We start from the raw sequence: 57,671 nt of genomic DNA, 5'->3' as shown, positions 1-57,671 counted from the left end.
CCGCAGCGTGGCCAGCTATGACGAAACCGTGGCCAAGTACCGCCAGACCGTGCTGGACGGTTTCCGTGAGGTGGAAAACTACATGGTGCAGCTCAAGGTGCTCGCCGACGAGGCGGTGGTCAGCAATGAAGCGTTGGAAGCCGCGCGTGAATCGTTGCGCTTGACCGAAAACCAGTACAAGGCCGGGTTGATTGCCTACCTGGACGTGGTTACGGTGCAGGCAACGGCCCTGAGTAACGAGCGTACGGTGTTGACCTTGCTGCAATCGCGCCTGGTGGCCAGTGTGCAGTTGATCGCAGCGCTGGGCGGAGGCTGGGACGGCCAGACCTCCCTGGCCGAAAAGCAGTGACCGACTGTAGGAGCGAGCTTGCTCGCGAAAAACGTCAACGATAACGCGTGTTTGCTGAATGAACGCGGCGTCTGTGAATTTTTCGCGAGCAAGCTCGCTCCTACAGACAACCCCGCATTTTGATGTCCGTGGCGTCGTTGAAAACACCCTGATGAAGCCAGCCGATTGACGCCAGAAACGGCGTCATGGCCCACGGATCAATTAATCACCTGCCTCGGATTCATACTCGCTACAATCGCCCGATTTGCCACCCGGCACGGGCTTTTGCGCCGGTCGCCTGCGAGACGTGCCATGCTGATCGGTAGCTATTCAACCTCCCTTGTCGTGATTTCCCTGTGCGTGGCCATCCTGGCGTCCTACACCGCGTTGGACCTGGCCGGGCGTATCGCGACGGCCAAGGGGCGGGCTGTTTACCTGTGGATCACTGGCGGCGCAGTGGCGATGGGTGTCGGCATCTGGTCCATGCACTTTATCGGGATGTTGGCCCTGCGCCTGCCGTTTGCCCTGGGCTTTGACGTAGCCATTACCCTGTTCTCGCTGTTGATCGCCGTGCTATCCAGCGGGTTTGCGTTATGGCTGGTCAGCCAGCCACGCTTACCGGCCTGGCAACTGGCATTGGGCGCGCTGGTGATGGGCGCCGGTATCGCCAGCATGCATTACACCGGCATGGCCGCGATGCGTATGACGCCGGGCATTGATTACGACCCGGCCTTGTTCGGCGCTTCGTTGATGATCGCGGTGGTGGCTTCCGGCGCCGCGCTGTGGATTGCCTTCAACCTGCGGCGCAACACACCTTATGTACGGCTGGCACGGGGTGGCGCCGCCGTGGTGATGGGCGTGGCTATCGTGGGGATGCACTACACCGGGATGGCTGCGGCACGCTTTGCCGATGGCAGCTTCTGCGGCGCCGCATTGACCGGCCTGAGCGGCAAGGGCCTGGATAACCTGGTCTTGGTCACTTCGCTGGCGGTGCTGGTCATTGCGCTGTTGACCTCGGTGCTGGATGCGCGCCTGGAAGCGCGCACCGCCGTGCTCACCGATTCCCTGACCCTGGCCAACCAGGAACTCACCCACCTGGCCCTGCATGACATGCTCACCGGCCTGCCTAACCGCACGTTGCTGGCTGATCGCATTCAACAAGGCATCCAGGCGGTGAACGAGCGGGGCGGTTGCTTTGCCTTGATGTTTATCGACCTGGATGGTTTCAAGCCGGTCAACGATGCCTTTGGTCATCACCTGGGCGACCAGTTGCTGCGCGAGGTCGGCTTGCGCTTGCGCGAGGATTTGCGCAGCCAGGACACCCTGGCCCGCATCGGCGGTGATGAGTTTGTGTTGCTGGTGCAGCTCACCCAGCCCGACGATGCCATGGGCTTGGCCGAGCGCCAGGTGAGCCTGATCAACCGCCCGTTCACGGTGGCCGACCATGAGCTGCAAATCTCGGCCAGCATCGGTATCGCCATGTTCCCGGGCAACGGTAATAACCCCCAGGAACTGCTGATGAACGCCGACGCGGCGATGTATCACGCCAAGGGCATGGGCAAGAACGGCTACAGCTTCTTCGATGTGTCGATGAACACCAACGCGCGCAAACAACTGCAATTGCTGCAAGACCTGCGCAATGCCCTGGAGCAGGGGCAGTTTCGTTTGCACTACCAACCCAAGTTCGACGCCGTCAGCGGTGTTGCCGTAGGGGCCGAGGCGCTGTTGCGCTGGGAGCATCCGCAACAGGGCTTGCTGATGCCCGCTACGTTTATTGCACTGGCGGAGAAAACCGGGCTGATCATTCCCATCGGCGAGTGGGTACTCGATGAAGCCTGCCGCCAGATGCGCGTGTGGTACGCCCAGGGCTATGAGAGCTGGCGCATCGCCGTCAATCTGTCGGCGCTGCAGTTCTGCCATGCCGGGCTGGTCAACAGCGTAGCGGCGGCGCTGGAGCGTCACCACTTGCAGGCCAACAGCCTCACGCTGGAAATCACCGAGACCACCGCCATGAGCGATGCCGATGCGAGCATGACGGTGTTGCAGCAGCTCTCGGACATGGGCGTGGACCTGTCCATCGATGACTTCGGCACCGGTTACTCCAGCCTGATGTACCTCAAGCGCCTGCCGGCCAACGAGTTGAAGATCGACCGCGGTTTTGTGCGTGACCTGGAACACGACAGCGACGACGCGGCCATCGTCTCGGCCATCGTGGCCCTGGGCCAGGCCCTTGGCCTGCGAATTGTCGCTGAAGGCGTGGAGACCGATATGCAGCAGGACTTCCTCACCCGCCTGGGGTGTGACTCCTTGCAAGGTTATTTGTTAGGGCACCCGTTGCCGGCCGACAGCTTCATGGCCAATATCCGGCGCACCGAAGAGCCGGTAGCGCCTGACAAAAGCGTTAAGTGAAAGGTATTCTTGGATCCAACCCTAAACATCCGGTTGAATCAGGAGGCCGCAGCCATGGACAAAGTCGTCATCATCACGGGGGGCAGCCGTGGCATTGGCGCCCAGACAGCATTGCTCGCGGCGCGCCAGGGCTATCGCATCTGCATCAACTACCAGGCGGATGAAGACGCTGCCCACCATGTACTTGATCAGGTCCGCGCATTGGGCGCCCAGGCGATTGCCGTGCGGGCCGATGTCAGCATCGAGGATGAAGTGATCGGCCTGTTCAATCGCGTTGATGCGGAGCTGGGCCGGGTCACCGCGCTGGTCAATAACGCCGGCACCGTGGGGCACAAGTCGCGGGTCGATGAAATGTCCGAGTTTCGTATCCTCAAAATCCTCAAGACCAATGTGTTGGGCCCGATCCTGTGTGCCAAGCACGCGGTGCTGCGCATGTCGCCCCGCCATGGCGGGCAGGGCGGCAGTATCGTCAACGTGTCGTCGGTGGCGGCGCGGCTGGGCTCGCCGGGTGAGTATGTCGACTACGCCGCCTCCAAGGGCGCGCTGGATACCTTCACCATCGGCTTATCGAAAGAGGTCGCAGGTGAGGGTATCCGTGTCAACGCGGTACGCCCTGGCTATATCTTTACCGACTTCCATGCCCTGAGCGGCGACCCGGACCGGGTCAGCAAGCTGGAGTCGGGCATACCCATGGCGCGGGGCGGGCGCCCGGATGAAGTGGCGGAGGCGATTATTTGGTTACTGTCGGACAAGGCGTCGTATTCCACCGGAACATTCATTGACCTGGGCGGTGGCCGTTAAGGCGCTGGCCGATCAGGTCCGCAGCGTGCGCAGCACCTCGTAGCCGTACCAGGAGAACTGCCGGAGCAGGTCGGCTTCGGAGTGCTTCACCACGCCATAGCCGCAGTTGGAAAAACCCTCGATATGGCCATTGCGGCTATCGCTGCCATTGAGGGTTCGATCATCGACGTTATCGAGAAAACGCAGCACTTTATCCAGATCGTAGGCCGCATCAGCTCTGGCCTGCGGGTCTGGATTGGCTTGCGTCCAGTCGCCGACCTGTCGCTTGAGGTCATCGACGACCTGATAGAACTCGCAGCCCTTGAGGAAGTTTTTTGTCACGCTACTGTGCTCGATGATCGCCTCTGCCGAGCGATGATCACCGGCAGGGCGCCCGCTCGGGCCTTTCATCTGGCGCACCTGCTGTTGTTCCGCCCAGTGCATGTAGTGGTGAGGGACGGGAAAAGGCTTCAGGTTGCGGGGTGCACGTGTGGGCAGTGGGCAGTTTTTCCAGGTAATCACGCGGGTCTCTTTATTCGGTCTGTGGAGGCCTCTGAGTCGTTAAGACGCGACGGTAGGTTCCATTTAGAACGAGCGCACAATCCGCCCTAATGTCTCCATGGCCTTCTCCGAGGCTTCGTTCCACGGGCTGCCATAGTTCAAGCGTATGCAGTTTCTGAAGCGCTGGGTCGCGGAAAAGATCGGCCCCGGCGCAATGCTGATGCCCTGGGCCAGGGCCATCTGGAACAATTTCAGCGAGTCGGTCTGCTCTGGCAATTCCAACCACAAAAAATAGCCTCCGGCAGGTTGGCTGACCCGCGTCTGTGCCGGGAAGTAGCGGGCGATGGCCGCCAGCATGGCGCTTTGCTGTTCTTCCAGGGCGTAGCGCAGTTTGCGCAGGTGCCGGTCATAGCCGCCGTGTTGCAGGTAATCGGCAATCGCCGCCTGGGCCGGCATCGATGGGCACAGCGAGGTCATTAGTTTCAGCCGCTCGACCTTCTGTGCAAAGCGCCCGGCGGCGACCCAGCCCACCCGGTAACCGGGCGCCAGGCTCTTGGCAAAGGAGCCGCAGTGCATTACCAACCCTTCGGTATCGAAGGCCTTGGCCGGTTTCGGCGCTTGTTGCCCGTAATACAGCTCGGCGTAGACGTCATCTTCGATCAACGGCACTTGATGGCTGCGCAGCAATTGCACCAGCGCCTGTTTTTTCTCTTCAGGCAGCGTGGCGCCCATGGGGTTCTGGAAGCTGGTCATGGTCCAGCAGGCCTTGATCGGGTAGCGCTCGAGGCTTTGGGCCAGGGCGTTCAGGTCAATACCGTCGCGCGGGTGTACCGGAATCTCCACGGCCTTGAGCTTCAGGCGTTCAAGCACTTGCAAGCAGGCGTAGAACGCCGGCGCTTCGATGGCGACCAGGTCGCCCGGTTCGGTCACGGCCTGCAGGCACAGGTTGAGCGCTTCGAGGGCGCCGTTGGTGATCAGCAGTTCCTCCATCGGCAGCATCAGGCCGCCGACCATATAGCGCAGGGCAATCTGACGGCGCAGTTGCGGGTTGCCTGGCGACATGTCGGTGACCACCAGGCGCGGGTCCATTTCGCGGCTGGCACTGGCCAGGGAGCGAGCCAGGCGCGGCAGCGGGAACAGCATGGGGCTGGGGAAGGCCGAACCGAAGGGCACGGTGTTGGGGTCTTTGATCGAGTCCAGTACCGAGAACACCAGCTCGCTTACGCCCACATCGGTGGACTCATGCACCTGCTCACTCACCACCGGTTCGGAAAACGGGCTGGGCGCATGGGTGTTGACGAAGTAGCCAGAACGCGGGCGGGCGCGAATCAGGCCACGACGCTCCAGCAAATAGTAGGCCTGGAACACGGTGGACGGGCTGACGCCGTAGGCCTGGCTGGCATAGCGCACCGATGGCACGCGCTGGCCGGGGCCGAGGACGCCGGAGCGGATCAGTTCTGCGATGTCGTCGGCGAATTTTTCGTAGCGTTTCATGGCGGCCTAATTAGCTTTTTGAATGTATACGCAGGGCAAAACTGTAGGAGCGAGCTTGCTCGCGAAAAACGTCAACGATAACGCGGGCTTTCCTGAATGAACGCGGCGCCGGTGAGTTTTTCGCGAGCAAGCTCGCTCCTACAGTTGATTAGCGATTCAAGGGGGCAACGAAGCGGCTGTCGGCAGCGGTATAAATCCACGGCTCATCCACATCCGTCACTTTAAAACGGATAGCCTGAGAACTGCTGGCCGGTGTGTCCGCCAGCAACGCCACCGACACCGGTACATCGACAATTTCCCCGGGCGCCAGGCTGATCTGGGTCTTGCCTTGCAACTGGAAGCCCTCGGCGTCCACCAGTTCCAGGCGGTAGTCCTGGCGCTGCTGGGTCTTGTTGATCACCTTGAGGCTGTAGATGTTCTCGATCAAGCCCTGGCTGTTTTCGCGGAACATACCACGGTCCTTGGTGACATCCAGCGACACCATCGGCCGTTCAATCAGGGCCACCACCAACGCCGCAATCATCACCAGCAGCACGGCACTGTAGCCGATCAGGCGTGGCCGCAGCAGGTGAGTCTTGCCCCCCTGCAATTGATGCTCACTGGTGTAACTGACTAAACCACGGGCATAGCCCATTTTGTCCATGATCGAATCACAGGCGTCGATGCAGGCCGCGCAGCCGATGCATTCCATTTGCAGGCCGTCGCGGATGTCGATGCCGGTGGGGCATACCTGCACGCACAGTTGGCAGTCGATGCAATCGCCCAGGCCAACCTCGGCTGGCTGCACGTCACGTTTACGCGGGCCACGCTGCTCGCCACGGGCGGCGTCGTAGGAAATGGTCAGGGTGTCTTTATCAAACATCACACTCTGGAACCGTGCATAGGGGCACATGTGCATACACACCGCTTCGCGTAGCCAGCCGGCATTGATGTAGGTGGCGCCGGTGAAAAACAGTACCCAGAACAGGCTCACACCGCCCATCTGCCACGTCAGCAATTCAGCGGCCAAGGGGCGGATCGGGGTGAAATAGCCTACAAACGTCAGCCCGGTCAACACACTGATACCCAGCCACATCGTGTGTTTGGCCGAGCGCCGTGCCAGCTTGTTCAGGCTCCAGGGCGCGGCCTGCAGTTTGATGCGCTGGTTGCGTTCACCCTCGGTGACCTTTTCACACCACATGAACAGCCAGGTGAACGAGCTTTGCGGGCAGGTGTAGCCGCACCAGACGCGGCCGGCAAACACCGTGATTGCAAAGAGGCCGAAGGCACAGATGATCAACAGCGCCGAGAGCAGGATGAAGTCCTGAGGCCAGAACGTCGCACCAAAGATATGAAATTTGCTCTCGGCCAGGTCCCACAGTACGGCTTGGCGCCCACCCCAGTTCAGCCACACGGTGCCGAAAAAAGCCAGGAACAGCAGGCCGGCACCGGCCACGCGCAAGGTGCGAAACAGGCCGGTAAAACTGCGGGTATGGATCAGGTTGTCGCTGGATTTGGCCTTCACCTTCTTTGGGTGAATGGGCTCAAAGGTTTCCACGGTTGGGATTCGTTCGCTCATGGTCGTTCGCTCATCAGCCTCCATCAGGCCGATGAACTATGGGCGACGGGCTGTTTGCATAACAGACTCAGGTTGAGTGATAAAAAGCGGATCAGATAGGTTTGGCGCGTTCGTGTGCGTCAATGTGCTGCACCCCCAGGGCATAGGGGTGCAGGGATTCATTGGATTCGATGATACAGATCAATCAAATCACCGAACCAGGCTCTTGCGCCTTCACATGGTTACGGCCATCCGTGGCCCCTTCAACCGTCAGCGCGTCGGCTTCGGCTTCAGTGATATAGATCCGCTCGCCCGCCAGGTCCACATAGGACATGGCTTTGTCATTGTCGGTAAGGATCTTCACGCGGGTGGCTGGCAGGCTTTGCTCCTGGCCGTCCACGCCGAGCTTGAAGTAGCACAAATGGTTGTCGATGCGAAGGGTCATGGCGATCTCCTTTCTATGGGCTATATAGCCTTAGGCGGCACCTATGGAGGCAGGTTCCAGGCAACTGACTGGCGGTCTGCGCTGTCCACCCTTTATCTATCCATAATAAAAAGGAGCGCATCCATGGACGCCTGGTGGCATGTGGTATGGCAAACCCTGCAAGCCGAATTCGCCGACATCGGCGATGCCCGGCAACTCACCCAAGTGACCGTGCGCCTGCTGATCGCGGCGATCCTCGGCGGCATCCTGGGGTTTGAACGTGAGCACAAGGGCAAGGCGGCCGGGGTGCGCACCCATATGCTGGTGGCACTGGGCGCCGCGCTGTTTGTGCTGGTGCCGCAGATGTCCGGCAACCAGGCAGATGCCATGAGCCGTGTGGTTCAGGGGGTGATTGCGGGCATTGGCTTCCTCGGTGCCGGCACCATCCTCAAGGGCAAGGAAGACGAGGAGGGCCAGCATGTGAAGGGCCTGACCACGGCGGCCGGGTTGTGGATGACCGCCGCCATTGGCGTGGCGGCGGGCATGGGCCGTGAATCGACCGCGGTACTCAGTACCCTGCTGGCCCTGGCGGTGTTCAGCATCATGCCCAGAATCGTCAAAATGTTGGATAAATGATGCCGCATTATGGATCACTGGATGCTTGGCGAATGCCAGGCTTGGATCCCTATTACTGGCGGCATAGTCGTCGGCGGCTCCTCCACGGGCGGTGGGTCGTTTTCCGGCGGTTCTTTCTCCGGAACGGGCGCCGGTTCGCCGGGCGGCAGCGGCGGGTTGTCGATATTCGGATCTTCAGGTTCAGGGGGGATCGGGATATTCATCGGTGTGGCCTCCTTTGTGCTTTGCTCTAGCGGTGGACCGCGGCCTGGGGCAATTGATTCCCTGCCCAGTGGCGGCATATCCACCTGAACTTTTGCTGCGCGCCCAGGCTCGGACCTTAAACGGCCACGCTCGGGGAGAGCGCCGCCGCCTTTGAATTCGGATCAAGCCAAGAGCGTCCACAGGGCGTAAGGGGAAGATGCTCGATGACTGCTGAAACACTGGTTCCAGAAGACTCCGTGCTGCCGCTGTCCCAGGCGCTGCTGTTACCCAGGATCGCGATCGAAAGCACCATGCCGGTCATCGACAACGGTGAGTTTGCCGTCAAGGCAGTGGTGGGCCAGCGGGTCCATGTGACCAGCAAAGTGTTTGCAGATGGCCACGATAAACTGGCGGTGTTGATCCGCTGGCGCGCGCTGGGAGATGAAAGCTGGCACAGCGTGGTCATGCTGGATATCGGCAACAATGGTTGGGAGGGCGCGTTTACCGTCGCCCGCCAAGGCCGCCATGAGTACTGCATCGAAGCCTGGATCGACACCTTTGCCAGCTTCTGTTACGAACTGCGCAAGAAGCATGAAGCTGGCGTGCCAGTCAGCCTGGAGTTGCAGGAGGGCCGCAGCCTGGTGTTGCAGGCCGCCGAGCGCAGTGACAATGAACTGCGTGACCGCTTGATGTTGTTGCACCATGAGCTCTCCGGCCTGCTGGAAACCGAGCAGGTGGCGTTGTTCCTGCACGAAGACAGTGCACACCTGATGACCCAGGCCGACCATCGGGCCTATTTGAGCGTGAGCCCCGCGTACCCGATTGACGTGGAGCGTGAGGCCGCACAATTTGCCAGCTGGTACGAGCTGTTTCCGCGCTCGATCACCGACGATCCGGCGCGGCACGGCACGTTTAACGACGTGCATGCGCGTTTGCCGATGATCCATGACATGGGCTTCGACGTGCTGTACTTCCCGCCGATTCACCCCATCGGCCGTAGCCATCGCAAGGGTAAGAACAACTCACTCACCGCTGGCCCCGATGATCCTGGCAGCCCCTATGCCATTGGCAGTGAGGAGGGCGGTCACGAGGCGATCCACCCGCAGTTGGGCACGCGCGATGATTTTCGTCGGTTGGTCCAGGCCGCTGCCGACCACGGCCTGGAAATCGCCCTGGACTTCGCGATCCAGTGCTCCCAGGACCACCCTTGGCTCAAGCAGCATCCGGGCTGGTTCAATTGGCGCCCGGACGGCACGATCAAGTACGCAGAAAACCCGCCGAAAAAGTATCAGGACATCGTCAACGTCGATTTCTACGCGGCCGATGCCATCCCGAGCCTGTGGACCGAACTGCGCGATATCGTGGTGGGCTGGGTGGAAGAGGGCGTGAAGACCTTTCGCGTCGACAACCCGCACACCAAGCCGCTGCCGTTCTGGCAATGGCTGATCAGCGATGTGCGTGCCAAGTACCCGCAGGTGATCTTCCTCGCCGAAGCCTTCACCACCCCGGCGATGATGGCGCGCCTGGGCAAGGTCGGCTATTCCCAGAGCTACACCTACTTCACCTGGCGCAACACCAAGGCTGAGCTGAGCGAGTACCTCACCCAACTGAACCAGTCGCCCTGGCGTGAGTGCTACCGCCCGAACTTCTTCGTCAATACGCCGGACATCAACCCCGGTTTCCTGCATGAATCCGGCCGAGCAGGCTTCCTGATCCGCGCCGCGCTGGCCACCATGGGCTCGGGCTTGTGGGGGATGTATTCGGGCTTTGAGTTGTGCGAAGCCGCGCCGGTGCCGGGCAAAGAGGAATACCTGGACTCGGAGAAGTACGAGATACGCCCCCGCGACTTCACTGCGCCCGGCAACATCATCGCCGAGATCGCCCAGCTCAACCGCATCCGCCGCCAGAACCCGGCGTTGCACACGCACCTGGGGCTCAAGCTCTACAACGCTTGGAACGACAACATCCTGTATTTCGGCAAGCGCAGCGAAGACGGCAGCAATTTCATTTTGGTCGCCGTCAACCTCGACCCCCACAACGCCCAGGAAGCTCACTTCGAATTGCCACTGTGGGAGATGGGCTTGCCCGACGATGCCCAGACCCAGGGCGAAGACTTGATGAACGGCCACCGCTGGACCTGGTACGGCAAGACCCAATGGACCCGGCTGGAGCCGCAGATGCCGTTCGGCATCTGGCGCATCAGCACATCCTGAGTGCTCGTTCCCACGCTCTGCGTGGGAACGCCTCACTTGACGCTCTGCGTGGGAATGCCTCGCTTGACGCTCTGCGTCGCGCTTGGGACGCGGAGCGTCCGGGGCTGCGTTCCTACGCGGAGCGTGGGAACGATCCTCGAGAACTTTGTATTTTCAGGAGTTTGCAATGGCCAAGAAACCCAAGGCAGCCACCTTTATCAAAGACCCGCTCTGGTACAAAGACGCGGTGATCTACCAGGTTCACGTCAAATCCTACTTCGACTCCAACAACGACGGCATTGGTGACTTTGCCGGGCTGATCGCCAAACTCGACTACATCGCCGACCTGGGCGTGAACACCATCTGGCTGCTGCCGTTCTACCCCTCGCCGCGTCGTGATGACGGCTACGACATTGCCGAATACCGCGGCGTGCACAGCGACTACGGGACGATGGCCGACGCCAAGCGCTTTATTGCCCAAGCCCACCAACGCGGGCTGCGCGTGATCACTGAACTGGTGATCAACCACACCTCCGACCAGCACCCCTGGTTCCAGCGTGCGCGCAAGGCCAAGCCAGGCTCGGCCGCCCGGGACTTCTACGTGTGGTCGGACGATGACCAGAAGTACGACGGCACGCGCATTATTTTCCTCGACACCGAAAAGTCCAACTGGACCTGGGACCCGGTGGCCGGCCAGTACTTCTGGCACCGCTTTTACTCGCACCAACCCGACCTCAACTTCGATAACCCGCAGGTCATGAAAGCGGTGCTGTCGGTAATGCGCTATTGGCTCGACCTGGGCATCGACGGCCTGCGCCTGGACGCCATTCCCTACCTGATCGAACGGGATGGCACCAACAACGAAAACCTCGCGGAAACCCACGACGTCCTCAAGCAGATCCGCGCCGAGATCGACGCCCATTACCCCGACCGCATGCTGCTGGCCGAAGCCAACCAATGGCCGGAAGACACGCAGCTGTACTTCGGTGACAGAAAAGGTGACGACGGCGATGAATGCCATATGGCATTCCACTTCCCGCTGATGCCGCGCATGTACATGGCACTGGCCCAGGAAGATCGCTTTCCCATTACCGATATTCTGCGCCAGACCCCGGAGATTCCCGCCAATTGCCAGTGGGCGATTTTCCTGCGCAACCATGATGAACTGACCCTGGAAATGGTCACCGACAAAGAGCGCGACTACCTGTGGAACTACTACGCTGCAGACCGCCGCGCCCGCATCAACCTGGGCATACGGCGACGCCTGGCGCCGCTGGTGGAGCGCGATCGTCGGCGTGTGGAATTGCTTAACAGCCTGTTGCTGTCGATGCCGGGCACGCCGACCTTGTACTACGGCGATGAAATCGGCATGGGCGACAACATCTACCTGGGCGACCGTGACGGCGTGCGCACGCCCATGCAATGGTCCATCGACCGCAATGGCGGCTTTTCCCGTGCCGACCCGGCCAGCCTGGTGCTGCCGCCGATCATGGACCCGCAATATGGCTACCAGTCGGTCAACGTCGAGACCCAGGCCCAGGATCCGCACTCATTGCTCAACTGGACCCGGCGCATGCTCGCAGTGCGCAAACAGTCCAAGGCGTTTGGCCGTGGCAGCCTGAAAATGCTCTCACCGACCAACCGCCGCATCCTGGCCTATACCCGTGAATACACCGGTGAAGACGGCCACACCGAGATCATCCTGTGCGTGGCCAACGTGTCGCGCAGCGCCCAGGCGGCGGAGCTGGACCTGTCGGCCTTTGCCGGCATGGTGCCGGTGGAGATGCTCGGCGGTAATGCCTTCCCGCCGATCGGCCAGCTGAATTTCCTGCTGACCCTGGCGCCCTATGGTTTCTATTGGTTCGTGCTGGCCGCGGAAAACCAGATGCCCAGCTGGCATGTGGAACCGGCGCAAAGCATGCCTGACTTCACCACTTTGGTACTGAAAAAACGCATGGAAGAGTTACTGGAAGAACCTTGCCGCACCAGCCTGGAGCACACTTCACTGCCGGCCTGGCTGCCCAAGCGTCGCTGGTTTGCCGGCAAAGACACGGCAATCGACACGGTGCGCATCGCCTACGGCGTGCGTTTTGGCGACCCGCAGCATCCGGTGTTGCTCAGTGAGATCGAAGTGACCAGTGCTGGCCAGGTCAACCGTTACCAACTGCCCTTGGGCTTCCTTGGCGAAGACCAGTTCACCAGCGCCTTGCCCCAGCAATTGGCGTTGGCCCGAGTGCGACGTACCCGGCAGGTAGGGTTAGTAACCGATGCCTTCAGCCTTGAGCATTTTATCCTTGAGGTGATCCAGGCCATGCAGGCCGGTACCGTGCTGAGTACCCCTGACGGCGATCTGCGGTTTGAGGCGACTGAACACTTGGCCGCGCTGCAACTGACCCGTGAATCGCCGGTGCGTTATCTGTCTGCCGAGCAGTCCAACAGCTCGGTGGTGGTCGGTGACAGCCTGGTGCTCAAGCTGATTCGTAAAGTCAGCGCCGGTGTGCACCCGGAGCTGGAAATGAGCGCCTACCTGACCGCCGCCGGCTACCCGAACATTTCGCCGCTGCTGGGCTTCATGAGCCGGCGCGACGGGCAGGGACAGGACAACCTGCTGATGATTGCCCAGGGTTACTTGAGCAACCAGGGCGATGCCTGGAGCTGGACCCAGAACAACCTGGAGCGGGCGATCCGTGACGAGTTGGCCGATGCGATCTCTGAGCAGGAACAGCACTACAACGCCCTCGGTGAGCTGGCGGATTTTGCCGGTTTGCTCGGTCAGCGCCTGGGTGAAATGCACGTGGTGTTGGGCGCGCCAACGAGCGATAAAGCCTTCAAGCCCGAAGTCACCACGGCCAAGGACACCCAGGCCTGGGCCAAGGATGTGGGCGCTCAGATCGACCGTGCCCTGCAGTTGCTCAAGCTTCATCAAAGCCAGTTGAACCCCGCCGACCAGGCGTTGGTCAGTGAATTACTGGCGCAGAAAAAAGCCATCGCGGCGCATGTTCAGGCGTTGGCCAAAGCCACGGCGGGCGGGTTGCGCATTCGCGTCCACGGTGACTTGCACCTGGGCCAGGTATTGGTGGTCAAGGGCGATGCCTACTTGATCGACTTCGAAGGCGAGCCGGCGCGGCCGCTGCATGAGCGGCGCGGCAAGCACAGCCCTTATAAGGATGTGAGCGGTGTGCTGCGTTCCTTCGATTATGCGGCGGCCATGGCGCTGAATGTGCAAGGGGTGGATCACACGCCAGAAGCGAACGCGGCGCGCAAGCGGGTGACCGACCGCTACCTGAATGAAGCCCGCGTGGCATTTACCCAGGCTTATCAGGCCGCTGCGTCTACACTGGCGCATGACTGGCAGGATGCCAACGGCCACGACGCAGCGCTGACCTTGTTCAGCCTGGAAAAGGCCGCGTACGAAGTGGCCTACGAAGCAGAAAACCGCCCGACCTGGCTGCCGGTGCCCCTGCAAGGGCTGCACGGCTTGCTGAGCGGGCTGACACCTATATCGAAACCTGTACGCGGTGGGGAGACGTCATGAGTTTTACACAGAGAGAACCGCTGCAGCCCAAGCTGACTGCATTGCCGGCGTCCAAGGACGTCGATGCGCTGGTGCGCGCCGAGCACCCCGATCCTTTTTCGATCCTGGGGCCCCATGATGACGAGCAGGGCGGCCAGTTTATCCGTGCGTTCCTGCCGGAGGCCCTGAGTGTTCAGGTGCTGGCGCGTGACACGGGCGAGCCGTTTGGCAGCCTCGACGCCACCCAGGTGCCGGGCCTGTTTGTCGGGCACTTCAACACTCGCCAGCCCTACCTGCTGAAAATCCAGTGGGCCGGCGGCGAACAGATCACCGAAGACCCTTACAGCTTCAGCCAATTGCTGTTGGGGGAAATGGACCTGTACCTGTTTGCCGAAGGCAATCACCGTGACCTGGGCAACTGCCTGGGGGCGCAGGTGGTCAGCGTCGATGGCGTGCAAGGCGTGCGCTTTGCCGTCTGGGCGCCGAACGCACGGCGGGTTTCGGTGGTGGGCGACTTCAATATCTGGGACGGGCGCCGTCATCCGATGCGCCTGCGCCATCCATCGGGCGTGTGGGAAATCTTCATTCCGCGCCTGCAGCCGGGCGCAGCTTATAAGTACGAAATTCTCGGCGCCCACGGCATTTTGCCGCTCAAGGCCGACCCCGTGGCGCTGGCCACCCAACTGCCGCCGGACACCGCTTCCAAAGTCGCCGCACCTTTGCAAGTGGATTGGCAGGACCATGAGTGGATGCAATCGCGGGGCGACAAGCAGAAATCCACCGCGCCGTTGTCGATCTACGAGCTGCATGTGGGGTCCTGGCAGTGCGAGTTGGACGAGGCCGGTGAAGTGGCCCGGCAATATGGTTGGCGCGAACTGGCCGAGCGGCTGATTCCTTACGTTCAACAATTGGGCTTCACCCATATCGAACTGATGCCGATCATGGAGCACCCCTTTGGTGGCTCCTGGGGCTATCAGGCATTATCCCAGTTTGCCCCCAGCGCACGCTTTGGCTCGCCGGAAGACTTTGCCTGGTTCGTCAATGCCTGCCATCAGGCCGATATCGGTGTGATTCTCGACTGGGTGCCAGCGCATTTCCCCACCGATACCCACGGCCTGGCGCAATTTGACGGTACCGCGCTGTACGAATACGCCAACCCCCTGGAAGGTTTTCACCAGGACTGGGACACGCTGATCTACAACCTGGGCCGCACCGAGGTCCACGGTTTCATGCTCGCGTCGGCTTTGCATTGGCTCAAGCATTTCCATGTGGACGGCCTGCGCGTGGACGCCGTGGCCTCCATGCTGTATCGCGATTATTCGCGCAAGGCCGGTGAATGGGTGCCCAACCGCCACGGTGGGCGCGAGAACCTGGAAGCCATCGACTTCTTGCGGCACCTCAACGACGTGGTCGCCCTTGAAGCGCCGGGCGCCTTGGTGATTGCCGAGGAGTCCACGGCCTGGCCGGGCGTCAGCCAGCCGACCCAACAGGGTGGCCTGGGCTTCAACTACAAATGGAACATGGGCTGGATGCACGACTCCTTGCATTACATCCAGCAAGACCCGGTGTACCGCGCCCATCATCACAACGAGCTGAGTTTCGGGTTGGTGTATGCCTGGTCCGAGCGCTTTATCCTGCCGATTTCCCATGATGAGGTGGTACACGGCAAGCACTCGCTGATCGACAAGATGCCCGGCGACCGCTGGCAGAAATTTGCCAACCTGCGCGCCTACCTCAGTTTTATGTGGATGCATCCGGGCAAGAAGCTGCTGTTCATGGGCTGCGAATTTGGCCAATGGCGCGAGTGGAACCACGACCAGCAACTGGATTGGTATTTGCTGCAATACCCCGAGCACCGTGGCGTGCAGAAGCTGGTGGGCGACCTGAACCGTCTGTACCGCGAAGAACCTGCGTTGCACGAACAGGACGATGCGCCCCAGGGCTTCCAATGGCTGATCGGTGACGACGCGATCAACAGCGTCTACGCCTGGCTGCGCTGGAGCAAAGATGGCAAGCCGGTGTTGGTGGTGGCCAACTTCACCCCGGTGCCCCGCGAAGGCTACGCAGTCGGTGTGCCGTTTGGCGGGCGCTGGAGTGAGGTGATCAACAGTGATGCCGACACCTACGCCGGCTCCAATTACGGTAACGGTGGCGCAGTGTTTACCCAGGATGAGCCGCGCCATGGGCAACCGGTGTCGCTGTCGCTGAACTTGCCGCCCTTGGGTGTGCTGATTTTGCGGCCCGAGGAGCCTGAAACGCTCTAGCTCGGCGGATGCTGCTGTTCGGCTTGCTGGCAAGGTGCCACAATGGCGCTTTGTCGTCGCCGTTCACACAGGCCAATCCCATGAATAGCCTCGGGCAAGATCAGGGTCAGCAAATCGAAGAGCAGGTGCGAACCGACCGTTTGCACCAGCTGTTTCGTCAATCATTCTCCGCTATCTTCGGCAGCTACCTGGGCGCCGTCATGCTCTGCTGGCTGTGCTGGGACCGGTTCGATCATCAGGTCATCCTGGTGTGGCTCGTACTGCTGGCGGGCTCGTCATTGGTGCGCCTGCATTTGTTCGTGCAATGGTTTCGCTGCCCTGACGCGGGGCGCACACCCGCCCGTTGGGAACGCCGCTACTGGATCACCCTGATGCTGTCGGCGGGTATCTGGGGCGGCGGGGCGCTGGCGGTGATGCCGGTCGATGACCGTTTATCCCAGGTGTTGGTGATGCTGTTTACCGTGGGCATGTCGGTCAGCGCGGTGTCCTGTTATTCGGCTTATCGTTACATGACGCTGGGTTCCATGGCGCTGGTGTTGCTTCCCTGTACGGTATGGATGCTGCTCCAGCCCTCACCGATGCAAGTCGGCGTGGCGCTGGCGGTGCTGGTGTTTGCCTCGTTTGTGGTCGGGGCGACGCACAAACTCTCCGATGCTCTGGAGAAAGCCTTTCGCCTGACGCGGCAGATGGAGCGCGCTCATCATATTTCCACCCGTGCCGCCCAGACCGATGAGCTGACCGGGCTGATGAATCGTCGGGCGTTTTACGAGCAGGCCCAGTTGCTGTACGCGCAGTGCCTGCGCGAGCAGCAGCCGTTGTGTGCGTTGATGATGGACATGGACCACTTCAAAGCCATCAATGACACCTATGGCCACCAAGTCGGTGACCAGGTGTTGCGCCAGATTGGTGCAGTGATCAGCGCATCCTTTCGCCAGACCGATATCTACGGTCGCCTGGGAGGCGAGGAGTTTGCGGTGTTGCTGCCCAATACCTCATTGGAGACCGCGCGCGGCATTGCCGAGCAGTTGATCCAGAAAATTGGTGACTTGCCCGCCGACCCGGTCCAGGGGGTGAGCGCCAGCCTGGGCGTGGCGTCCACCCACGCTCAGCATCTGGATTTGAACGGCTTGATGAACAGCGCCGACAAGGCCCTGTACCAGGCCAAGGCATCGGGCCGCAATCAGGTGGCGGTCGTCGACTGATCCTTGCACATCGCCTTTGCCAGCACCCGCGCAACCTGGTCGGCGGAGTAGGGCTTGGCGAGGAATTCAAAGCCTTCATAGCCGCTGTCCGCCAGTTCCTCACTGTAGCCGGAGACGAGTACCACGGGCAGGTCCGGGCGGCGCTGGCGCAGCAGCTTGGCCATGGCCACGCCGGTCATGCCGGGCATCACCACGTCGGAGAAAATCGCATCGAACCCCTGGACGTCTGTGCCGGCGAGGTTCAGTGCCTGTTCGGCATTGGTCGCCCAGGTGGTCTGGTAACCCAGGTCCTTGAGGATCTGGCTGGCGAAGCGCCCCACCTCAAGGTTGTCCTCGACGATCAGCACATGCTGATGAGCCGCCTCTTGCGGCGCAGGCAGATCTGCAAGCGGGTCTTGATCCGGCGCCGCTTCGCCTTCGACTTGCGGCAGGTACAAGGTAAACACCGTGCCGTGGCCCAGGGTGCTGGCCACATCGATATTGCCGCCTGACTGCTTGGCAAAGCCGAATACCTGCGACAGGCCAAGGCCCGTGCCTTTACCCACGGCCTTGGTGGTGAAGAACGGCTCGAAAATGCGCTCGAAAGTATCGCTGGGAATCCCGGTGCCGGTGTCGGCCAGGGAGATGGCGATGTAGGGCATGCACGACTCGGCATCCCCGCGGATACGTGGCAGCGTTTGCTGCCCGGCGACCTTCAGAGTCAGGGTGCCCTGGCCGTCCATCGCATCGCGGGCGTTGAGGGCGATGTTGATCAGCGCGGTTTCGAACTGGCTGGGGTCGATGCGCGCATAGCAGGGCTGATCGGGCAATTGCACCTGCACATGAATGCGCGCGCCGGTGACGCTTTCGAGCATCTCGCCGATGTTCTGCACGCGCTGGCCGACATCGAAGACCTGCGGGTTCAACGGCTGGCGACGGGCAAAGGCGAGCAGTTGGCTGGTGAGCTTGCTGGCCCGCTCCACGGTGTCGGACACCGCGCACATATAGCGTTGCCGACGCTCCTCGGACAGGCCGGGCTGGCGCAGGAAATCTACGGATGAGCGGATAATGGTCAGCAGGTTGTTGAAGTCATGGGCGACGCCACCGGTCAGTTGGCCGATGGCCTCAAGTTTTTGTGACTGGCGCAGTGCAGCTTCGGCTTCGGCCAGCGCACGGGTACGCTCATTCACGCGCTGCTCCAGGCTGGCATTGAGTTCCGTATAGGCAGCCAGGCCCTTACGCACGGCGGCGTCGGCACGCACGCGCTTGATATGTGCCCAGGAACGTTCGGTGACTTCACCCAACAGCGCGATGTCGTAGGACGACCAAAAGCGCGGCACTTTGTCGTGTACGGCCATCAGCGCGGTGAGCCGCCCGTCTTTGATCAATGGCATGCAAATGGTGGCTGTCACACCGAGCGCCTGGAAGCTTGCGGCATCATGGGGCGGCAACTCGATCAGATTATTGCGTATCACCAGTGGCTCGCCGGCACGCAGGCAGTTGACCGCGCATTCGCCAAACGCCGCCAGGCTGTAATGGCCGATGATGCTCGGCGAGCCTTGCGCCGACCAGTCGCCGCGAATGGTGAAGCCGTCTTGATCTTCGTCCATGTCGGCGTAGGCGCAGATGGACACCTGCAGATGCTGGGCCAACAAGCGGGTGGTCGAGGTCATGATGGTTTCGGCGTCGGTGGCGTTGGTCACGCAGTTGCTAATGGCGTCCAGCACTTCAAGACGACGGGCCAGGAACACCGTGGCAGTGGTTTCGGTCACCGTGTCGAGCAGACCGACCACCACGCCTTGGGCATTGCGAATCGGGCTGTAGCAGAAGGTGAAATAGGCTTGTTCCGGCGCTTCGTTGCGTTGGATCAGCAGCGGGAAGTTTTCGATATAGGTGGCGTGCCCGTCGAACGCGGCGTCGGCGATAGGGCTGATATCGTCCCACACCTCGTGCCAGATCTCGTTGAACGGGCGACCCAACGCATCGGGTTTGCTACCCAGGATCGGCGTGAACGCGTCGTTATAGAGGGTAATCAACTGAGGCCCCCAGACGATGGCCTGGGGGAAACTCGATGCGAAGGACAGCGCAACGGTTGTCTTCAACACGTCGGGCCAGTGTTCAAGTGGCCCCAAGGGCGTATTGGCCCAATCATGCTGACGAACCCGCTCTGCCATTTCGCTGCTGCCTTGCAGCCAATTCATCATTGGGTTCACACCTTGCTTGCCACGCATTGTTTAGCTTTGAAGAGTCACACCGACTAGCTACAGACCGGAATGACCGCATTCAGTTCAGCGCGATTATCTCCCTGATAGCACTTTGATTTCATTGTCTATTTGCACGCCGTCATTGTTGGCCGGGTTGGGCCGGCGCCCAACCTTCATTGCGTGCCGAATAAACCCGTCCAATAGATGCCCGCGTCACTCTTGGGGTCCATCGCGTAGGCGGCGCCCAAATCGCGAAACTGCGGGTTCATCAGGGTGGCGCAGTGGCCGGGGCTGGCGAGCCAACCGTCGACGACCTTGCGCGGCGTGTCGAGGCCGGCGGCGATGGTTTCGCCGATGTTCTTCGCGATATACCCGGCCAGTTCGGCGCGGTCCCCGGGCGTACGACCGTCGTGGTCCAGGTGGTCGAAGAAGTTGCCGTTGGCCATGTTGCGCGTGTGGCTGTTGGCCGCGCTGGCCAGCGTGTCGTTCCACGACAGCGGTGTGGTCGCGGTGAACGCCTGGCTGCCGCACTGGCGCGGCTCGGCACGCGCGGTGTTGATCAGGTCGAGCAGTTTTCTCCCTTCGGTTTGCCAGTCGCCCAGGCCGCTGGTCAGCAGCGGGCGAGCCAGCACGATGCGCCAGTCCTGGCCGCTGTTGCTGACGCCGATGTCGACAAATTGCGGATCGAGCACGACGCGGCAGAAGCTTTCGCGTACCGCTTTCATCGCAGCCTCGGCGTCCTTGGGACCGGACAGGCTGATGGCCTGCACGTTCACCATCGGGTACGCAGCCCGCGCCAGCGACTGCTGCAAATCGCCGACATTGGAGGCCGGCAATACCAGCCGTGTGTCGCTGGCCAGCGGTGGCAGCTCCTGGGAACCCTGGTCACCGCAGCGTTGTACCTGGCTGCGGTATTGGTTGATCTGTTGGACTAACTGACTTTCTTCATTCGCCATCGCGCTGGCGCAGAACACCGTAGTGGCGGCCAGCGTCGTAAGACCCATCATCAATGACAGAACGCGCATGGACGTTACCCTTGAGCTTGAAAGTGCCCATGATGCGCGATCCAGGTGCATCCATGCACCCGTTGGTCCGAACTTTTTTGCTCAGTTCTTGAATGCCGAGTGTTTCGCGCCCTGATCGCAGAGGGCAAACACCACCACCAACAAGGCAGAAATCGCCAGGATCACCACCACACCATCGGTGGAGTGGGTGGCCGAGGCCGCTACCATCGACAGTGCGCCCAGCGGTGCCAGGCCACCAGCAATGGCGGTGCCGATTTCGCGCCCGGTGCCAAAGCCCGAAGACCGCGTTTGCGTCGGGAACTGCCGGCTCAGGAACGAGCCCTGGGGCGCAAACATCATCGGCGCGAGGATACCGGTGCCCACACCGATGGCGAGGTAGATCATCAGGCTTTCACCACTATTGAGCAGGGCCAGGAACGGGTAGGCGAACAACAGCGAGCACAGCCCGCCGAGCATCAGTACGGTCTTGCTGCTCCACTTGTCACACAGCCAGCCAAAGCAGGGCACGGCGACGATGGCCACTAGGCTGGCGATGGTCACCGACAGCGAGGTGACATGCACATCCACGCCTTTGAACTGTGTCAGGTACGCCAGGGAGAAGGTCTTGAAGATGTAGCTCAGGGCGTTGTAGCCAATCGCGACAAAAAACACCACGGCGAGGCCCTTGAGGTCGTTCTTGAACAAGGCTTTGAGGGGTGATGGCTTGGCCTTGGCTTTTTCCGTGCTCAGCGCTTCGAACTGCGGAGTTTCGGGAATGCTGTTGCGCACCCACAGGCCGACGCCCACCAGCACGATGCTGCAGATAAACGGAATGCGCCAGCCGCCGGCCAGCAGGAACTCGTTGCCGTTGATGGTCAGCAGGTAAATGGTCAGCGAGGACAGCAACAGGCCCAGGTTCAGGCCCAATGCCGGCCAGGCGCCCTGGCTGCCACGCTTGCCCTGGGAGGCGTGTTCGTAGGAGGTGACCGCCGCGCCCGACAGCTCGGCTCCTGCGCCCAGGCCCTGGATGATGCGGATAAACACCAGCAGGATCGGCGCCCATATGCCGATGGAGGCGTAGCTGGGGATCAAGCCGATTAAGGTGGTGCACACGCCCATCAGGCAGAAGGTCAGCACCAGCACTTGCTTGCGCCCGAACTTGTCGCCCAGGTAACCAAACAGGATGCCGCCGAAAGGGCGGGCGATAAAGCCGATGGCAAAGGTCGAAAAGGCCATCAGCGTGGCAGTCTTCGGGTCGCTGTTATCGAAGAAGATCTTCGAAAACACAATCGCCGCCATGGTGGCGTACAGGTAAAAGTCGTACCACTCCAGCATCGAGCCGAAGATGGTGGCGGCGGCGACTTTGCGCAGGCGCTTGCGGGTTTGTTCGGGCGTTTCGGTACCGGGGATGGAGGCGGATGCCGACATGCTGGACTTCCTTCTGGGTCTTTGTAGTTATTGTTGGGTGAACGGGCGGTGCGGTCTTACTGGGGGTGGAACAGGCGGTCGGCGATCATCGCGCCGATGGGCATGGCTGAGGTGGCGGCCGGCGAGGGCGCATTGCACACATGCAGCATTCGTGAGGTTTGGGCGAACAGAAAGTCGTGCACCAAGCTGCCGTCGCGCATCACTGCCTGGGCACGGATACCGGCCTCGTAGGGCAGCAGGTCATCGAGGGTCAGGGACGGGCAGTACTTGCGGCACTGCTCCAGGTAGCCGGACTTGAATAAGGAGTTCTTCATCTCGGTGGTGCCCGAACCGAGGTTTTGCCAGAGGGTTTTCCAGAAACCCGGGAAGCTGGCGTACTGCGCCACGTCGCGCCAGTTCACCGAGAACTTGCGGTAGTTCTCGCGGCCAAGGCCCAGCACGGCATTCGGGCCGACGGTGACGCTGCCGTCGATCATGCGGGTCAGGTGTACGCCGAGGAAGGGCAGCTCCGGGTCGGGGATCGGGTAGATCAGATGGTTGACGATGTTGTTCTTGGCGGCGGGCAGGCGGAAGTATTCGCCACGAAACGGGATGATCTGATGCTCGATGCGGATACCGGCCAGGCGCGCCAGGCGGTCTGACTGCAGGCCGGCGCACACCACCAAATGGCGGGCCTGCCAGGTCTCGCCCTCGGTGTTGACGGTGACCGTATCGGTGTTTTCGTGGATGGCAGTGACGGTGCGTTCCAGGCAGATCTGCCCACCGTTGCGACGAATCACCTGGGCCATGGTCTCGCACACCTGGCGGTAATCCACAATCCCGGTGGCATCGAGAAACAAGCCGCCGAGGCCGACGATGTTCGGTTCACGCTGGCACAGTTGTTCGGCATTCAAGCGCTCGACCTGCATGCCATTGAGCTGGGCACGGGCGTACAGCGCTTCCATGCGTTGCATTTCCAGCGGGCTTGAGGCCACCAGCAGCTTGCCGCACACCTCGAATTTGATCCCGTGTTCGCGGCAGAACTGCTTGGTGGCTTCGGCGCCGCGCTTGCACAAATCGGCCTTGAGGCTGCCGGGCGCGTAGTAGATGCCGGCATGGATCACGCCGCTGTTGTGGCCGGTCTGGTGCTTGGCCAGCACCGGCTCTTTTTCCAGGATCACCAGCGACGCGCCAGGTTGGCGCTTGAGCAGCTCCATGGCGGTGGCCAGGCCGACGATGCCGCCGCCGATAATGCAAAAGTCATGAATCATTGCAGGGTTACCTAAGGCTGAACATTTCAGTCTGCTTATCAGGTTGTCAGACTAATGTTTTTGTTAAAAAAATGGCGTGTCCGGGGACACGCTGCAAACAGTACGGATCAATTCGTGGTCGGTAATTCCAGTTGCAGGCGCCGCGCCGCGGCACGCAGGTGCGCCTCGGCACAGGCAGCAGCACATCGGGCGTCGCCATCGGCAATGGCCTGGTAGAGCTGTTGGTGTTCCTGGGTCGCGTCGGCCGAACCGGTGGCAAAGCGCGAGGCCGAGTTTTCCCACGCGGTTTTACGCGCACTGGCCAACTGGCTCCTGAGGAAGTCATGGAAGGCCACGAAGTAGTCATTCTTGCTGGCGTCGGCAATGGCGCGGTGGAATTCCACATCGGCCAGGGCTGCGGCTTCAAAGTTGTCGCGGTTGTCCTGCATGGCCTGCAACGCGCTTTTCATGCGTTGCAGGTCGGCGCTGTCGCGGCGCTGGGCGGCAATCGAAGCGGCCTGGGTTTCGATCCACAGGCGCACTTCGAACATCTGCGCCAGGTCAGGTCGTCGACCGTTGGGCTGCGGAAACCGAAACACCGTGCCCGCAGGGGTCTGCGAAATAAACGAGCCCAGGCCACGGCGGGCGGTGAGCACACCGTCGGCCTTGAGCTGGGCAATGGCTTCACGCACCACGGAACGGCTGACGTTGAGTTGTTCGGCCAGTTGCTGTTCGGTCGGCAGGCGCGACTCCGGGGCCAGTTGGCCGGATTCGATTTCTGCGCGAATGGCGCTGACAACCCGTACGACGAGCGAATCGGGGCGCTGGAGTTCAAGCATGGGAAAACCTTGGTGATCAGGTTGTCAGACAATAGTCGTTACGATTTTGGCTTGTCAATATTTGTCTGCTTCGCGCTGCTCGGCCTTTGCGCACGTTTCCAGGCGATCAGTGCGGCCACCAGCAGCAAACCCGTTGCCATGGCGAAGGTCGCGTGCAAGCCGGCAGCCACCGCCTGTGGCGCGGCGTGACTGACATCCGGAGTGACGCGCGCGAACACCGCGCCGAGGGCCGATGCGCCGAAAATCAGACCCAGGTTGCGCGACAGATTCAGCAGGCCGGACACCGTGCCTCGGCGGGTCGCCTGTATGTCGCTCATCACTGCCGTGTTGTTGGCCGCCTGGAACAGGCTGTAGCCGGCCGTCAACACGATCAGGGCCGCGAGATAAACGCCAAGCCCGGACACCTGCGACAGCAATAAGGCCCCGCAGAGCATCACGCTCAGCCCCATGAGGGTCAGGCGTTGGCTGCCGAGGCGATCGGTCAGGTAACCCGCCGGTACACCGGTAACCGCTGCGACCGCTGGCCCCACGGCCATGGCCAAGCCCATCCAGGCGGGATCGAGGCCCAGGCCACGGGACAGGTAGAACGGGCCCACCACAAACGTGGCCATGATCACCGCCGACACCAGAGCACTCATGACCAAGCCGGCGCGCAACGGCGCATCGCGCAGGGGCGCCCAGAATGTATCGCCTGGTGAAGTTTCGCGGCGGTCAGCATCCACCGGCAAATAACGGTAGGCGAGGGCGGCAGCCACGCCCGCCAAGGGCAGGCCGATCAGAAACAGCGCGCGCCAGCCCCACAGGCTGAGCATTACCCCGCCGACACTCGGTCCCATGGCCGTGCCGAGTGCCGACAGGGTGCCGAGCAGGCCCATGACTCGGCCGGTATTTTCTTTAGTGACGGTGTCACCCACCATGCCCAGGGTCATCGCCATCATGATCGCCGCGCCCAGGCCCTGGAATGCCCGTGCGCCGATCAGCCAGGGCAGGGTCGGCGCGATGCCACACCCGGCGCAGGCCAGGGCAAACACCAGCAAGCCGGCCAGCAGCAAGCGCCGACGCCCCAGACGGTCGCCCAGGCGCCCGGCGCTGACAATCACGGCGGTGATAGCCAGCAGGTAGGCCAGCACCACCCACTGCACGGCATGAAACGATGCCCCGAAGGCGTGCGCCAGGCTGGGCAGGCCAACATTCGCGATGCTGGTGCCCAGGGCGGCCAGCAACATGGACAACGACAAAGCGACCAGGCCGCCGCGTGTGGAGGTTTGCATGCGCGTTTCCTTGAATGAATGCACCTGTCACAAATCTACGGCGTCGCCTAATATGGCGGAAGACGCATGGGTTGCAGGTTATAGCTGCACCGAACGCCTGATTAAGGAGCGCGCATGCCCGACCTCAATTTACTCATCACCCTGGACGTGCTGCTTGCCGAAGGCAGCGTCGCTCGCGCTGCCCAGCGCTTGCGCCTGAGCCCTTCGGCCATGAGCCGGGCCCTGGCGCGTTTGCGCGCGGCCACTGGCGACCCGTTGCTGGTGCGCGCCGGTCGCGGCCTGGTGCCGACGCCCCGGGCGTTGCAGCTGCGCGAGCAAGTCAGCCAACTGGTGCAGGACGCCCACGCCGTATTGCGCCCGGCGCACTCCTTGGACTTGGGGGCGGTGGTGCGCACCTTCACCCTGCGCACCAGTGAGGAGTTCGTCGAGCGCTTCGGCCCCGCATTGCTGGCGCGTATCGCCCAGGAGGCACCCGGCGTGCGCTTGCGTTTCGTGCACAAGAGCGACAAGCACAGTGCGTTGCTGCGCGACGGTGGTGTCGACCTGGAAACCGGTGTGGTCGATGTCGGCGCCAGCCCCGAAGTGCTGACCCAGGCGCTGTTTCGTGACCGGCTGGTGGGTGTGGTGCGCGAGGGCCATCCGCTGAGTCGCGGCCCTTTGAGCGCAGCGCGTTTCGCCCAGGGACAACACGTCTATGTGTCGCGGCGCGGGCAGGACCGTGGCCAGATCGACGATGCTTTGGAGGCGCAAGGTCTGGTTCGGCAGGTCAGCATCGTGGTCGCCGGTTTCAACACGGCCATCGCCCTGGCGCGTGATACTGACCTGATCGCCAGTGTGCCTGAGCGCTATATCAGCGTGCCGCCTCGAGGCTTGCACTGCTTTGAGCTGCCGGTGACGTTGCCGCCGTTTACCGTGGCGATGCTGTGGCACCCGCGACAGGACGCCGACCTGGCCCATCGCTGGCTGCGCACCTGTTTGCGCGAGGTGTGCGGGCCATGAGCGGCCCGCAACAGGTACAATCGCCGCTGCCTTGACGCGAAACCCCAGGAATTTGCATGTTCAGCCTTACCCGCTACACCACACCGTGCCCCGAACCGATCAACAGCCAGATCCTGCAGATGGTGGTAGACAACCTCACCGATATCAGCAGCGTGGCGCTGGCACCGAGCAACCTGCTGTACAACATCTACCAGTACGCCATCGGGTTTGAGGTGCACCTGTACCTTGAGGCGCTGAATGGCGAAAAGGGCGTTGCGGTGGAGTTGGTCGTGGCGATGGAAGACGAAGCGGTGGTGGGCTTTTGCCTGTACCTGCCGGTGAAGGATGATCCGCACGCCTGTGGCATCGCGTTTATGGCGGTGCAGGCCGGCTTTCGTCGCCAGGGTGTGGCACGCAGCATGCTGGACGAGGTGTTGGCGCGTTATCCCCACGCCGAACTGGCCTGTGCGGTAGAGAAGGTTGCGGCGTTCGAAGCCATGGGCTTCCAGGTGCGCGGTGCGCGTGGCACCCAGGTCGTGATGAACACTCGCAACTACGCCACCGAAGGGCTGATGGGCGTGTTGGATGTGGCTTCGATCTACAGCTCGCTGGAAGTGCGGCAGATCCACACCTACCTGCTGCAAAAACACGGCAAGCGCGCCATGGTCGATGCAGAGAAACAGCGTGATCGGCACCTGGACCAGTTGGCGCGCAAGGCGCAACTGTTCGTCCAGAGCCGTCTGCCTACGGCCTGACGCGCCTGACCATCCCGAGGATAGTCTCCAGCAGCTCCTGCTGAGCTTCCTCGCGGCTGATTTCACCATTGGCCGCCGCGTGGGACAGCGCTTGCGCCGCGCCGAGCATGGCGCGCAGGCCGGCCTGGGAAATGCTGCCGCCAGCGGTGAAGGGCGACAGCGCGTCCCGGCATTGACGTGCAGGCTGAGCAGGCCCGTATTGACTCACCTCCGCGTTGTTGCTGGACTCGGAAAGTGGCACGGCCCAGGCGCACTTGCACAAGGCCCGGGCGGTGGGGCAGGAGTTGTTTGAGCGAGAAGCAGTGGCGGGATAATTCAGACGTCGCGAAACAGGTCGTGGGCGTCCAGCAAGCGGTAGGCAATCTCTGGTTTTTTCTCCAGGCCTCGGCGAATGGACGCGGGGATGGACTGGCGGGTCTTGCGACACATGCCCGGCAGTTCGTCGATGACGATCTGGATCCCGCGCATGCTCTTGACCTCGGTATGCCCTGGCGCGATGTGTACGCGGATGCCCAGTTGGTCGTACATCCGCTGTTGCAGGTGTTCGAGGTCTTGCAGGCTCTTGAGGTTTTCCAGGCGCTCCAGCAGGATTTTTTCCTGCTGGCGCGTCAGTTGCAGAATGCGCAGGTCAGCGCCGGGCGCTTGCAGGAGTTGTTCACGGTTGCAGACACAGGCGCCGGGTGGGCAGGGTTGGCGAAGGGTCATTGACGCTCCCGGCAGGGTTGTAGGAGCGAGCTTGCTCGCGAAAAACTCACAGGCGCCGCATTCATTCAGCAAACGCGCGTTTTCGTTAACGTTTTTCGCGAGCAAGCTCGCTCCTACAGGTTTGTGTGTCAGTCGTTTAGGTGGACGCCCAGGCTAGCCAGGGCTTTCCAGTAGTCAGGGTAGGTCTTGGCCACGCAGTCCGGGTCTTGAATGCGAATGCCCGAGACTTTCAGCCCCGCCAGGGCAAAGCACATGGCGATGCGATGGTCGGCATGGGTGTCGATCAGTGCGGTGCAAGCGGTGCCAGCCAGGGCCGGGTCGCTGGCGACCAGCAGGTCATCGCCCTCGATGGTCGCCAGGCCCGGGCGAATTTCGTTGAGGCCATCGTGCAGCGCCTGCACGCGGTCACATTCCTTGACGCGCAGGTTCGCCAGTTCAGTGAAACGCACCGGCGTGCTGTTGAACGCGGCGAGCACCGCCAGGGTCGGGATCGCATCCTGCATTTGCGAGCCTACCACCGTGGCCTGCATGTTCGGGAACTGCGCGATCACGGCCTGGGCCTTGGCGTCGGGCTGGGTGAAGTCCTGCGCGGCTACACCAATGTCGATACGCCCACCGGTCAGCACTTCTGCGGCCCACAAATACGTGGCGGCGGACGCATCGGGTTCGATCAGGTAATCATGGGCGGTGTAGCCGGTGGGGGTCACGCGCCAGGTGGTGTCGTCCACGGCGTCCACCTGGGCCCCGAACGCACGCATGCAATCGAGGGTCAGGTCCACGTAGCCACGGGCGCCGATGTCCTTGCCGGTCAGCGCCACTTCAATCGGCGCTTCGCCGCACGCCGCGAGCATCAGCAGGGCCGATACGTACTGGCTGGACAAGCCACCATCAATCTCAAAACGCTTGGCCTGGACCTTGCCCACGCCGTGCACGGTCACTGGCGGGCAACCGGTGGGGCTGTCGACCTGAATGCCGTTCTGGCCCAGGGTAGCCAGCAGCGGGCCGATCGGGCGTTTTTGCATGTATTCGTCACCGTCCAGCACCACGGTGCCTTGCACGGTGGCCACGGCAGCCGTGAGAAAGCGCATGGCGGTGCCGGCGTTGCCGAGGAACAACGGTTGTGCCGGCAATTGCAGCGAGCCTTGGCTGGTGACCACAAAGGTGGTGTCGTCCGGCTCGTCGATGGTGACGCCCATCTGCCGCAGGGCGACCGACATGTGGCGCGTGTCATCGCTTTTGAGCGCACCGCTCAAACGGCTGGTGCCCTTGGCCAATGCCGCCAGCAACAGCGCACGGTTGGTAATGGATTTGGAGCCGGGGGGCGCGACCTTGCCAGTGAGGGGGAAGTTGGGCGGTGTAACGGTCACGGTTTTCTGCGAACTCAAGGTACAAGGCTCCTGGTCAAGGCGAGGTGGCGTGGAGTGGCCGACATGCGGACCCGAATCATCAGGCAAACACGCCATGCTTGTCGAGTGAGCGGGTGATCTGCGTGATGTATTGGAGTGCGCTCCGGCCTAAATGTGGGGGGGCCTAACTGTAGGAGCGAGCTTGCTCGCGAAAAACGCCAACGATAAAGCGGGCTTCCTGAATGAACGCGGCGCCTGGAAGTTTTTCGCGAGCAAGCTCGCTCCTACAAAAAAGGTTTGCCTGCCTTAACGCTGGCTCAGCCAGTAGTCATGCAGCGCCCGCGCAGCCGGTTCGATCTCGCTGACCCGCTGTTGATGGGCGTTTACATCCAGGTCTGCCGGCAGTTCGAAGTTGTCCTGCTCGGCGCACCAGGAAATCCGCTCCAGTTGCCCGGCTTGTGCAGCGGGCAATGGCGGCCAGTTGGCGATCGCCACGCCGCGCACATAGCCAAAGCACCATTCCTCGGCAAGGGTCACCACCTGGTCTTGATGTTCTGTTTCATCGAAACGGGCTTTGAATGCCTGGGCATCAATGGCCAATTGTGCGGCCAGGGTATTCATATGGCGTACACACAGCTCGAGAAAAGCCTGGGCCTCGTCCATGTTGTCCCATTCAGGGTTTTGCCCACCCCAGATCGCCGGGAACCACTCGGCCACATCCACCTTGGCCGGGCTGGAAACCAGGGCGGTGAAATAACCGTCGAGTTCGGCCATGTTCAGCACCGAGTGGTCTTCGCCATATTTGAGCAAGGTGGCATCAATGAATTCGAAATCGGTGGGAGCGAGGGGGTGGGCGTGCATGGCATATCCTTAAAACGTCGAGCGCCGCTGACAGCGCGGCTTAAAGCGCAAAGGATGGCGTGTGCGCGGGGTTTTATCCAGCGGCTTTTCCTGCGCCGGTGCCAGTCCCGCTTTTGGCCGATGCGCCGTGGCGCACCCTTGATATAGTCTGGGCTTTCTCAATCGCCAGTCAGGGACCACTGCCATGTCCGAATACCAAGCCTTCGTTGTCGAACTCAGCGGCAACGTTGCCCATGTGCAGATCAATCGCCCGGAAAAGATCAACGCCATGAACGCGGCGTTCTGGACCGAAATCATCGACATCTTCCAATGGGTCGACGAGACCGACGCCGTGCGTGCCGTGGTACTCAGCGGGGCCGGCAAGCACTTTTCCTCAGGCATCGACCTGATGATGCTGGCCTCGATCGCCAATGATTTTGGCAAGGACGTGGGGCGCAATGCGCGCCTGCTGCGCCGCAAGATCCTCGAGCTGCAAGCCTCGTTCAACGCCGTGGACACTTGCCGCAAGCCCGTGCTGGCGGCGATCCAGGGCTACTGCATCGGCGGCGCCATCGACCTGATCAGTGCCTGTGACATGCGCTATGCAGCTGAAGACGCGCAATTCTCGATCAAGGAAATCGACATCGGCATGGCCGCCGACGTCGGCACCTTGCAACGCCTGCCGCGCATTATCGGCGACGGCATGCTGCGTGAACTGGCCTACACCGGCCGTCAGTTCGGCGCCGAAGAAGCGCGCAGCATCGGCCTGGTCAACCGCGTGTTTGCCGATCATGAAAGCCTGCTGGCGGGCGTCATGGACCTGGCCCAGCAAATCGCCGCCAAGTCGCCGATTGCCGTGACTGGCACCAAGGCCATGATCAGCTACATGCGTGACCACACAGTCAATGACGGCCTGGAATACGTTGCCACCTGGAACTCGGCTATGTTGCAATCCAACGACCTGCGCGTGGCCATCGCGGCCCACATGAGTAAGCAGAAACCCGAATTCGTGGATTGACCGACATGACCCCAGGCTGGATTACGACAACGCTGCTGGACAACGACGCCCCTGGCGGCTGGGCCGTCGCCCGCAGCCGCGAAGGCTTTTTACACGACACCAACGGCCCGCTGTTCCCGCGCGAATGGCTCAAGCGCCAGGACCTGTCGGTGTTTGCCGAACACGGCATCGGCCACCTTGACGGCGAGCCGGTGTACCTGCTGGAACTCAACGCGCCGGCAGAAGTGCCAGGGTGCAGTTGGCAGGGCTTGCGCGGTTTTATGCTGCAAGGCGATCACACCCTGTACAAGGTGCTGGGCTACGCCGCGCAGATCGGTACCTGGGCGCGGGAACATCGTTTTTGTGGCAGTTGTGCCCAGGCGATGGTGCAGGTGCCGAGGGAGCGGGCGATGTATTGCCAGGCCTGCGACCTGCGCAGCTACCCGCGTATCTCGCCAAGCATGATCGTGCTGGTGACCCGTGGCGATGAGATCCTGCTGGCGCGTTCGCCGCGTTTTGTCACGGGGGTCTATAGCACCCTGGCCGGTTTTGCCGAGCCGGGTGAGTCTGCTGAAGACTGCCTGATCCGTGAAGTGCGCGAAGAGGTGCAGGTGGAGGTCAAGAACATCCAGTACATGGGCAGCCAATGCTGGCCGTTCCCTCACTCGATGATGCTGGGCTTTCATGCCGAATACGCCGGGGGCGATATCGTGCCCCAGGCCGACGAGATCGAGGATGCGCAGTGGTTCAATATCCACGAGCTGCCGCCGTTGCCAGCGTCACGCTCGATTGCGCGTTACCTCATCGACCTCTACGTGGCCCGCCGCTTAGGCCACGCTGAACCAGTGCTGCCAGGCTAGGCGCACGGTCAGGCCCAGCACCACGGTGATAAACACCGGGCGAATGAATTTGGCGCCGCCGCTGATCGCGCTGCGTGCGCCAAAGAACGCGCCACACATCACCGACACCCCCATCGCCAGGCCGACAATCCAGTCCACCGAACCATTGATGATGAACACCGTCAGCGCCGCCGCGTTGCTGACGAAGTTCATGCTGCGCGCCACACCGCTGGCCTTCACCAGGTCGATGGGGTGCAGCAGCATCGTGCTGACCGTCCAGAACGCCCCCGTGCCGGGCCCGGCCACGCCGTCGTAGAAGCCCAGGCCAAAGCCCTGGGTGGCTTGCCATTTCTTCTTGATCGGTGCCTCGGCATCCAGTGGCGCCTTGGGCGTGCCCCCGAACAGCAGGTACACACCGCAGGCGAAGACGATCACCGGGAGCATCTTGTTCAGGGTTTCGGCGGGCAAGTAATGGGCGACGACCGCGCCGGTCAGCGCACCGATCAAGGTACCGACGATGGCGTGCACCCATTGGCGTGGGTGAAACAGCTTGCGGCGATAGAAGGTAAAACTGGCGGTGGCCGAACCGAAGGTGGAGCTGAGTTTGTTGGTACCCAGTACCAGATGCGGCGGCATGCCGGCGGTGAGCAGGGCAGGCGTGGTCAACAAACCGCCACCGCCAGCGATGGCATCGATAAAACCGGCGATAAAAGCGACAACGGCCAGGATGGCCAGGGTGGTGAGGTCAACGCTGAGTTCGAAAGGCATGGGCAGGGCTTATTGTTGGAGGGCCGCAGAAGGCCAGCATCTTACTGCGATGTGACTCAAATGTGGGAGGGGGCAGGCCTCTCCCACATTTTTTACCGGGCTCGCCTGGTTATTTGTGCGCGCCCAGCCATTCCACGGCCGTGCGCCAGATGCAGATACCCAGGAAGTAGGCCGACATCAGCGACCACAGGCCAAATGTCCAAGGGTTGGTGTTGGGGTAGTCCACCACCATCAGGAAGCTGCACAACAGCCAGATGGTGGTCACCGCGATGTTGATCGGCATGAAGCGCTTGACCCGGAACGGGTGCAAAAACTTCATCGGCGTCACGGTCAACAGCGCCAGGCCAATCACGGTCAGCAAGGTGACCCAGGCATCCGGCTGGATGATATAGACGCACAGGGCAACGACGTTCCAGGCGGCAGGGAAGCCGACGAAGTAGTTGTCCTTGCTCTTCATGTTCACGTTACAAAAGCAGAACAGCGACGACACCAGGATCACCGACACCGCAAACAGGTGGGTGAAATCGGGCAGGTCGATGTAGCGGTAGATAAACAGTGCCGGAATGAACACGTAGGTGAGGTAATCGATCACCAGGTCCAGCACCGAGCCGTCAAAGCTGGGCAGTACCGTGCTGACATTCACCCGTCGCGCCAGCGAGCCGTCGACGCCATCCACCACCAGCGCCAGGCCCAGCCACAGCAGGCACGCCTTGGGGGAGTTTTCCAGCAGCGCCAGGGTGGCCAAAAAGGCCAGTACCACACCGGTGGCGGTAAAGCCGTGGGCGCCCCAGGCTTTAAGTCTGGCTACATGCAGGGTCGATATCACGGGCGGTTCTCCAAAAGGTCAAACGGGGCAGCCGACGACGTAGCGCCGTCGAGTCTGGCCAGGGAATGCAGGTATCGACCGGGAAGGGGAGGATAAGGTTCACCGCCCGGCGTATCCGTTAGCGTAGCAAGCGTAGGCCATTTGGGCATCAGCCCTGACGGAACACCAGTGCCTTTAACCCGCTCTGGGGGTCAATGTCAGGAAATTCCGGTGGGTTTTCCAGCCGCTGCACAAAGCGCAGGCCCGGTGCTTCGCGGGTCACGCCGTCGATCAGGAAATCTTCGCCGAAGGCCGGATCGTTCATGCATGCCAGCACGGTGCCTTGGGCACTGAGCAAGTCCGGCAGGCGGCGCAGCACGCGCTGGTAATCCTTGGTCAGTAGGAAACTGCCTTTCTGGAAGGAGGGCGGGTCGATGATCACCAGATCGTAAGGGCCGTTGTTCGTCACCTTGGCCCAGGACTTGAACAGGTCGTGGCCCAGGAAGCTCACCCGGCCCAGGTCATGCCCATTCAGGCGATGGTTGTCGCGGCCACGGCTGAGGGCACCACGGGCCATGTCCAGGTTCACCACATGGTCGGCGCCGCCTTCGATGGCGGCCACGGAAAAACCGCAGGTATAGGCGAACAGGTTGAGCACACGCTGTCCTTTGGCCTGTTCGCGCACCCAGTTGCGCCCGTAACGCATGTCGAGGAACAGCCCACTGTTCTGTTTTTTGCCCAGGTCGATCAGGTAGCGCAGGCCGTCCTCGGTGATGGTCAGCTCGTCGATGGCGTCGCCCACCAGCCATTCGGTGGTGCTTTGCGGCAGGTAGCGGTGTTGCAGGGCCACGGTGTGTACGCCGAAGCGGCTCCACTCGATCTGCAACAGGGTGTGCTTGAGGGCTTGCAGGTGCTCGGTTTCTTTGAACAGGGCGACCAGCACCACCCCTTGCAGCCAGTCCACGGTGAGTTGTTCCAGGCCTGGCCAGCAGCGGCCACGGCCATGGAACAGGCGCCGGGTTTCCGCAGGCGCGTCAGCCAGGGCAGTGAGCAGGTGGGCGTGCAGGGTAGCGAGGGCGTCTGGGGTCATCGTTAAGCATCGGTCATCGGGCGGGCGGCATTTTAAACACAATTGGGTGGGAGGGGGCTGGTCTGTGAAGGGGGATGATGCCCTGCGATCCAACTGTGGGAGCTGGCTTGCCTGCGATGGCGGCCTGATTGCCGACGCCTATTTACCTGGCACCCCGCGATCCAAATGTGGGAGCTGGCTTGCCTGCGATAGCGGCCTGACAGCCAACACAGGTGGACAGTGTGCATATCCGTTCCTGCGGTAACGGCCACCTAGGGTTCCGCTCTGACAGCCATCCCTTTCAAGGTCTTCGGTAAAATCCCCTGAAATTTCATTCAGGGATCCCAAACGATGTGGGCCGATGTTCTAGCGCGTTTCGAGAAAAAAGCACCTGCCAGCGTCATGGCCAAATTGGCGCTGGAACAAGCTATTGCCCCTGAGTGGGTCGATCAGGTCTTCGAAGAACATCGGCAACGGCAGTATTCTCGTGAACTACTGTTCTCGACCATAATCAAGCTGATGTCCCTTGTTTCATTGGGCTTGAAGCCATCCCTGCACGCCGCCGCGCGGCAACTGGAAGATCTCCCTGTCAGCTTGGCGGCGCTTTACGACAAGATCAGTCGTACTGAACCCGCGCTATTGCGCGCTCTGGTCACCGGTAGTGCGCAACGACTGACTCCAACCATCAAAGAACTGGGTTGCACGACGATGCTGCCGGACTGGCAGGTTCGCGTGGTAGATGGCAATCACCTGGCATCCACTGAGAAGCGTCTGGGGGCTTTACGCCAGGAGCGAGGTGCGGCTCGTCCCGGTTTTTCGGTAGTGGTCTACGATCCTGATCTCGATCAGGTCATCGACCTTCAGGCATGTGAGGATGCCTACGCCAGCGAGCGCGTTTGCGTGTTGCCTCTGTTGGCTAATGCTGAACCGGGCCAGGTGTGGCTGGCTGACCGACTCTACTGCACGCTTCCGGTAATGGAAGCTTGTGAGCAGGTCCAGACGTCCTTTGTCATTCGCCAGCAAGCCAAACATCCACGCCTGATTCAAGAGGGTGAGTGGCAAGAACCCGTGCCTGTGGAAACAGGCTCTGTGCGTGAGCAGATCATCCAGGTCAGAGGCGGTTACCAATGTCGGCGCGTCGAACTGACGCTTCATTCGCCAACAGACTCGGGTGACAGCAGCTTGATGTTCTGGAGCAACTTGCCTGAAAGCGTCAGCGCTGAGCAGATCGCGCAACTCTATCGCCGCCGCTGGAGCATTGAAGGTATGTTCCAGCGACTGGAAGCGATCCTGGAAAGTGAAATCGAAACTCTCGGCAGCCCAAAGGCCGCCTTGCTCGGGTTCACTACGGCAGTGTTGGCCTACAACGTCCTGGCCGTACTCAAGCGAAGCGTGGAGCAAGCCCATCGGGAGACCCAGCCTGATGGCTGGGAAGCCTCGATCTATCACTTGGCGGTCCAGGTCAGGAGTGGTTATGAGGGAATGCAGATTGCACTGCCCTCGGAATATCTTCCCGCCATCCCTGTGGAAAAGTTGGCCCAGCGTTTGTTGGAGCTGGCCAGAAACATCCAACCCAAACAAGTTGCGAAAAGCCCCCGCGGCCCCAAGGTGCCTAAACCCAAGACATGGGTGCAAGGCACGGCGGTGAATGCGCATGTTTCAACGGACAGGGTAATCAAGGCTGCCAAAACGAAAAGACCTTGAAAGGGCTGGCTCTGACAGCGGGTCACTTTTGGAAGGACCCAAAAGTAACCAAAAGGTCCTCGCCCCACCACTCGGCACCTCGCTTAGGCTCGGTGTGCCCGTAATCCGCCAGTGATTTGGGAGGCCGCCGCCACGCGCCATCCATGGCGCGGGGCGGCTAAACCGGCATCCTTGCCGGTTTACCCCCCAAATCCCTGTCGAATTCCGGCCAGCGTGGTTTGACGGGGCGCCTGAGATCAAGATCAAAAGCAGATCAAGATCAAGAGCGGCTCGCTTCGCATCGTGGTTACCGTCGCAGGCAAGCCAGTTCCTACAGTGTTTGCGGCGCTGGTCAGCGCGTGGCAATCAGCGCCGGTCCGAATGACTCTTTCAGGAAAACCGGGGCGATATAGCGTTCGTAATGCGCCTCGGACAGCAGAAAGAACTCTCGGTCTATCGCATCGCGCAGGTCCGCCAGGTGGCGCTCGCGAAACTCGGGCAGCAACGCCAAGCCATACGCATCCAGCTTGGAGATCACCCGTGCACCCCGGGCAATCAGTTGGTATGCCCAGCAATACGGCGACTGGTGCGGCACAAAGCGAATCTTGCGCGCCTCTAACTGATCACGCAGGCGCTGCGGATCGAAGACTTCCAGCTTGCTGGCCATCACCTGTACCAGCAACTGCTCCAGGCGCAGCCACACCGCTTGTTTTTCCTCGGCGCTATAGCCATTCCACTGGATCACTTCATGGTGATAACGCTTGCAGCCCCGGCAGACCAGGTCACCGTAGACGGTGGAGCACAGGCCGACGCAAGGGGTCTTGATGGTTTGGTTGGGCATAAAGGCAATTTGCAAAAGTTTGAAGAACACCGCGGCCCCCATGTAGGAGCGAGCTTGCTCGCGAAGACCCCAAGGGCACCGCGTTCATTCAGGATGCGCGCGTTATCGTTGACGTTCTTCGCGAGCAAGCTCGCTCCTACAGAGGTTATGTCAGTCCCAGCTCAGCGCGCCGCCGGTCTGGTACTCGATCACACGGGTCTCGAAGAAATTCTTCTCTTTCTTCAAGTCCATGATCTCGCTCATCCACGGGAACGGGTTGGTGGTGCCTGGGTACTCTTCCTTCAAGCCGATCTGCGACAGGCGACGGTTAGCGATGAACTTGAGGTAATCCTCCATCATCGCCGCATTCATGCCGAGAACACCGCGCGGCATGGTATCCCGCGCATATTCAATCTCCAACTGCGTACCCTGCAGGATCATCTGGGTCGCTTCTTCCTTCATCTCGGCATCCCACAGGTGTGGGTTTTCGATTTTGATCTGGTTGATCACGTCGATACCGAAGTTCAGGTGCATCGACTCATCGCGCAGGATGTACTGGAACTGCTCGGCCACGCCGGTCATTTTGTTGCGGCGGCCCATGGACAGGATCTGGGTGAAGCCGCAGTAGAAGAAGATGCCTTCCAGTACACAGTAGTAAGCGACCAGGTTGCGCAGCAGCTCTTTGTCGGTGTCGACGGTGCCGGTTTCGAACTTCGGATCGGAGATCGAGCGGGTGTACTTCAGGCCCCAGGCGGCTTTTTTAGCGACCGATGGAATCTCGTGGTACATGTTGAAGATCTCGCCTTCATCCATGGCCAGCGATTCGATGCAGTACTGGTAGGCGTGGGTGTGGATCGCTTCTTCAAAGGCCTGGCGCAGGATGTACTGGCGGCACTCCGGGTTGGTGATCAGGCGGTACACGGCCAGTACCAGGTTGTTGGCCACCAGGGAGTCGGCGGTGGAGAAGAAGCCCAGGTTGCGCATGACGATGCGGCGTTCGTCGTCGGTCAGGCCTTCGGGGTTTTTCCACAGGGCGATGTCGGCGGTCATGTTGACCTCTTGCGGCATCCAGTGGTTGGCGCAGCCGTCGAGGTACTTCTGCCAGGCCCAGTCGTACTTGAAGGGCACGAGTTGGTTGAGGTCGGCGCGGCAGTTGATCATGCGTTTTTCGTCAACGGCGACGCGGGCAGAGGCGCCTTCCAGCTCGGCGAGGCCTTCGGCGACGTCGAGTTTGTCCAGGGCAGCCTTGGCGCGCACGATGGCGGCGGAGTCGTTGGCGGTGACGGCGCGGGCTTCCACGGCGGCAGCGGCGCCGGCACCGTCGAGGCGGTCCATGTTGGCTTCGGTGGCGTGGCCGGCGTTGGCGCCTTTGATCACCGCTGCACCGGTGTCTTCGTTGTCGACTTCATCCCAACTCAGCATGGAAATACTCCTTCCTGGTACTCGAAAAATAAATGTTTTTGCAGGCTACAAGGCATTGAAATACTGCGCGTAGTGTGGTCGGTAAATACCGATGCTGCACACTATGTAGTGGTCTGATCTGTTTGTGGGCACACTATATGGGGTGTAACAAAGTTGGTCAACGCACAAGATGTGCGGTCATAGGTCGCTGCCACACACAAATTCAGCCGTGGGCGGGTCATGAAACATCACCCCGCATATGCCTATATCGAATAAATAAATAGACATTTATTCCTTTTAATATTCTATCCGGCAGCGCATTTTGAGGGCCTGCGCATTCGTGCGGATTGACCCAACAGCCAAAAGGAAAGCCGACATGACCATCAAAGCGATCAACGTGCGCAACCAGTTCAAAGGCGTGATCAAGGAGATTCTGCTGGGGGAAGTGGTGTCGGAAATCGACGTGCAGACCGCCTCGGGCATTGTGACGTCGGTGATCACCACACGCTCGGTGCGTGACCTGGAATTGAAAGTGGGCAGTGAGGTGATTGCCTTTGTGAAGTCCACAGAAGTGTCCATTGCCAAGTTGTGAACGCCCAACAGGGTCAGGGAAAGGCGTGGGGCAGCGCCCTCAGTCAACTCGATTGAAAATTTCCCTGACCTGATCCTCGGGCATGACACCTTTGCCCGCTCCCTCGATCAGCTCGAACGTGCCATCAGCATTCACCGTGATGCCCAGGGAGCTGGCCAGCGTGACGCTGACGCCGGGCCGTGCTTGAAGCAGTGTCCTGAGCGGTTGTTCGCCCTGCAACGATTGCCCGATGGTGGTGGCCATGCCTTGCAGCGAATCTGAATTGACCCCGCCTACCAGGATGACCCGCCCACCTTTGTTCAGTGATGCGTTCAATCGATCCAGCAGCGCTTGGGTATTTCCGCCCCGCAGGCCCAGTTCCAGGTTGCTGCCGGTCAGGTGCATCAGCGTGCGGGTCTGGTAACGCGCACCGTCCCAGTCGGTGAGCACCGCAATGGCCGAGCAGTCGGTCAGGCTGCGGGTGGAGAGCGCGTCGTTGCCGCTCGTGAGTGTCGTGGCTTCACCCATGGCCACCTGCACGGTATTGGCGGCTTTCAGCGTGGCGGTGCGCCGCAACCAGCCCAGGGTAAGCCTGGCTGCGTCGGCCCTGGCCAGGTCTGCGGCCGGATGCACCTGGTTGCCAGGCAACGGTGAAACACGATGGGGGCGCAAGGCTACATCCGGTTTCACGATGGCATTGGCCTGTTGCAGCCGGTACACCACTTCGCGCTGCTGCTCAGGATTCATCCCCTTGCAGTGGCGCTTCAATTCGTCGATGTCGGCTTTGCTAAAACCTGAGCGCTGCAGTTGCTTGAAGGCTTTTTTGAGCGGAGCCAGCGCGACGAAGTCGGCCTTAAGGGCCTGTACAGCATGGTGGGTACTCAGAAACTGGCGATACCCTTGCGCAAGGCTCAGCTCTAGAGGCCCGCATTTCTTGAACCTGATATCCCGCGTTTGCGTTTTATCCAATGGTGCGTAATAGAACTCAGCAGTGTCAGCCTCTACCACCAGGTAGCGCTGGCTGGCGCTGGTGACGACCACGCCTCTGAGCTGGCGCTGATCATTGCTGGCGTTGCTGATGCTGCCGAGTTTGACCACCCGAGTATCGTTAGCAAGCGTGCCGGCGCTATCGCCCGTGTAAAAGCCGAAATCGGGGTCGTCAATAAGCTGGCCGTGCACGTGCGCCTTGTAAGTGATGCGTTCGCCGTTGGCGACGGGCACCAATTGGGGCCCGGTGTCGCCTTTGACTATTGTGTGCAGGCGTTTTTCATAGACCACCGTGCGCTCGCGCGTGAACAGCCCGGCCTTGGACGGGAACAACCGCACGTGCTCCAGGGCCTGCAGGCGTTCTTGGGGTTTGGGCAGGTCGGCGATAAGTTTAACGAAACACTCGTCCTGGATGCCGCGTCGCACCCGCCCACCCGCAGCGGGCGCAGGGCAAAGCGCCTCAAAGTCCTCCAAGGGCTTGGCGTGTTCTACTGCTTGCAGGTCGGTCAGCTCGCCAGGTCTTGTATTGAGGTAGCGATACACCCGACCACGGTCCACCAGGTCATAGCCATTGGCGCGTGGCAGGGTATAGGCACTGGGGCTCAACGGGTGTTCGATGACCATTGCCTGCCGGCCGTCGCTGAAAAGCTGCCGGGTCAGGGGGATCGTGGCCGGTTGCTCAAAAGCAGGCTCCTTCACGGTACCGCCCACGATGGCAAACAGCTCATTGAGCGCGCCATCCAGTGCGGCAGTGCTGCCGTGTTTGCGCTCGGCCTGCGTGTCACCCGTGATCGATTGCTCGACACCCACTTCGGCTTCTACAAGGCCGGCGGCGGCCGCGACACCGACCACGACCGGCTCGCCAATCACTGCGAACTTGGCCGCCAGGCCTGCGGCTACGGTCAAATCGTTAAGCCAGGTATCGCGGGTGACCTCGCTGTTGGACTTGATCATGACGTCTGCATCGCGGGACATGCGTTCGCGGGTGGCGTCTTTGATCACGCTGAACACGTCGCCGTGAATGCGCACATTGGCGCTGTCGATAACGGTCCCTTCCAGGGTGTCCCAGTAGCCGCTGGCCAAGTAGCGAATGGCGCTGTCCGCGCCTTTGTTCGAGCGCGAATCGCCGGTGATAAAGGATTTGAAATCGCTCCAGAACCCCAAGTCGCTGTCTTGTCGGTCCCTGAGGGCGAAGTGCGATTGCAGCGCCTTGCGCGTCTCGGCATGCCGGCCTTGCTCGGCCACCCATTGGTCCATCGCGTCCAGGGAATCAAAGCGCAGGAAAGCGGGCTTGTGCCCCGGCATATACAGGACCTGCACGCCGTCTCGACGATCACGTAATTGCCCGTGGCTGCCGTAGTCAGTGGCGGTGAAACGCAGGATGTCGTGAGCGGGGCGCCCGTTGATGTCAAACACGTGAACCCGTGTGCGGCCTTCTACCGGCGCTGTCGCTCGTAGTTGTTCGACGCTCAGGGCTTGGTTTTCATCCAGGGGCAGGTTGGCGGCGGCGCCCATCACCAGGCGGTAATCATCGCGGGTAAAGCGCTGCTCGGCCGGCATGTTCAGGCGTTCGGCGGGTGAGGCGCGCTCGTAGGCCTTGAGCTGTTTACGGGCCTGATAAATGAACTCACCTTTCAAGGCGGTGCGGTAGTCATCGCCATGGTCGCGCCAGAAGCGTTCGAGCTTTTGAGTCATGTGTGCCTGAAAGTCGGTTTTCCAGCTTTCATGCATCAGCTGGGAAGGCGCCAACGCAAACTGGTTATGGGCGCCATAGCCGCCTTGGGTACTTTGCCCGCGGCCGACCGTGTACAGGCCGGCCTGTTGGTCAAGCACGCCGGGCAGTGCGTCGTGTTCGCTGAAGTTGCTCAACAACGCGTCCGGCAGCGCCTGGGAAACCGTGGGTTCTTCCCCCAGATGTTCCCAGTCGGTGACGGTATTGGCACTTTGTGCTTGCTGGAAGCGATTGAGGAAGATGGCGTCGGCATCGACCTTGCGACCGGTCAACTTGAACACCAGCGCCTCGGCCCAGTGCTTGGCTTCGTCGCGCACCCTGGGCAGCGCAGTGTGCGTGGCCTGCAACAGCTGGCGGTAGAGGGCTTTCTGGTGGTCTACCGATGTACTGCGGTTTTGCCTCAACGCCGGTTTGCGTGGCGGTTGCAGAGGCTCCACCGAGTAGGCCGGCAAGACCTGCGGGGTATCGCCGGCGATGGGTTTGAAATCCCAGGCAATGAGGGGGAGTGGGCGTGGCGGCAGAATCATCGACGGGCGGCTCCGGGAGAATTTCAATGGCACAGCGGGCAGCTAAGCCCGGTATGTGCGGAAAATCTCCCGTGCGGTTCCGACCGACGTCAGCGGTTTTGTAAGCTGATCTGCATGCGCTGCACGCCTTCCTCCAGCATCGCCCGTGGGCAACCGAAGTTCAGGCGCACGAATTGCTGGCTGTCATCGCCAAATTCGATCCCAGCGCTCAGGCCCACCTTGGCCTGCTCCAGAAAGAACTGCTGCGGGTCATCAAGACCCAGGGCGCTGCAATCGAGCCACGCCAGGAAGGTACCCTGTGGCGCATGCATCACCACGCCGGGCAGGCGGGTTTCTACCGCGTCGAGCAGGTAGTCGCGGTTGGCTTGCAGGTACTGCACCAGCGCGCTGAGCCACTCGGTGCATTCGCTGTAGGCGGCGCGGGTAGCTTCCAGGCCCAGGGGGCTGACGCTGTCGACCATGCCGCAGCGCGCCTGATTGAAACGCTCGCGCACCTCGGCGTTCTGGACCACGGCGAAGCAGGTCTTCAAGCCGGCCACGTTATACGCCTTGCTCGCTGACATCAGCGTGATGGTGCGCTGGGCGATCTCGGGGCTGAGGCTGGCGGTGGGGATGTGACGACGGCCGTCGAAGCACAGCTCGGCGTGGATTTCGTCGCTGATGATCAATGCGCCGGTGTCCAGGCAGGCATTGGCCACCGCCAGCAGCTCTTCACGGGCAAACACCTTGCCGATGGGGTTGTGCGGGTTGCTCAGCAACAGCGCCCCGGCCCCGCTCAAGGCTTGGCGCATGGCCGGCAGCGGTGTGCGGTACTCGCCATCGATCAAGTGGAACGGCACTTCGATGCGTGGCAGGTTCCAGTTGCCGGGCGCCAGGCGAATCGGCCGATAGTTGGGGGTTTGCAGTACCACCGCCTGGCCGGGCTGGACGAAGGCGTGCAGGGCCATATTGAAGCCAGGCTCGACGCCGGGCAGAAACAGCAGTTCTTCAGGCTGCACGCGCCAGGCGTACTTGGCCCACAAGTCGGCAACGATAGCGTCGCGCACGTCCGGGCCGGCCACGCTGTAGCCGAGAATCTGCTGGTCGAGGCGCGCGTGCAGGGCTTGCAAGATGGCGGGCGGCGCGGCGATGTCCATGTCGGCGATCCACATCGGCAGGACGTCTTGCGGGTAACGGCTCCACTTGGTACTGCCGGTATCGAAGCGTGGGTGGATCGTGTCGAAATCAAAGCTCATGGACAGGCTCGTATCAGGGCGGCGGTAAAAGAATGGCGCCGATTTTAGCGCCATTAATTTTATAGGCCAGAGCTGATTGCCGCCTTGCGCAGCGGTGTGCGTTCCATGACCGACAAGTTCTGTAATAAAAACGCCATTGCGCTGGGGATTGAATCGGCTAGGAGCTATTTTGGTGCATCTCAATAATCAGAGTAGCCATGGATGAAATACCAACCCTTCAGTCACACTTTGATTGCGACCGCGCTGGTCTTGACGGTCAACGGTGTGCACGCAGCTTCCCAAGCCCCGGTTGCGGGTGAAAATGGCATGGTGGTCACGGCCCAGCACCTGGCAACCCACGTGGGTGTCGATGTGCTCAAGGCCGGCGGCAACGCGGTCGATGCGGCGGTGGCGGTAGGTTACGCACTGGCGGTGGTGTATCCGGCGGCGGGCAACCTGGGCGGCGGTGGTTTCATGACCGTGCAACTGGCGGACGGGCGCAAGACCTTCCTCGACTTCCGCGAAAAAGCCCCGCTGGCGGCGACGGCCGACATGTACCTCGACAAGGCCGGCAATGTGGTCGAAGGCCTCAGCGCCAAAGGCCATTTGGCGGTCGGCGTACCGGGCACGGTGTCTGGCATGGAGCTGGCCCTGAGCAAGTACGGCACCCTCAAGCGCGCGCAAGTGATTGCCCCGGCGATCACGCTGGCGGAAAACGGCTTTGCGCTGGAGCAGGGCGATATCGACCTGTTGCACACCGCCACCGGTGAGTTCGAAAAAGACCAGGACATGCGCGGGATCTTCCTGCATAACGGCAAACCGATGCAGGTGGGCCAGAAGCTGGTGCAGAAGGACCTGGCCAAGACCCTTAAGGAAATCTCGGCCAAGGGCACCGACGGCTTCTATAAAGGCTGGGTCGCCAAGGCGGTGGTCGATTCCAGCCAGGCCGGCAAAGGCATCATCACCCAGGCCGACCTCGACGCCTACAAAACCCGCGAACTGGCCCCCATCGAGTGCGACTACCGTGGCTACCATGTGGTCTCGGCGCCGCCACCCAGCTCGGGCGGTGTGGTGATCTGCCAGATCATGAACATCCTCGAAGGCTACCCGATGGCCGATCTGGGCTATCACTCGGCCCAGGGCCTGCACTACCAGATCGAAGCGATGCGCCATGCCTACGTGGACCGCAACAGCTACCTGGGCGATCCGGACTTCGTAAAGAACCCCATCGAGCATCTGCTGGACAAGAACTACGCGGCCAAGCTACGCGCTGCCATCGAGCCGCAGAAGGCCGGTGACTCCCAGGCGATCAAGCCAGGTGTGTCGCCCCACGAAGGCAATAACACCACCCACTATTCCATCGTCGACAAGTGGGGCAACGCGGTCTCGGTGACCTATACCCTCAACGACTGGTTTGGCGCCGGGGTGATGGCCAGCAAGACCGGGGTGATTCTCAACGATGAAATGGATGACTTCACCGTCAAGGTCGGCGTACCGAATATGTACGGGCTGGTGCAGGGCGAAGCCAACGCCATCGCACCGGGCAAGGCGCCGTTGTCATCGATGAGCCCGACCATCGTCACCAAGGACGGCAAGGCAGTAATGGTCGTTGGCACACCGGGGGGCAGCCGTATTATCACCGCGACCTTGCTGACCATCCTGAATGTCATCGACTACAAAATGAACATCCAGGAAGCCGTGGACGCACCGCGCTTCCACCAGCAATGGATGCCGGAAACCACCAACCTTGAGACCTTTGCGGTCAGCCCGGACACCCAGAAGATCCTTGAAAGCTGGGGCCACAAGTTTGCCGGCCCGCAAGATGCCAACCACTTGGCCGCCATCCTGGTAGGCGCGCCTTCCCTGGAGGGCAAGCCGGTGGGTAACAACCGTTTCTATGGGGCCAATGACCCTCGGCGCAACACAGGCTTGTCGTTGGGCTACTAAAAGGAGCTGGCATTGTCTCTGTAGGAGCGAGCTTGCTCGCGAAAAACTCACAGGCGCAGCGTTTACCCAGAAAACACGCGTTATCGTTGAGGTTTTTCGCGAGCAAGCTCGCTCCTACAGAGGGCAGGGTAGATCAGAAGGTGTACTGCAGCTCCCCCGACATCGACGCCTGGAGCCGCCGCTCCACAATCGGGCTTTTGCCCGCTTTATCCGCCAGGTATTGCACATCCAGCAAGGTCGAGAACTGCGTGTGTTCGTTGATCGGCACGCTCCATGAAAGGTTTATGCCATTGCTGATATTGCCGGCACTTGCCTTGTATTCCTTGAAGCGGCTGCGGGTGGCCTGGTCGGTAGTCACGCCGTACCAGGTTTGCAGGTAGTTGCGGTCACCGAAGTGGCTGTTGATGGCGGCATCGATGGAGCCGTAGCGGCTTTCATACAGATGGGTACCCAGGCTCAACTCCAGATGGGTAAAAGCCTTGCCGGTTTCCTTGTGTTTATCTTCTTCAAGCGCATGTTCCAGGGTGGCGCCGATGATCACACTGTCGAGGTTGTAGGCGGCACTCACTCCCAATTGCGGACGCGACTTGATCTGGCCCATACCTTTGAGGCGTTTGGAGCCGGCCTGCATGCTTTCATTTTTATCCTTGCGCGAACCGCTTGCGCCAACGTATGCGCTGAAGCTCAGGGCATTACCTTCGTAACCCCAGCCCAGGCCCGTATCAGTATCGAGGAAGACGCCCCAGGGGCTGATGATTTTGCCGCCGAGTACAGGTGCCGTCATACGTTCGTCGCTGCCACTGTAGCGGGGTGCGTTGGCCATGCCGGCCTTGAGGCTGTATTGCCAGTCTTCGGCAAGCGCCGTATCGGCGGCGGCGAGCAGGCACAGTGAGGTCAATGACAGGCACAGGTTTTTTGAGTGCATCAGGGTGTTTTCCTGGTTAGAGGTTCAAGGGTGTGTGGGGGGAATGGGTGCGTTTGAACGAGTAGCCCGAAGCGCTCAGGCCGTTGACCTGGCGGCTGACGGTATCGCCCAGGCCGTAGCCGTTGCCGGCCAGCACCGCATGGGCGTTGTCGATGGGCAGCAGGATGTAGTCGGTCAGCGGCTCGCCGTGCAATTGGCCGCGAATCACCAGGAAGCCGTCCTCCTGACGCACGCTGATGCCACTCAATGGCGCGTCGGGTTCATGGCTGCTGAGCACCTGATAGGTGCCGACCGTGTTGGCCCAGGCGGCGGGCAAGGGTGGTGGCTCGATGCGTTCACCGATGGCAATGCGTTGGCCGTGGCTGCGCGCGGTGAGCATTTGGCGGCCTTGTACCTGGATCACATCCAACTGCACGCGGCCCAACTCGCCCAGGTCCTTGCGCCAGAAGCCGAGGATCTTTTTCTGCGCGCGCAGCCAGCCTTGCTCATCACGTAACAGCTCGAAATCGTAGCCGGCCAGTTCGCCGGTCAAGCGCGCATGCTCATCCCTGATGCGGAACACGCCCCAGGCGGTCGCATAGAAACCAGCCAGGCGCTTGCGATCCACCGCCGCCGGCACATGGCGCAGCTTGAGGCCGTGGCTCGGGGCCTGGCAGTCATCGGCGCACACGGGCTGGCCGGTCTGTGCCTGGAGCATCAGGCGCAGGCTGTCGGTGGTCAGTGACACCACCATGTCTTCGGCGTTGCTGTCGTTGGCCATGATGATCACCGCCAGCTGCTGATCCGGTAGCAGGGTCAATTGGGCGACGAAGTCATCGCCGCCACCGCTGTGCTGGTAGGTACGCACGCCGGGGCCGATGGGCTCGTCACCGCAGGGCGCCAGAAACCAGCCCAGGCCGATCTGGCAGTCGAAATCCAGGGCGTTGCCGGTGTTTTGCTGGGTAAACATGGCGTCGATAGAAGCGCTGCCGAGGACCTGGCTGCCCTTGTAGGTGCCGTTGGCAAACAGCATGCGCACGTAGCGGCTGAGGTCTTTGGGGCTGGTCCACAGGCCACCGGCGGCGAGGTCACGCACTTGGGCGTCGGTGCTGGCCTTGCCGTCTTCGTAACCATGGGCGCGAAAGCCCATTTGCGCACCGGTGCCCACGAAGCTGGACTGGTTCATTCGCAGGGGCGTGAGCAGGCTGCTTTGCAACTGGGCTTCAAAGCTTTTACCGCTGCTGCGCTCGATGGCCGCGCCCACCAGTGAATAACCAAGGTTGGAGTACGCCACCTGGGACCCCGGCAGACTGCTCAGCCACACACCCGACACACGCATCGGCATTTGCCCCATGGCGTAAGTGCTGCGCAGGTCGCGCAGGTGCTCGCTGGGCAAGCCGGATTGATGGCTGAGCAAGCGCCGCAAAGTGATCGCTCGATCCGCCTCGGCCTGGTCGCTGTGAAAGCGTGAACGTACGTAGAACTCACGCAGGGTCTGCTGGATCGGTGCATCCAGCGCCAGGTGGTGCTGCTCCACCAGCTGCAGCGCCGCCGTGGCGCTCAGCAGTTTGGAAATGCCACCGGCGCGAAACGCGGTATTGGGCGTGACCGGCACCCCCTGGTCTTTGTCAGCCAGGCCAAAGCCACGGGCCCAGATCAGCTCCTGGCCATTGACCAGCGCAATCGACAAACCTGCCACATTGTCCCGCGCCATCTCCCGGGGAATGCGGGTTTGCAGGTAGCGGATGATTGCGCCGTAATCGCCTTTTTGAATCGGCGGCGGGACAGGCGGTTGCGAGTGGCAACCGATACTGCCCATCAGGCAACCCAATAGCGGAATACCGCGCAACCTGCGAAACATCAAGAGCACCCGAATGATGATTTGGATGCTGGAATGCTAGGGCGGCGGGGGCTTGGAATCTTTGAGTGCTTTGTCGGGAAACTGTCAAAGACTGTTAACGGCCCACTGTAGGAGCGAGCTCGCTCGCGAAAAACGCACAGGCGCCGCGTTTATCCAGAAAGCACGCGTTATCGTTGACGTTTTTCGCGAGCAAGCTCGCTCCTACAGAATCAGGGCATCAACGTGGCGATCAGCGCGCGAATGGTTCCTGGCAGCGCTTCCAGCTCACGTACCAGAATGCTGCGCTCGCGAATCGCCCAGGGTTCGTCGAGCTTTACGGTCACCAACTGCATGGTGCGGCTGTGGCGCAGGGCGGCGGACTCGGGAATGATGCCGATGCCCACGCCTGCCTCGACCATCCGGCAGATCGCTTCGAAGCTCGAGACCTGGATACGCAGCGACAATTGCTTGCCCAGGCGCTCGACGTGTTCGCGCAGGAAACTCAACAGCGTGCTGCCTTCATGCAGGCCGATATGCTGATACGCCAGGGTCTGCTCAAGGGTCACCGAAGGCAAGTCGGCCAGTGGATGCCCGACCGGCACCATCAGCACCAGTTCATCGGTGCTGAAATGCAGCACCTGCAGGCCGGAGGCTTCCACGGGGCCGGCGATGATACCCATGTCACTGGTGCCATCTAGCACACCGCGCACAATGTCCCGGGAGAGGCGTTCCTGCAGGTCGACGGTGACGCCTGGGCGCTGCGACAGAAAGCCAGCCAGAACCTCCGGTAAAAACTCGGTGACCGCCGTGGTGTTGGCGAAGATACGGATATGCCCGGCCGAATCCGCGCCGTATTGGGTGAACTCGCTTTTCAGGTAATCCACCTGGCGCATGATCAACCGCGCATGGTGCAACAGCCGCTCGCCTGCCGGGGTGATCTCCACGCCCCGGCTGTCGCGGTACAACAGGCGCGTGTCGAGCTGGCCTTCCAGGGCCTTGATCCGCGCACTGGCGGCAGCCGGCGACAGGAAGGCGCGCTTGGCGCCCTGGGTAAGGCTGGGGGATTCGGCGATATGGATAAACAGGCGCAGGTCGGCGAGATCGAAGTGCATGCAAGGCTCCCGAGGAACAGGTTTCCTGTGGGAGCTGGCTTGCCTGCGATAGCGGTGTGTCAGTGAGCATCTTCGTCACTGACACACCGCTATCGCAGGCAAGCCAGCTCCCACATTGGTTCACGGTGTGGCTGTAAGCGTTCAGCATAACCGAACGCTGGTTTATTGAAATGCAAATTCTCAGAACGGGCAGGCCCTTGCATGATCCACGGCAGTCACCCACTGCCTGAGGACCTGCACCCGATGAGCGCTACTGATTGGATCGGCCGAAGTGAGACCGCCCACGACCACCTGAGCCATAACCTGCTCAAGCGTATCGCCGCCACGTTCGGTGAGGCGGTGCCCGCCGATGGCGACGCGGTGCCTGCGTTGTGGCAATGGTGCTTTTTCCAGGACCCGTTGCCCGAATCGGCCCTGGGCAGCGACGGTCACCCGGCACGCGGCGGGTTCCTGCCACCAGCCGATAACCGCAATCGCATGTGGGCCGGTGGGCGCCTAGAGTTTTTGCACCCGCTGCGGGCTGGCGAGGCGGCCACGCGCGTATCCACCATCACCCAGGTCGAAGAAAAAACGGGGCGCACCGGTTCACTGTTATTCGTCACCGTGCGCCATGATTACTCCCAGGACGGGCGCCTGGCCATCCGCGAGGAGCAGGACATCGTCTACCGCGAACCCACGCCACCCAAGGTGGGCAGCGGCGACGCGCTGGCCCAAGGCGAATGGACAGAGGCCGTCGAGCCGACGCCAACCCTGTTGTTCCGCTACAGCGCCGTCACGTTCAACGGCCACCGCATCCATTACGACTACCCCTATGTCACCGGCACCGAAGGCTATGCCGGCCTGGTGGTGCATGGCCCGCTGATCGCCACCTTGAGCCTGCGTGCGTTCTGCCGGGCGCACCCCGAAGCGACCCTGCGCCGCTTTGCCTATCGCGGTGTGCGCCCACTGATTGCGCCACAGCCTTTTGAGGTGGGCGGGCGCATCACCGCAACCGGCGTCGCAGACCTCTGGGCCGGCAACACTGAAGGCCTGGCGCAGACCGCTCAGGTGCATTTCGAATAACCCCATAACAACAGGCGGAGAGCCGTTAATGAATGCCCATGACACTGAAGAACTCAACGCCATCCGCGACGGCGTGCGTGCCTTGTGCGCCGAATTCGATGCCGCTTACTGGCGCAAGATCGATGAAGAAAAGGGCTTCCCCGAAGCCTTCGTCAAGGCGCTGACCGACGCTGGTTGGCTGTCGGCGATGATCCCCGAGGAATACGGCGGTTCCGGCCTGGGCCTGGCCGAAGCCTCGGTGATCCTTGAGGAAGTCAACCGCCGCGGCGGCAACTCGGGCACCGTACACGGCCAGATGTACAACATGTTCACCCTGCTGCGTCACGGCAGCGAGGCGCAAAAACGCTTCTACCTGCCCAAGCTAGCCAGTGGTGAATTGCGCCTGCAGTCGATGGCCGTCACCGAACCCACTACCGGCACCGACACCACCAAGATCAAGACCACGGCGATCAAGCGCGGCGACAAGTACGTGATCAACGGCCAGAAAGTCTGGATCTCGCGGGTGCAGCATTCCGACCTGATGATCCTGCTGGCACGCACCACGCCCTTGGCCCAAGTGCAGAAAAAATCCGAAGGCATGTCGATCTTCCTGGTGGACCTGCGCCAGGCCATCGGCAACGGCCTGACCGTGCAGCCCATTGCCAATATGGTCAACCACGAGACCAACGAGCTGTTCTTCGACAACCTGGAGCTGCCCCTGGACAGCCTGATTGGCGAGGAGGGCAAGGGCTTCAAATACATCCTCGATGGCCTGAATGCCGAGCGCACCCTGATTGCCGCCGAGTGCATCGGTGACGGCCGCTGGTTTATTGAAAAGGCCAGCGCCTATGCCCGCGACCGCGTGGTGTTTGGCCGGCCCATCGGGCAGAACCAGGGCGTGCAGTTCCCGATTGCCGAGGCGCATATCGAGATTGAAGCGGCGGACCTGATGCGCTGGCGCGCCTGTGAGGAATACGACAGCGGCAAGAACGCCGGGGCCAGTGCCAACATGGCCAAGTACCTGGCGGCGAAGGCGTCCTGGGAAGCGGCCAACGCCTGCCTGCAAACCCACGGCGGCTTCGGCTTTGCCTGCGAGTACGACGTGGAGCGTAAATTCCGCGAGACCCGCCTGTACCAGGTGGCACCGATCTCCACCAACCTGATCCTGTCCTACGTGGCCGAGCATTTGCTCGAACTGCCGCGCAGCTTCTGAGGGCCTTGAGCATGCATCATACCCAAGCCCTGTGCCGATTCCTGGCTGAGCTGACTTACGCGCAGTTGCCCGAACACGTACTGGCGCGCACCGAAGAGCTGTACCTGGATTGGCTCGCGTCCGCCTTGGCCAGCCAGGGCGCGCATCCGATTCCCCTGTTTGAACGCTACGCACAGAAGATGGGCCCGAGCAGCGGCCCGGCCCAGGTGATCGTCAACGGCGCCGGCACCAGCGCGTATTTTGCCGCCCTGGTCAACGCCGCCTCCTCACATCTGGTGGAGCAGGATGACCTGCACAACAGCTCCGTGCTGCACCCGGCCACCGTGGTGTTTCCCGCCGCGTTGGCCGCTGCCCAGGACCTCGGCAAGTCTGGCCGTGAACTGTTGCTGGCCTCGGTGGCCGGCTATGAGGCGGGGATTCGCATCGGTGAGTTCATGGGCCGTTCCCACTACCGCATCTTCCACACCACGGCCACGGTCGGCACCCTGGCGGCGGCGGTCGCGGTGGGCAAGTTGCTCGACTTCAACGAAGAGCAATTCATCAACCTGCTCGGCAGCGCCGGCACCCAGGCCGCCGGGCTGTGGGAGTTTCTGCGCGATGCCGCCGATTCCAAGCAACTGCACACGGCCAAGGCGGCGGCGGACGGCTTGCTGGCGGCTTACCTGACGGCCGATGGGCTGACCGGCGCGCGCAATATCCTTGAAGGCGACCAGGGTTTGGCGGCGGGCATGTCCAGTGATGCGCAGCCGGGCAAATTGTCTGCCGACCTGGGCAGCCGCTGGGCACTGGTAGAGACCTCGTTCAAGTTCCACGCCTCCTGCCGCCACACCCATCCCGCTGCCGATGCGCTATTGGACGTGATGCAGCGTGAAGGCTTGAGCGCTGCACAGATTTCCCAGGTGCAAACCCAGGTGCACCAAGGCGCCATCGACGTACTCGGCCGCGTGACGGTGCCAGCCACGGTGCACCAAGCCAAATTCTCCATGGGCACCGTGCTCGGCCTGATCGCCGTGCATGGCAAAGCCGGGTTGCCTGAATTCCATGAGCTGGCGTTGAGCGATCCTGCGGTCGCGGCGTTTCGCGACAAGGTCAGCATGAGCCTGGACCCCGAAGTCGACAGCGCCTACCCACAACGCTGGCTGGGCCGCGTCACCGTCACCACCACCGATGGCCGCACGCTGCACGGTGCCATTGATGAACCCAAGGGCGACCCGGGCAACACCCTGAGCCGTGCCGAGCTGGCGGATAAGTTCCAGCGTCTGGCCCACTTCAGCGGCGCCCGCACCCCGGCCCAGGCCAACCGCCTGATCGAGCAGGTGTGGAACCTGCGCACTACCGCGTCCATGGCCCATTGGCTTGGAGGAATTTGTGATGACTGAACAACGACCGCTGGACGGCATCACCGTCGTTAGCCTGGAGCACGCGATTGCGGCGCCATTTTGCACACGCCAACTGGCTGACCTGGGTGCCCGGGTCATCAAGGTGGAGCGCCCCGGCACCGGCGACTTTGCCCGTGGCTATGATGAACGGGTGCGCGGCCTGGCGTCGCATTTCGTCTGGACCAACCGCTCCAAGGAAAGCCTGACCCTGGACCTCAAGCAGGACGAGGCGGGCGCCATTCTGGATGCGCTGCTGGCCGACGCCGATGTGCTGGTGCAGAACCTTGCCCCCGGCGCGGCGGCGCGCATGGGCTTATCGTTCGAGGCGCTGCACGCGCGCTTTCCACGGTTGATCGTCTGCGATATTTCCGGCTACGGCGAAGGCGGGCCCTACGAGAAAAAGAAAGCCTACGACCTGTTGATCCAGAGCGAGGGCGGCTTTCTCTCGGTGACCGGTGGCCCAGGTGAAGAACAGATCGCCAAGGCCGGTTGCTCCATCGCGGACATCTCCGCCGGCATGTACGCCTACAGCGGCATTCTGTCGGCGCTGCTGCTGCGCGGCAAAACCGGCCAGGGCAGCCGCATCGATGTGAGCATGCTCGAAAGCCTGGTGGAGTGGATGGGTTACCCGATGTACTACGCCTTTGACGGCGCGCCGCCGCCACCGCGTGCGGGTGCCGCGCATTCGACGATTTACCCTTACGGGCCGTTTCCCACTGGTGGCGGCGGCACGGTGATGCTCGGCTTGCAGAACGAGCGCGAATGGGCGGCGTTCTGCGACAAAGTGCTGCTCAGCCCATCGCTGGCCACGGACGAGCGCTTCAGCGCCAACTTCAAGCGCTCGGCCAACCGCGAGGTGCTGCGCCAGATCATCGTGGAGCGCTTTGCCCCACTGGACGTCGAGGCGGTGATCCAGCGCCTGGAAGACGCGCAGATTGCCAGTGCGCGGGTCAACGACATGCAAGGCGTGTGGGACCACCCGCAACTCAAGGCCCGCGACCGCTGGCGCGAAGTCGACAGCCCGGCGGGGCCGTTGCCGTCGCTGCTGCCACCGGCGCGTAACGCTGCGTTTACCCCGCGCATGGACGGCGTGCCAGCGCTGGGGCAACACAGCCAAGGCATCCTCGACCAGCTGGGTTACTCCGTTGAGGCCATTAACAGCCTGCGCGAGCGCGGCGTTATTTAATCAGGAATCAAGTGATGCCAAAGCCTTTAGTACGTTCTGCGCTGTTTGTGCCGGGCAGCCGCCCGGAGCGGTTTGCCAAGGCCCTGGCCAGCGGCGCCGACGCAGTGATTGTGGATTTCGAAGACGCGGTGGAAGAGCCGCTCAAGCGTCAGGCTCGGGATAATCTGGGCGTATTTTTGCATGCGCATGCCGAAGCCCAGGTGTGGGTACGCATCAACGCGCCCCAGCATGCCGAGCATTTTGCCGATGTCGCCTTCTGCAAGGCCCATGCAAATGTGGCGGGGGTGTTGCTGCCCAAGGTCGAAAGCGCGGCCCAGGTGGCGGTGGTGGCCGCGACCGGCAAACGTATCTGGCCGATTATTGAAAGCGCACGCGGTTTGCTGGCGCTGGCGCAGATTGCCCAGGCGCCCCAGGTGGAACGCCTGTCGTTCGGCGGCTTGGACCTGGCGCTGGACCTCAACCTGAGCAGTCACTCCCGCGCGGCCGAATTGGCCCTCGACCAGGCGCGCCTGGCGCTGATCGTGCATTCGCGCGCCGCGGGCCTGGCGCCGCCGCTGGACGGCGTGCACCCGGCCATCGACGACCCCGAAGGCCTGCACCGCTCGATCCGGCACGCTTATGAAATGGGCTTTGCCGGCGCGTTGTGCATTCATCCCAAGCAAGTCGCGGTGATCCATGCCGCGCTGGCGCCGAGCGCTGAAGAGCTGGCCTGGGCCAGGCGGGTGGTGGAGGCGGGTGCCCATGGGGCAGGGGCTTATCAGATTGACGGGCAGATGGTGGATGCACCGGTACTGCTGCGCGCGCAACGGCTGCTGGCCGCGCAACTGTAACTGACAAAACCGGGAACAAAATGTGGGAGGCTGGCTTGCCTGCGATAGCCATAGGTATCTACACAATTTTGTAGGTTGTAGCAGCCGACGGGGTAACCACGATGCGAAGCGAGTCGCTCTTGATCTTGCTCTGCTTTTGATCTCAGGCGGCCCCCCAAATCACTGGCGGATTACGGGCACACCGAGCCCAAGCGAGGTGCCGAGTGGTGGGGCAAGAGCGTTTTGCTTACTTTTGCGCTTTTCAAAAGTGAGCCGCCGTCAGGGCGGAACCCTAAGTGGCCGTTACCGCAGGAATGGATATGTACACAATCCAACTGTATTGACTGCCAGGCCGTCTTCGCAGGCAAGCCAGCTCCCACACTGGACGCGTTCGGCCAGGCCGAACGCAGGTATCTAAAATTCGAAATTCACGACACGCGTTACATCAGGCACCTTGCCTTACAACACAACAATAAGAAGGTGATTCCCATGCTCAAGCTTTCCCGGGCGCTGCTGTGCGCCGCCACCTTGTTTACCGCGGGCCTGGCCCAGGCGGCAGACCCGATTGTGATCAAGTTCGCCCACGTGGTTGCCGAGAACACCCCTAAAGGCCAGGGCGCGTTGCTGTTTAAAAAACTTGCTGAAGAGCGCCTGCCCGGCAAGGTCAAGGTCGAGGTGTACCCGAACTCGTCGCTGTTTGGCGATGGCAAGGAAATGGAAGCGTTGCTGCTGGGCGACGTGCAAATGCTCGCGCCGTCCCTGGCCAAGTTCGAGCATTACACCAAGCAAGTGCAGATCTACGACTTGCCGTTCCTGTTCAACGATCTGGCCGCCGTCGACCGTTTCCAGGCCGCTGAGGGCAAGCAACTGCTGACCTCGATGCAGGATAAGAACATCCTCGGTCTGGCCTATTGGCACAACGGCCTCAAGCAACTCTCCGCCAACAAGGCCCTGCATGAACCCAAGGACGCCCGTGGCCTGAAGTTCCGCGTGCAGGCTTCCAGTGTGCTCGAAGAGCAGTTTAAGGCGATCCGCGCCAACCCGCGCAAGATGAGCTTTGCCGAGGTCTACCAGGGCCTGCAGACCGGCACCGTGAATGGCACCGAGAACACCTGGTCCAACTATGAAAGCCAGAAGGTCAACGAAGTGCAGAAGTACTTCACCGAGTCCAACCATGGCTTGATCGACTACATGGTGATCACCAACGCAAAATTCTGGAACGGCCTGGCGCCGGATGTGCGCAGCACCCTGGAGCAGATCATGGCCGAGGTCACCGTGGAGGTGAACAAGCAGGCCGAGGCGCTGAACCAGTCGGCTAAGCAGAAAATCATCGACGCCAAGACCAGCGAAATCATCGAACTGACCCCCGCGCAACGTGCGCTGTGGCGCGAAGCCATGCGCCCGGTGTGGCAGAAGTTCGAGGGCGAGATTGGGGCTGACCTGATCAAGGCGGCGGACCAGTCCAACCAGTAATCCCAGGGCACACCGAGATCCAATGTGGGAGCGGGCTTGCTCGCGAAAGCGGTGGGTCAGTCACCAGTGTTATCAACTGACAGACTGTATTCGCGAGCAAGCCCGCTCCCACATGTCGAACCGGTTTTCGCCCTGTGCCTTGCATAACCCATCCCTTTTTCGCGAGGTTTTGCCATGCAAACGCTAAGGCGCGTCTGGGAGCATCTGGAGGAAGGCTTCATTGCGTTCCTGCTGGCCGCCATGACCCTGGTGACATTCGTCTACGTCATGCTCAACAACGTCTACACCCTGTTCTTTGACCTGGCCGACAAATGGGCCTGGAGCAGCCCCTTCTTCAATGCCCTGGGCGACGGCACCATGACGTTGGCCCAAGAGATGACCTGGAGCGTGGCGCTGACCAAGGCCATGTTCGGCTGGTTGATTTTCTTCGGTATTTCCTACGGCGTGCGCACCGCAGGCCACCTGGGCGTGGACGCGCTGGTGCGGCTGACCCGGCGCCCGGTGCAACGCCTGCTCGGCATGCTCGCCTGCCTGTGCTGCCTGGCCTATGCCGGGCTGTTCATGGTGGCCAGCTACAAGTGGGTGAGTGCGGTGATGACCGCGCATATCGGCGCCGAAGACCTCGACCAGTTCGGCATCGATGTCGGCGACATCGTGGTGATCGTGCCCATTGGCTTTGCCTTGGTATTGATCCGCTACCTGGAAATTTTCTACCGCATCTTTACCCACCGCCAGGTGGGGTTGGGGTTGGCCGACGAGGCCGGTGAGGCCAGCAAGTTGGCCGGCAGCCATGAGGAGCGTCACTGATGGCCGTGCTCTGTCTGTTTCTACTGTTATTCGTGTTCATGTTCCTGGGCGTGCCGATTGCGATTGCCCTGGGGCTGTCCGGTGCGGTGTCGATCCTGATGTTCAGCCAGGACTCGGTGAGCTCCCTGGCGATCAAGTTGTTTGAAACCAGCGACGCCTACACCTTCCTGGCGATTCCCTTTTTCCTGTTATCCGGCGCCTTCATGACCACCGGCGGCGTGGCCCAGCGGCTGATCGACTTTGCCAACGCCTGTGTCGGGCATATCCGCGGTGGCCTGGCGATTGCGGCGGTGCTGGCGTGCATGCTGTTTGCGGCGCTGTCCGGCTCATCACCGGCCACGGTGGCGGCGGTGGGCTCGATTGCCGTGGCGGGCATGGTGCGTTCCGGTTACCCGAAGGAGTTTGGGGCAGGCATCATCTGCAATGCCGGGACCTTGGGCATTCTGATTCCGCCGTCGATCGTGATGGTGGTGTATTCGGCGGCGACCGAAACCTCAGTAGGCAA

The 57,671-nt window shown here is 61.6% G+C and carries 47 protein-coding genes and 2 pseudogenes (2 of these 49 cut by a window edge); 24 read left to right on the top strand and 25 right to left on the bottom strand.

Features of this window, described 5'->3' with window-relative positions; translation table 11 throughout:
• The 3 genes from CRN80_RS24665 to CRN80_RS24655 form a co-directional block, all read left to right on the top strand.
• Positions 1-349: the 3' end of an efflux transporter outer membrane subunit gene (locus CRN80_RS24665; protein WP_081089377.1), read on the top strand. The gene continues 1,193 nt to the left of window position 1, outside the view; 349 of the gene's 1,542 nt are visible here — the last part of the coding sequence; the start codon falls outside the window, past its left edge; it ends in the stop codon at positions 347-349.
• A gap of 291 nt (positions 350-640) precedes the next feature.
• Complete coding sequence (locus CRN80_RS24660) at positions 641-2,737, top strand: bifunctional diguanylate cyclase/phosphodiesterase (protein ID WP_098951646.1); 2,097 nt, start codon at positions 641-643, stop codon at positions 2,735-2,737.
• A gap of 54 nt (positions 2,738-2,791) precedes the next feature.
• On the top strand, positions 2,792-3,538 hold the full coding sequence (locus CRN80_RS24655; protein ID WP_032892040.1) for an SDR family oxidoreductase: 747 nt from the start codon (positions 2,792-2,794) through the stop codon (positions 3,536-3,538).
• 12 nt (positions 3,539-3,550) lie between these two features.
• Here CRN80_RS24655 and CRN80_RS24650 read toward each other — a convergent pair whose 3' ends face one another.
• The 4 genes from CRN80_RS24650 to CRN80_RS24635 form a co-directional block, all read right to left on the bottom strand.
• Positions 3,551-4,039 (bottom strand): hypothetical protein, encoded by a 489-nt coding sequence (locus CRN80_RS24650; protein WP_256588551.1) that lies wholly within the window; start codon positions 4,037-4,039, stop codon positions 3,551-3,553.
• Between the two features lie 63 nt (positions 4,040-4,102).
• A complete protein-coding gene (gene mapR / locus CRN80_RS24645) occupies positions 4,103-5,512 on the bottom strand; it encodes a GntR family transcriptional regulator MpaR (protein WP_032892039.1) in 1,410 nt (469 codons plus the stop codon).
• A 148-nt stretch (positions 5,513-5,660) separates the two neighbouring features.
• A complete protein-coding gene (ccoG, locus tag CRN80_RS24640; protein ID WP_098951645.1) occupies positions 5,661-7,070 on the bottom strand; it encodes a cytochrome c oxidase accessory protein CcoG in 1,410 nt (469 codons plus the stop codon).
• A gap of 184 nt (positions 7,071-7,254) precedes the next feature.
• The gene (locus CRN80_RS24635) at positions 7,255-7,494 is read right to left on the bottom strand and encodes a DUF3203 family protein (RefSeq protein ID WP_044273526.1); all 240 of its coding nucleotides are present in this window, start codon (positions 7,492-7,494) and stop codon (positions 7,255-7,257) included.
• 123 nt (positions 7,495-7,617) lie between these two features.
• Between CRN80_RS24635 and CRN80_RS24630 the strand changes: the two genes are divergently transcribed.
• A complete protein-coding gene (locus CRN80_RS24630; RefSeq protein WP_032892036.1) occupies positions 7,618-8,109 on the top strand; it encodes an MgtC/SapB family protein in 492 nt (163 codons plus the stop codon).
• A gap of 14 nt (positions 8,110-8,123) precedes the next feature.
• On the opposite strand, the gene CRN80_RS24625 is transcribed toward CRN80_RS24630, so the two are convergent.
• Complete coding sequence (locus tag CRN80_RS24625) at positions 8,124-8,312, bottom strand: hypothetical protein (protein ID WP_032892035.1); 189 nt, start codon at positions 8,310-8,312, stop codon at positions 8,124-8,126.
• Between the two features lie 204 nt (positions 8,313-8,516).
• Between CRN80_RS24625 and CRN80_RS24620 the strand changes: the two genes are divergently transcribed.
• From CRN80_RS24620 to CRN80_RS24605, 4 genes are all read left to right on the top strand, one after another.
• On the top strand, positions 8,517-10,505 hold the full coding sequence (locus tag CRN80_RS24620) for an alpha-1,4-glucan--maltose-1-phosphate maltosyltransferase (protein ID WP_098951643.1): 1,989 nt from the start codon (positions 8,517-8,519) through the stop codon (positions 10,503-10,505).
• A gap of 166 nt (positions 10,506-10,671) precedes the next feature.
• A complete protein-coding gene (treS, locus tag CRN80_RS24615) occupies positions 10,672-14,019 on the top strand; it encodes a maltose alpha-D-glucosyltransferase (RefSeq protein ID WP_098951641.1) in 3,348 nt (1,115 codons plus the stop codon).
• The gene (glgB, locus tag CRN80_RS24610) at positions 14,016-16,262 is read left to right on the top strand and encodes a 1,4-alpha-glucan branching protein GlgB (protein WP_098951639.1); all 2,247 of its coding nucleotides are present in this window, start codon (positions 14,016-14,018) and stop codon (positions 16,260-16,262) included. The genes treS and glgB overlap by 4 nt, the downstream gene beginning before the upstream one ends.
• Positions 16,263-16,342: 80 nt before the next feature.
• The gene (locus tag CRN80_RS24605; RefSeq protein ID WP_098952684.1) at positions 16,343-17,464 is read left to right on the top strand and encodes a diguanylate cyclase; all 1,122 of its coding nucleotides are present in this window, start codon (positions 16,343-16,345) and stop codon (positions 17,462-17,464) included.
• Here the strand turns inward: CRN80_RS24605 and CRN80_RS24600 are convergent.
• The 6 genes from CRN80_RS24600 to CRN80_RS24575 all read right to left on the bottom strand — a co-directional run bounded on the left by CRN80_RS24600 (position 17,443) and on the right by CRN80_RS24575 (position 25,418).
• A complete protein-coding gene (locus CRN80_RS24600; protein WP_098951637.1) occupies positions 17,443-19,647 on the bottom strand; it encodes an ATP-binding protein in 2,205 nt (734 codons plus the stop codon). The two genes, CRN80_RS24605 and CRN80_RS24600, sit on opposite strands and share 22 nt — an antisense overlap.
• A gap of 173 nt (positions 19,648-19,820) precedes the next feature.
• The gene (locus CRN80_RS24595; RefSeq protein ID WP_032892030.1) at positions 19,821-20,672 is read right to left on the bottom strand and encodes a CAP domain-containing protein; all 852 of its coding nucleotides are present in this window, start codon (positions 20,670-20,672) and stop codon (positions 19,821-19,823) included.
• Between the two features lie 81 nt (positions 20,673-20,753).
• Entirely contained in the window at positions 20,754-22,079 is a 1,326-nt protein-coding gene (locus CRN80_RS24590; protein ID WP_047710754.1) for an MFS transporter, read from the bottom strand.
• Between the two features lie 56 nt (positions 22,080-22,135).
• Positions 22,136-23,329, bottom strand: coding sequence for an L-2-hydroxyglutarate oxidase (gene lhgO / locus CRN80_RS24585; protein WP_098951635.1), 1,194 nt, complete (start codon positions 23,327-23,329; stop codon positions 22,136-22,138).
• A 107-nt stretch (positions 23,330-23,436) separates the two neighbouring features.
• Positions 23,437-24,147, bottom strand: coding sequence for a FadR/GntR family transcriptional regulator (locus CRN80_RS24580; protein WP_098951633.1), 711 nt, complete (start codon positions 24,145-24,147; stop codon positions 23,437-23,439).
• Positions 24,148-24,185: 38 nt separating this feature from the next.
• On the bottom strand, positions 24,186-25,418 hold the full coding sequence (locus CRN80_RS24575) for an MFS transporter (RefSeq protein ID WP_098951631.1): 1,233 nt from the start codon (positions 25,416-25,418) through the stop codon (positions 24,186-24,188).
• Positions 25,419-25,532: 114 nt separating this feature from the next.
• On the opposite strand from CRN80_RS24575, the gene CRN80_RS24570 reads away from it, so the two are divergent.
• Positions 25,533-26,417 carry a LysR family transcriptional regulator gene (locus CRN80_RS24570; RefSeq protein ID WP_098951629.1) on the top strand — a complete coding sequence of 295 codons (885 nt, stop codon included), beginning with the start codon at positions 25,533-25,535 and terminating at the stop codon, positions 26,415-26,417.
• A gap of 56 nt (positions 26,418-26,473) precedes the next feature.
• A complete protein-coding gene (locus CRN80_RS24565; RefSeq protein WP_098951627.1) occupies positions 26,474-27,151 on the top strand; it encodes a GNAT family N-acetyltransferase in 678 nt (225 codons plus the stop codon).
• Here the strand turns inward: CRN80_RS24565 and CRN80_RS24560 are convergent.
• Positions 27,141-27,326, bottom strand: a pseudogene (locus CRN80_RS24560) (TetR/AcrR family transcriptional regulator); the annotation flags it as partial. The gene CRN80_RS24565 and the pseudogene CRN80_RS24560 overlap by 11 nt on opposite strands.
• Positions 27,327-27,354: 28 nt before the next feature.
• On the opposite strand from CRN80_RS24560, the pseudogene CRN80_RS32195 reads away from it, so the two are divergent.
• Positions 27,355-27,465, top strand: a pseudogene (locus CRN80_RS32195) (flavodoxin family protein); the annotation flags it as partial.
• 1 nt (position 27,466) lies between these two features.
• Here CRN80_RS32195 and CRN80_RS24550 read toward each other — a convergent pair.
• The 3 genes from CRN80_RS24550 to CRN80_RS24540 all read right to left on the bottom strand — a co-directional run bounded on the left by CRN80_RS24550 (position 27,467) and on the right by CRN80_RS24540 (position 30,063).
• Positions 27,467-27,856 carry a hypothetical protein gene (locus CRN80_RS24550; RefSeq protein ID WP_098951626.1) on the bottom strand — a complete coding sequence of 130 codons (390 nt, stop codon included), beginning with the start codon at positions 27,854-27,856 and terminating at the stop codon, positions 27,467-27,469.
• A 128-nt stretch (positions 27,857-27,984) separates the two neighbouring features.
• Positions 27,985-29,241 carry a 3-phosphoshikimate 1-carboxyvinyltransferase gene (locus CRN80_RS24545; protein ID WP_098951624.1) on the bottom strand — a complete coding sequence of 419 codons (1,257 nt, stop codon included), beginning with the start codon at positions 29,239-29,241 and terminating at the stop codon, positions 27,985-27,987.
• Positions 29,242-29,508: 267 nt separating this feature from the next.
• Positions 29,509-30,063: a UPF0149 family protein gene (locus tag CRN80_RS24540; protein WP_098951622.1), complete on the bottom strand. Its 555-nt coding sequence runs from the start codon at positions 30,061-30,063 to the stop codon at positions 29,509-29,511.
• A 184-nt stretch (positions 30,064-30,247) separates the two neighbouring features.
• On the opposite strand from CRN80_RS24540, the gene CRN80_RS24535 reads away from it, so the two are divergent.
• A complete protein-coding gene (locus CRN80_RS24535; protein WP_032892023.1) occupies positions 30,248-31,060 on the top strand; it encodes a crotonase/enoyl-CoA hydratase family protein in 813 nt (270 codons plus the stop codon).
• Between the two features lie 5 nt (positions 31,061-31,065).
• Positions 31,066-31,899: an NAD(+) diphosphatase gene (gene nudC / locus CRN80_RS24530; RefSeq protein WP_098951620.1), complete on the top strand. Its 834-nt coding sequence runs from the start codon at positions 31,066-31,068 to the stop codon at positions 31,897-31,899.
• On the opposite strand, the gene CRN80_RS24525 is transcribed toward nudC, so the two are convergent.
• The 3 genes from CRN80_RS24525 to CRN80_RS24515 all read right to left on the bottom strand — a co-directional run bounded on the left by CRN80_RS24525 (position 31,867) and on the right by CRN80_RS24515 (position 34,541).
• Positions 31,867-32,646 (bottom strand): TSUP family transporter, encoded by a 780-nt coding sequence (locus CRN80_RS24525; RefSeq protein ID WP_003191011.1) that lies wholly within the window; start codon positions 32,644-32,646, stop codon positions 31,867-31,869. The genes nudC and CRN80_RS24525 overlap by 33 nt on opposite strands.
• A gap of 109 nt (positions 32,647-32,755) precedes the next feature.
• On the bottom strand, positions 32,756-33,472 hold the full coding sequence (gene pcsA / locus CRN80_RS24520) for a phosphatidylcholine synthase (RefSeq protein ID WP_003191017.1): 717 nt from the start codon (positions 33,470-33,472) through the stop codon (positions 32,756-32,758).
• A 148-nt stretch (positions 33,473-33,620) separates the two neighbouring features.
• Positions 33,621-34,541, bottom strand: a complete 921-nt coding sequence (locus CRN80_RS24515; protein WP_098951619.1) for a class I SAM-dependent methyltransferase — start codon at positions 34,539-34,541, stop codon at positions 33,621-33,623.
• A gap of 381 nt (positions 34,542-34,922) precedes the next feature.
• Here CRN80_RS24515 and CRN80_RS24510 point away from each other — a divergent pair, with 381 nt between their 5' ends.
• Positions 34,923-36,224, top strand: coding sequence for an IS4 family transposase (locus CRN80_RS24510; RefSeq protein ID WP_098952610.1), 1,302 nt, complete (start codon positions 34,923-34,925; stop codon positions 36,222-36,224).
• A gap of 331 nt (positions 36,225-36,555) precedes the next feature.
• Here CRN80_RS24510 and CRN80_RS24500 read toward each other — a convergent pair whose 3' ends face one another.
• A complete protein-coding gene (locus CRN80_RS24500; RefSeq protein ID WP_032897452.1) occupies positions 36,556-37,044 on the bottom strand; it encodes a DUF1289 domain-containing protein in 489 nt (162 codons plus the stop codon).
• A gap of 150 nt (positions 37,045-37,194) precedes the next feature.
• Positions 37,195-38,445 carry a ribonucleotide-diphosphate reductase subunit beta gene (locus CRN80_RS24495; protein WP_032892020.1) on the bottom strand — a complete coding sequence of 417 codons (1,251 nt, stop codon included), beginning with the start codon at positions 38,443-38,445 and terminating at the stop codon, positions 37,195-37,197.
• Positions 38,446-38,800: 355 nt separating this feature from the next.
• Between CRN80_RS24495 and CRN80_RS24490 the strand changes: the two genes are divergently transcribed.
• Positions 38,801-39,016 carry a molybdopterin-binding protein gene (locus CRN80_RS24490; RefSeq protein WP_003173733.1) on the top strand — a complete coding sequence of 72 codons (216 nt, stop codon included), beginning with the start codon at positions 38,801-38,803 and terminating at the stop codon, positions 39,014-39,016.
• A gap of 39 nt (positions 39,017-39,055) precedes the next feature.
• On the opposite strand, the gene CRN80_RS24485 is transcribed toward CRN80_RS24490, so the two are convergent.
• Positions 39,056-42,241, bottom strand: coding sequence for a dermonecrotic toxin domain-containing protein (locus CRN80_RS24485; RefSeq protein WP_178081029.1), 3,186 nt, complete (start codon positions 42,239-42,241; stop codon positions 39,056-39,058).
• Positions 42,242-42,330: 89 nt separating this feature from the next.
• Positions 42,331-43,476 carry a MalY/PatB family protein gene (locus tag CRN80_RS24480; protein WP_032892019.1) on the bottom strand — a complete coding sequence of 382 codons (1,146 nt, stop codon included), beginning with the start codon at positions 43,474-43,476 and terminating at the stop codon, positions 42,331-42,333.
• A gap of 201 nt (positions 43,477-43,677) precedes the next feature.
• Here CRN80_RS24480 and ggt point away from each other — a divergent pair, with 201 nt between their 5' ends.
• A complete protein-coding gene (gene ggt / locus CRN80_RS24475; RefSeq protein WP_098951617.1) occupies positions 43,678-45,402 on the top strand; it encodes a gamma-glutamyltransferase in 1,725 nt (574 codons plus the stop codon).
• A 133-nt stretch (positions 45,403-45,535) separates the two neighbouring features.
• Here ggt and CRN80_RS24470 read toward each other — a convergent pair whose 3' ends face one another.
• The 3 genes from CRN80_RS24470 to CRN80_RS24460 all read right to left on the bottom strand — a co-directional run bounded on the left by CRN80_RS24470 (position 45,536) and on the right by CRN80_RS24460 (position 49,258).
• Complete coding sequence (locus CRN80_RS24470; RefSeq protein WP_098951615.1) at positions 45,536-46,327, bottom strand: MipA/OmpV family protein; 792 nt, start codon at positions 46,325-46,327, stop codon at positions 45,536-45,538.
• A gap of 16 nt (positions 46,328-46,343) precedes the next feature.
• The gene (locus tag CRN80_RS24465) at positions 46,344-48,167 is read right to left on the bottom strand and encodes a serine hydrolase (RefSeq protein ID WP_098951614.1); all 1,824 of its coding nucleotides are present in this window, start codon (positions 48,165-48,167) and stop codon (positions 46,344-46,346) included.
• A gap of 209 nt (positions 48,168-48,376) precedes the next feature.
• Positions 48,377-49,258: a LysR family transcriptional regulator gene (locus CRN80_RS24460; protein WP_098951612.1), complete on the bottom strand. Its 882-nt coding sequence runs from the start codon at positions 49,256-49,258 to the stop codon at positions 48,377-48,379.
• A gap of 243 nt (positions 49,259-49,501) precedes the next feature.
• Here CRN80_RS24460 and CRN80_RS24455 point away from each other — a divergent pair, with 243 nt between their 5' ends.
• From CRN80_RS24455 to dctM, 8 genes are all read left to right on the top strand, one after another.
• Positions 49,502-50,320: a MaoC family dehydratase N-terminal domain-containing protein gene (locus CRN80_RS24455; RefSeq protein ID WP_098952682.1), complete on the top strand. Its 819-nt coding sequence runs from the start codon at positions 49,502-49,504 to the stop codon at positions 50,318-50,320.
• Positions 50,321-50,348: 28 nt separating this feature from the next.
• Positions 50,349-51,512, top strand: coding sequence for an acyl-CoA dehydrogenase family protein (locus CRN80_RS24450; RefSeq protein ID WP_098951611.1), 1,164 nt, complete (start codon positions 50,349-50,351; stop codon positions 51,510-51,512).
• Positions 51,513-51,523: 11 nt separating this feature from the next.
• Positions 51,524-52,891, top strand: coding sequence for an MmgE/PrpD family protein (locus CRN80_RS24445; RefSeq protein WP_098951609.1), 1,368 nt, complete (start codon positions 51,524-51,526; stop codon positions 52,889-52,891).
• The gene (locus CRN80_RS24440; protein ID WP_098951608.1) at positions 52,884-54,077 is read left to right on the top strand and encodes a CaiB/BaiF CoA-transferase family protein; all 1,194 of its coding nucleotides are present in this window, start codon (positions 52,884-52,886) and stop codon (positions 54,075-54,077) included. Before CRN80_RS24445 ends, CRN80_RS24440 begins: the two co-directional genes overlap by 8 nt.
• A gap of 14 nt (positions 54,078-54,091) precedes the next feature.
• On the top strand, positions 54,092-54,907 hold the full coding sequence (locus CRN80_RS24435; protein WP_098951606.1) for a CoA ester lyase: 816 nt from the start codon (positions 54,092-54,094) through the stop codon (positions 54,905-54,907).
• A 468-nt stretch (positions 54,908-55,375) separates the two neighbouring features.
• On the top strand, positions 55,376-56,359 hold the full coding sequence (locus tag CRN80_RS24425; RefSeq protein ID WP_003191039.1) for a TRAP transporter substrate-binding protein: 984 nt from the start codon (positions 55,376-55,378) through the stop codon (positions 56,357-56,359).
• A gap of 174 nt (positions 56,360-56,533) precedes the next feature.
• A complete protein-coding gene (locus CRN80_RS24420) occupies positions 56,534-57,166 on the top strand; it encodes a TRAP transporter small permease (RefSeq protein ID WP_032892011.1) in 633 nt (210 codons plus the stop codon).
• Positions 57,166-57,671: the 5' portion of a C4-dicarboxylate TRAP transporter large permease protein DctM gene (gene dctM / locus CRN80_RS24415; protein WP_014718351.1), read on the top strand. Its footprint extends 775 nt past the window's final position; the window shows 506 of its 1,281 coding nt (coding positions 1-506); the start codon lies at positions 57,166-57,168; the stop codon falls past the right edge of the window. Before CRN80_RS24420 ends, dctM begins: the two co-directional genes overlap by 1 nt.

This window comes from Pseudomonas sp. FDAARGOS_380 (assembly GCF_002591235.1).
GTDB lineage: Bacteria > Pseudomonadota > Gammaproteobacteria > Pseudomonadales > Pseudomonadaceae > Aquipseudomonas > Aquipseudomonas salmasensis.
Note: the sequence above shows the minus strand (reverse complement) of the source record. Positions and strands in the feature narration are given on the sequence as shown.

Excerpts from the sequence above, each read along its gene's own strand:
- CRN80_RS24660 (WP_098951646.1), top strand. The coding sequence starts at position 641 with ATGCTGATCGGTAGCTATTCAACCTCCCTTGTCGTGATTTCCCTGTGC.
- CRN80_RS24655 (WP_032892040.1), top strand. The coding sequence starts at position 2,792 with ATGGACAAAGTCGTCATCATCACGGGGGGCAGCCGTGGCATTGGCGCC.
- mapR (WP_032892039.1), bottom strand. The coding sequence starts at position 5,512 with ATGAAACGCTACGAAAAATTCGCCGACGACATCGCAGAACTGATCCGC.
- ccoG (WP_098951645.1), bottom strand. The coding sequence starts at position 7,070 with ATGAGCGAACGAATCCCAACCGTGGAAACCTTTGAGCCCATTCACCCA.
- CRN80_RS24635 (WP_044273526.1), bottom strand. The coding sequence starts at position 7,494 with ATGACCCTTCGCATCGACAACCATTTGTGCTACTTCAAGCTCGGCGTG.
- CRN80_RS24630 (WP_032892036.1), top strand. The coding sequence starts at position 7,618 with ATGGACGCCTGGTGGCATGTGGTATGGCAAACCCTGCAAGCCGAATTC.
- CRN80_RS24625 (WP_032892035.1), bottom strand. The coding sequence starts at position 8,312 with ATGAATATCCCGATCCCCCCTGAACCTGAAGATCCGAATATCGACAAC.
- CRN80_RS24620 (WP_098951643.1), top strand. The coding sequence starts at position 8,517 with ATGACTGCTGAAACACTGGTTCCAGAAGACTCCGTGCTGCCGCTGTCC.
- treS (WP_098951641.1), top strand. The coding sequence starts at position 10,672 with ATGGCCAAGAAACCCAAGGCAGCCACCTTTATCAAAGACCCGCTCTGG.
- glgB (WP_098951639.1), top strand. The coding sequence starts at position 14,016 with ATGAGTTTTACACAGAGAGAACCGCTGCAGCCCAAGCTGACTGCATTG.
- CRN80_RS24605 (WP_098952684.1), top strand. The coding sequence starts at position 16,343 with ATGAATAGCCTCGGGCAAGATCAGGGTCAGCAAATCGAAGAGCAGGTG.
- CRN80_RS24600 (WP_098951637.1), bottom strand. The coding sequence starts at position 19,647 with ATGATGAATTGGCTGCAAGGCAGCAGCGAAATGGCAGAGCGGGTTCGT.
- CRN80_RS24595 (WP_032892030.1), bottom strand. The coding sequence starts at position 20,672 with ATGCGCGTTCTGTCATTGATGATGGGTCTTACGACGCTGGCCGCCACT.
- CRN80_RS24590 (WP_047710754.1), bottom strand. The coding sequence starts at position 22,079 with ATGTCGGCATCCGCCTCCATCCCCGGTACCGAAACGCCCGAACAAACC.
- lhgO (WP_098951635.1), bottom strand. The coding sequence starts at position 23,329 with ATGATTCATGACTTTTGCATTATCGGCGGCGGCATCGTCGGCCTGGCC.
- CRN80_RS24580 (WP_098951633.1), bottom strand. The coding sequence starts at position 24,147 with ATGCTTGAACTCCAGCGCCCCGATTCGCTCGTCGTACGGGTTGTCAGC.
- CRN80_RS24575 (WP_098951631.1), bottom strand. The coding sequence starts at position 25,418 with ATGCAAACCTCCACACGCGGCGGCCTGGTCGCTTTGTCGTTGTCCATG.
- CRN80_RS24570 (WP_098951629.1), top strand. The coding sequence starts at position 25,533 with ATGCCCGACCTCAATTTACTCATCACCCTGGACGTGCTGCTTGCCGAA.
- CRN80_RS24565 (WP_098951627.1), top strand. The coding sequence starts at position 26,474 with ATGTTCAGCCTTACCCGCTACACCACACCGTGCCCCGAACCGATCAAC.
- CRN80_RS24550 (WP_098951626.1), bottom strand. The coding sequence starts at position 27,856 with ATGACCCTTCGCCAACCCTGCCCACCCGGCGCCTGTGTCTGCAACCGT.
- CRN80_RS24540 (WP_098951622.1), bottom strand. The coding sequence starts at position 30,063 with ATGCACGCCCACCCCCTCGCTCCCACCGATTTCGAATTCATTGATGCC.
- CRN80_RS24535 (WP_032892023.1), top strand. The coding sequence starts at position 30,248 with ATGTCCGAATACCAAGCCTTCGTTGTCGAACTCAGCGGCAACGTTGCC.
- nudC (WP_098951620.1), top strand. The coding sequence starts at position 31,066 with ATGACCCCAGGCTGGATTACGACAACGCTGCTGGACAACGACGCCCCT.
- CRN80_RS24525 (WP_003191011.1), bottom strand. The coding sequence starts at position 32,646 with ATGCCTTTCGAACTCAGCGTTGACCTCACCACCCTGGCCATCCTGGCC.
- CRN80_RS24515 (WP_098951619.1), bottom strand. The coding sequence starts at position 34,541 with ATGACCCCAGACGCCCTCGCTACCCTGCACGCCCACCTGCTCACTGCC.
- CRN80_RS24510 (WP_098952610.1), top strand. The coding sequence starts at position 34,923 with ATGGCCAAATTGGCGCTGGAACAAGCTATTGCCCCTGAGTGGGTCGAT.
- CRN80_RS24500 (WP_032897452.1), bottom strand. The coding sequence starts at position 37,044 with ATGCCCAACCAAACCATCAAGACCCCTTGCGTCGGCCTGTGCTCCACC.
- CRN80_RS24495 (WP_032892020.1), bottom strand. The coding sequence starts at position 38,445 with ATGCTGAGTTGGGATGAAGTCGACAACGAAGACACCGGTGCAGCGGTG.
- CRN80_RS24490 (WP_003173733.1), top strand. The coding sequence starts at position 38,801 with ATGACCATCAAAGCGATCAACGTGCGCAACCAGTTCAAAGGCGTGATC.
- CRN80_RS24485 (WP_178081029.1), bottom strand. The coding sequence starts at position 42,241 with ATGATTCTGCCGCCACGCCCACTCCCCCTCATTGCCTGGGATTTCAAA.
- CRN80_RS24480 (WP_032892019.1), bottom strand. The coding sequence starts at position 43,476 with ATGAGCTTTGATTTCGACACGATCCACCCACGCTTCGATACCGGCAGT.
- ggt (WP_098951617.1), top strand. The coding sequence starts at position 43,678 with ATGAAATACCAACCCTTCAGTCACACTTTGATTGCGACCGCGCTGGTC.
- CRN80_RS24470 (WP_098951615.1), bottom strand. The coding sequence starts at position 46,327 with ATGCACTCAAAAAACCTGTGCCTGTCATTGACCTCACTGTGCCTGCTC.
- CRN80_RS24465 (WP_098951614.1), bottom strand. The coding sequence starts at position 48,167 with ATGTTTCGCAGGTTGCGCGGTATTCCGCTATTGGGTTGCCTGATGGGC.
- CRN80_RS24460 (WP_098951612.1), bottom strand. The coding sequence starts at position 49,258 with ATGCACTTCGATCTCGCCGACCTGCGCCTGTTTATCCATATCGCCGAA.
- CRN80_RS24455 (WP_098952682.1), top strand. The coding sequence starts at position 49,502 with ATGAGCGCTACTGATTGGATCGGCCGAAGTGAGACCGCCCACGACCAC.
- CRN80_RS24450 (WP_098951611.1), top strand. The coding sequence starts at position 50,349 with ATGAATGCCCATGACACTGAAGAACTCAACGCCATCCGCGACGGCGTG.
- CRN80_RS24445 (WP_098951609.1), top strand. The coding sequence starts at position 51,524 with ATGCATCATACCCAAGCCCTGTGCCGATTCCTGGCTGAGCTGACTTAC.
- CRN80_RS24440 (WP_098951608.1), top strand. The coding sequence starts at position 52,884 with ATGACTGAACAACGACCGCTGGACGGCATCACCGTCGTTAGCCTGGAG.
- CRN80_RS24435 (WP_098951606.1), top strand. The coding sequence starts at position 54,092 with ATGCCAAAGCCTTTAGTACGTTCTGCGCTGTTTGTGCCGGGCAGCCGC.
- CRN80_RS24425 (WP_003191039.1), top strand. The coding sequence starts at position 55,376 with ATGCTCAAGCTTTCCCGGGCGCTGCTGTGCGCCGCCACCTTGTTTACC.
- CRN80_RS24420 (WP_032892011.1), top strand. The coding sequence starts at position 56,534 with ATGCAAACGCTAAGGCGCGTCTGGGAGCATCTGGAGGAAGGCTTCATT.